The sequence below is a fragment of the Pseudomonas sp. JAI115 genome (assembly GCF_014200835.1).
Classification (GTDB): Bacteria; Pseudomonadota; Gammaproteobacteria; order Pseudomonadales; family Pseudomonadaceae; genus Aquipseudomonas; species Aquipseudomonas putida_A.
Window position 1 is genome coordinate 1 of the sequence record NZ_JACHCY010000018.1, and the last position, 57,671, is coordinate 57,671.

General features: G+C 60.7%; 51 protein-coding genes and 2 pseudogenes (1 of these 53 running past the window's edge). 35 read left to right on the top strand and 18 right to left on the bottom strand.

Annotation, left to right across the window (positions count from 1 at the left end; genetic code table 11):
* Positions 1-162: 162 nt before the first annotated feature.
* The 3 genes from HDC30_RS25770 to HDC30_RS25780 form a co-directional block, all read right to left on the bottom strand.
* Positions 163-1,479, bottom strand: a complete 1,317-nt coding sequence (locus HDC30_RS25770) for an MFS transporter (RefSeq protein WP_027610967.1) — start codon at positions 1,477-1,479, stop codon at positions 163-165.
* A gap of 310 nt (positions 1,480-1,789) precedes the next feature.
* Complete coding sequence (locus HDC30_RS25775) at positions 1,790-3,031, bottom strand: HlyC/CorC family transporter (protein ID WP_183785702.1); 1,242 nt, start codon at positions 3,029-3,031, stop codon at positions 1,790-1,792.
* Between the two features lie 12 nt (positions 3,032-3,043).
* Positions 3,044-3,856 (bottom strand): inner membrane protein YpjD, encoded by an 813-nt coding sequence (locus HDC30_RS25780; RefSeq protein ID WP_027610969.1) that lies wholly within the window; start codon positions 3,854-3,856, stop codon positions 3,044-3,046.
* 195 nt (positions 3,857-4,051) lie between these two features.
* On the opposite strand from HDC30_RS25780, the gene ffh reads away from it, so the two are divergent.
* From ffh to HDC30_RS25810, 6 genes are all read left to right on the top strand, one after another.
* Positions 4,052-5,428 (top strand): signal recognition particle protein, encoded by a 1,377-nt coding sequence (gene ffh, locus HDC30_RS25785; protein ID WP_007967791.1) that lies wholly within the window; start codon positions 4,052-4,054, stop codon positions 5,426-5,428.
* Positions 5,429-5,689: 261 nt separating this feature from the next.
* Positions 5,690-5,941 (top strand): 30S ribosomal protein S16, encoded by a 252-nt coding sequence (gene rpsP, locus HDC30_RS25790; RefSeq protein ID WP_003185073.1) that lies wholly within the window; start codon positions 5,690-5,692, stop codon positions 5,939-5,941.
* Between the two features lie 5 nt (positions 5,942-5,946).
* Entirely contained in the window at positions 5,947-6,483 is a 537-nt protein-coding gene (gene rimM, locus HDC30_RS25795; RefSeq protein ID WP_047601381.1) for a ribosome maturation factor RimM, read from the top strand.
* Positions 6,484-6,486: 3 nt separating this feature from the next.
* A complete protein-coding gene (gene trmD, locus HDC30_RS25800) occupies positions 6,487-7,239 on the top strand; it encodes a tRNA (guanosine(37)-N1)-methyltransferase TrmD (protein ID WP_003221981.1) in 753 nt (250 codons plus the stop codon).
* Between the two features lie 45 nt (positions 7,240-7,284).
* Positions 7,285-7,635 (top strand): 50S ribosomal protein L19, encoded by a 351-nt coding sequence (rplS, locus tag HDC30_RS25805; RefSeq protein ID WP_003175895.1) that lies wholly within the window; start codon positions 7,285-7,287, stop codon positions 7,633-7,635.
* Positions 7,636-7,726: 91 nt separating this feature from the next.
* Entirely contained in the window at positions 7,727-8,140 is a 414-nt protein-coding gene (locus HDC30_RS25810; protein WP_007908981.1) for an acyl-CoA thioesterase, read from the top strand.
* Between the two features lie 107 nt (positions 8,141-8,247).
* Here HDC30_RS25810 and HDC30_RS25815 read toward each other — a convergent pair whose 3' ends face one another.
* Positions 8,248-10,056: a sodium:proton antiporter gene (locus HDC30_RS25815; RefSeq protein ID WP_183785704.1), complete on the bottom strand. Its 1,809-nt coding sequence runs from the start codon at positions 10,054-10,056 to the stop codon at positions 8,248-8,250.
* A 108-nt stretch (positions 10,057-10,164) separates the two neighbouring features.
* Between HDC30_RS25815 and xerD the strand changes: the two genes are divergently transcribed.
* The 7 genes from xerD (at position 10,165) to HDC30_RS25850 (ending at position 17,470) form a co-directional block, all read left to right on the top strand.
* Positions 10,165-11,061 carry a site-specific tyrosine recombinase XerD gene (gene xerD, locus HDC30_RS25820; RefSeq protein WP_096795208.1) on the top strand — a complete coding sequence of 299 codons (897 nt, stop codon included), beginning with the start codon at positions 10,165-10,167 and terminating at the stop codon, positions 11,059-11,061.
* A gap of 313 nt (positions 11,062-11,374) precedes the next feature.
* Positions 11,375-12,106, top strand: coding sequence for a bifunctional protein-disulfide isomerase/oxidoreductase DsbC (gene dsbC / locus HDC30_RS25825; protein WP_007967782.1), 732 nt, complete (start codon positions 11,375-11,377; stop codon positions 12,104-12,106).
* Positions 12,107-12,237: 131 nt separating this feature from the next.
* Positions 12,238-13,542, top strand: a complete 1,305-nt coding sequence (locus tag HDC30_RS25830; protein WP_183785706.1) for a homoserine dehydrogenase — start codon at positions 12,238-12,240, stop codon at positions 13,540-13,542.
* A 66-nt stretch (positions 13,543-13,608) separates the two neighbouring features.
* Entirely contained in the window at positions 13,609-15,018 is a 1,410-nt protein-coding gene (gene thrC, locus HDC30_RS25835) for a threonine synthase (RefSeq protein ID WP_027610971.1), read from the top strand.
* Positions 15,019-15,137: 119 nt separating this feature from the next.
* Positions 15,138-16,502, top strand: coding sequence for a transporter substrate-binding domain-containing protein (locus HDC30_RS25840; RefSeq protein WP_183785708.1), 1,365 nt, complete (start codon positions 15,138-15,140; stop codon positions 16,500-16,502).
* A gap of 116 nt (positions 16,503-16,618) precedes the next feature.
* The gene (locus HDC30_RS25845) at positions 16,619-17,026 is read left to right on the top strand and encodes a DNA-binding protein (RefSeq protein WP_183785710.1); all 408 of its coding nucleotides are present in this window, start codon (positions 16,619-16,621) and stop codon (positions 17,024-17,026) included.
* 162 nt (positions 17,027-17,188) lie between these two features.
* On the top strand, positions 17,189-17,470 hold the full coding sequence (locus tag HDC30_RS25850; protein ID WP_027610974.1) for a DUF3509 domain-containing protein: 282 nt from the start codon (positions 17,189-17,191) through the stop codon (positions 17,468-17,470).
* Positions 17,471-17,645: 175 nt separating this feature from the next.
* On the opposite strand, the gene HDC30_RS25855 is transcribed toward HDC30_RS25850, so the two are convergent.
* Both HDC30_RS25855 and HDC30_RS25860 read right to left on the bottom strand, forming a co-directional pair.
* Positions 17,646-18,605 (bottom strand): TIGR02285 family protein, encoded by a 960-nt coding sequence (locus HDC30_RS25855; RefSeq protein ID WP_260320019.1) that lies wholly within the window; start codon positions 18,603-18,605, stop codon positions 17,646-17,648.
* On the bottom strand, positions 18,553-19,752 hold the full coding sequence (locus HDC30_RS25860) for a CaiB/BaiF CoA-transferase family protein (RefSeq protein WP_183785714.1): 1,200 nt from the start codon (positions 19,750-19,752) through the stop codon (positions 18,553-18,555). Before HDC30_RS25860 ends, HDC30_RS25855 begins: the two co-directional genes overlap by 53 nt.
* 146 nt (positions 19,753-19,898) lie before the next feature.
* Here HDC30_RS25860 and HDC30_RS25865 point away from each other — a divergent pair, with 146 nt between their 5' ends.
* The 4 genes from HDC30_RS25865 to HDC30_RS25880 all read left to right on the top strand — a co-directional run bounded on the left by HDC30_RS25865 (position 19,899) and on the right by HDC30_RS25880 (position 24,139).
* Complete coding sequence (locus tag HDC30_RS25865; protein WP_027610977.1) at positions 19,899-20,441, top strand: YaeQ family protein; 543 nt, start codon at positions 19,899-19,901, stop codon at positions 20,439-20,441.
* A gap of 55 nt (positions 20,442-20,496) precedes the next feature.
* The gene (gene recJ / locus HDC30_RS25870) at positions 20,497-22,206 is read left to right on the top strand and encodes a single-stranded-DNA-specific exonuclease RecJ (RefSeq protein ID WP_183785716.1); all 1,710 of its coding nucleotides are present in this window, start codon (positions 20,497-20,499) and stop codon (positions 22,204-22,206) included.
* Positions 22,207-22,416: 210 nt separating this feature from the next.
* Positions 22,417-23,523, top strand: coding sequence for an NADH:flavin oxidoreductase/NADH oxidase (locus HDC30_RS25875; protein ID WP_134785512.1), 1,107 nt, complete (start codon positions 22,417-22,419; stop codon positions 23,521-23,523).
* Positions 23,524-23,605: 82 nt separating this feature from the next.
* Positions 23,606-24,139, top strand: coding sequence for a GNAT family N-acetyltransferase (locus HDC30_RS25880; protein WP_097086377.1), 534 nt, complete (start codon positions 23,606-23,608; stop codon positions 24,137-24,139).
* A gap of 159 nt (positions 24,140-24,298) precedes the next feature.
* Here the strand turns inward: HDC30_RS25880 and HDC30_RS25885 are convergent, their stop codons facing one another.
* Entirely contained in the window at positions 24,299-25,927 is a 1,629-nt protein-coding gene (locus HDC30_RS25885; RefSeq protein ID WP_103485374.1) for a glucan biosynthesis protein D, read from the bottom strand.
* 392 nt (positions 25,928-26,319) lie between these two features.
* Here HDC30_RS25885 and HDC30_RS25890 point away from each other — a divergent pair, with 392 nt between their 5' ends.
* Positions 26,320-26,505, top strand: a complete 186-nt coding sequence (locus HDC30_RS25890; protein ID WP_003222012.1) for a hypothetical protein — start codon at positions 26,320-26,322, stop codon at positions 26,503-26,505.
* 49 nt (positions 26,506-26,554) lie between these two features.
* Here HDC30_RS25890 and HDC30_RS25895 read toward each other — a convergent pair whose 3' ends face one another.
* Positions 26,555-27,061, bottom strand: coding sequence for a Bro-N domain-containing protein (locus HDC30_RS25895; RefSeq protein ID WP_183785718.1), 507 nt, complete (start codon positions 27,059-27,061; stop codon positions 26,555-26,557).
* A gap of 439 nt (positions 27,062-27,500) precedes the next feature.
* On the opposite strand from HDC30_RS25895, the gene HDC30_RS25900 reads away from it, so the two are divergent.
* Together HDC30_RS25900 and HDC30_RS25905 are read left to right on the top strand one after the other, a co-directional pair.
* On the top strand, positions 27,501-28,754 hold the full coding sequence (locus tag HDC30_RS25900) for an ATP/GTP-binding protein (RefSeq protein WP_183785720.1): 1,254 nt from the start codon (positions 27,501-27,503) through the stop codon (positions 28,752-28,754).
* A 2-nt stretch (positions 28,755-28,756) separates the two neighbouring features.
* A pseudogene (locus HDC30_RS25905) lies at positions 28,757-29,388 on the top strand (RloB family protein).
* Between the two features lie 44 nt (positions 29,389-29,432).
* On the opposite strand, the gene HDC30_RS25910 reads toward HDC30_RS25905, so the two are convergent.
* The 8 genes and pseudogenes from HDC30_RS25910 to HDC30_RS25945 all read right to left on the bottom strand — a co-directional run bounded on the left by HDC30_RS25910 (position 29,433) and on the right by HDC30_RS25945 (position 39,394).
* Positions 29,433-30,917, bottom strand: a complete 1,485-nt coding sequence (locus HDC30_RS25910) for an APC family permease (RefSeq protein WP_183785722.1) — start codon at positions 30,915-30,917, stop codon at positions 29,433-29,435.
* A 219-nt stretch (positions 30,918-31,136) separates the two neighbouring features.
* Positions 31,137-32,561: a gamma-aminobutyraldehyde dehydrogenase gene (locus HDC30_RS25915; RefSeq protein ID WP_183785724.1), complete on the bottom strand. Its 1,425-nt coding sequence runs from the start codon at positions 32,559-32,561 to the stop codon at positions 31,137-31,139.
* Between the two features lie 165 nt (positions 32,562-32,726).
* Complete coding sequence (locus HDC30_RS25920) at positions 32,727-33,536, bottom strand: ABC transporter permease (protein WP_183785726.1); 810 nt, start codon at positions 33,534-33,536, stop codon at positions 32,727-32,729.
* Positions 33,526-34,461, bottom strand: a complete 936-nt coding sequence (locus HDC30_RS25925) for an ABC transporter permease (RefSeq protein WP_183785728.1) — start codon at positions 34,459-34,461, stop codon at positions 33,526-33,528. Before HDC30_RS25925 ends, HDC30_RS25920 begins: the two co-directional genes overlap by 11 nt.
* Before the next feature lies 1 nt (position 34,462).
* Positions 34,463-35,500 (bottom strand): ABC transporter ATP-binding protein, encoded by a 1,038-nt coding sequence (locus tag HDC30_RS25930; protein WP_183785730.1) that lies wholly within the window; start codon positions 35,498-35,500, stop codon positions 34,463-34,465.
* 156 nt (positions 35,501-35,656) lie between these two features.
* Entirely contained in the window at positions 35,657-36,808 is a 1,152-nt protein-coding gene (gene ydcS, locus HDC30_RS25935; RefSeq protein WP_183785732.1) for a putative ABC transporter substrate-binding protein YdcS, read from the bottom strand.
* An 83-nt stretch (positions 36,809-36,891) separates the two neighbouring features.
* Positions 36,892-38,349 (bottom strand): gamma-aminobutyraldehyde dehydrogenase, encoded by a 1,458-nt coding sequence (locus HDC30_RS25940; protein ID WP_183785776.1) that lies wholly within the window; start codon positions 38,347-38,349, stop codon positions 36,892-36,894.
* A 130-nt stretch (positions 38,350-38,479) separates the two neighbouring features.
* A pseudogene (locus HDC30_RS25945) lies at positions 38,480-39,394 on the bottom strand (LysR family transcriptional regulator).
* Between the two features lie 177 nt (positions 39,395-39,571).
* Here HDC30_RS25945 and HDC30_RS25950 point away from each other — a divergent pair.
* The 15 genes from HDC30_RS25950 to HDC30_RS26020 all read left to right on the top strand — a co-directional run bounded on the left by HDC30_RS25950 (position 39,572) and on the right by HDC30_RS26020 (position 56,277).
* On the top strand, positions 39,572-40,294 hold the full coding sequence (locus HDC30_RS25950) for a tellurite resistance TerB family protein (protein WP_183785734.1): 723 nt from the start codon (positions 39,572-39,574) through the stop codon (positions 40,292-40,294).
* Between the two features lie 352 nt (positions 40,295-40,646).
* The gene (locus HDC30_RS25955) at positions 40,647-42,269 is read left to right on the top strand and encodes a methyl-accepting chemotaxis protein (protein WP_007964198.1); all 1,623 of its coding nucleotides are present in this window, start codon (positions 40,647-40,649) and stop codon (positions 42,267-42,269) included.
* Positions 42,269-42,787 carry a chemotaxis protein CheW gene (locus tag HDC30_RS25960; protein ID WP_027610993.1) on the top strand — a complete coding sequence of 173 codons (519 nt, stop codon included), beginning with the start codon at positions 42,269-42,271 and terminating at the stop codon, positions 42,785-42,787. The genes HDC30_RS25955 and HDC30_RS25960 overlap by 1 nt, the downstream gene beginning before the upstream one ends.
* Positions 42,784-44,061 carry a protein-glutamate O-methyltransferase CheR gene (locus HDC30_RS25965; RefSeq protein WP_183785736.1) on the top strand — a complete coding sequence of 426 codons (1,278 nt, stop codon included), beginning with the start codon at positions 42,784-42,786 and terminating at the stop codon, positions 44,059-44,061. The genes HDC30_RS25960 and HDC30_RS25965 overlap by 4 nt, the downstream gene beginning before the upstream one ends.
* Positions 44,058-44,753: a chemotaxis protein CheW gene (locus HDC30_RS25970; protein ID WP_007964201.1), complete on the top strand. Its 696-nt coding sequence runs from the start codon at positions 44,058-44,060 to the stop codon at positions 44,751-44,753. Before HDC30_RS25965 ends, HDC30_RS25970 begins: the two co-directional genes overlap by 4 nt.
* Positions 44,750-47,044 carry a hybrid sensor histidine kinase/response regulator gene (locus tag HDC30_RS25975; RefSeq protein ID WP_183785738.1) on the top strand — a complete coding sequence of 765 codons (2,295 nt, stop codon included), beginning with the start codon at positions 44,750-44,752 and terminating at the stop codon, positions 47,042-47,044. The genes HDC30_RS25970 and HDC30_RS25975 overlap by 4 nt, the downstream gene beginning before the upstream one ends.
* Entirely contained in the window at positions 47,041-48,051 is a 1,011-nt protein-coding gene (locus HDC30_RS25980) for a chemotaxis response regulator protein-glutamate methylesterase (protein WP_007964205.1), read from the top strand. The genes HDC30_RS25975 and HDC30_RS25980 overlap by 4 nt, the downstream gene beginning before the upstream one ends.
* A gap of 48 nt (positions 48,052-48,099) precedes the next feature.
* Positions 48,100-49,101 (top strand): diguanylate cyclase domain-containing protein, encoded by a 1,002-nt coding sequence (locus tag HDC30_RS25985; RefSeq protein ID WP_095138319.1) that lies wholly within the window; start codon positions 48,100-48,102, stop codon positions 49,099-49,101.
* 235 nt (positions 49,102-49,336) lie between these two features.
* Positions 49,337-50,432 (top strand): peptide chain release factor 2 gene (prfB, locus tag HDC30_RS25990; protein ID WP_096795805.1). Its coding sequence is split into 2 segments (ribosomal slippage): positions 49,337-49,408 and positions 49,410-50,432, totalling 1,095 coding nucleotides; the frame shifts between segments, so codons are not numbered across the junction.
* 112 nt (positions 50,433-50,544) lie between these two features.
* A complete protein-coding gene (gene lysS, locus HDC30_RS25995) occupies positions 50,545-52,047 on the top strand; it encodes a lysine--tRNA ligase (RefSeq protein WP_003222049.1) in 1,503 nt (500 codons plus the stop codon).
* Positions 52,048-52,152: 105 nt separating this feature from the next.
* The gene (locus HDC30_RS26000; RefSeq protein ID WP_007964212.1) at positions 52,153-52,866 is read left to right on the top strand and encodes a TetR/AcrR family transcriptional regulator; all 714 of its coding nucleotides are present in this window, start codon (positions 52,153-52,155) and stop codon (positions 52,864-52,866) included.
* 149 nt (positions 52,867-53,015) lie between these two features.
* Positions 53,016-53,573 (top strand): hypothetical protein, encoded by a 558-nt coding sequence (locus tag HDC30_RS26005; protein WP_183785740.1) that lies wholly within the window; start codon positions 53,016-53,018, stop codon positions 53,571-53,573.
* 24 nt (positions 53,574-53,597) lie between these two features.
* The gene (locus HDC30_RS26010) at positions 53,598-54,875 is read left to right on the top strand and encodes a flavohemoglobin expression-modulating QEGLA motif protein (RefSeq protein ID WP_003222055.1); all 1,278 of its coding nucleotides are present in this window, start codon (positions 53,598-53,600) and stop codon (positions 54,873-54,875) included.
* A 170-nt stretch (positions 54,876-55,045) separates the two neighbouring features.
* Positions 55,046-55,951, top strand: a complete 906-nt coding sequence (locus HDC30_RS26015) for an alpha/beta hydrolase (protein ID WP_183785742.1) — start codon at positions 55,046-55,048, stop codon at positions 55,949-55,951.
* Positions 55,948-56,277, top strand: coding sequence for a hypothetical protein (locus HDC30_RS26020; protein ID WP_128615722.1), 330 nt, complete (start codon positions 55,948-55,950; stop codon positions 56,275-56,277). Before HDC30_RS26015 ends, HDC30_RS26020 begins: the two co-directional genes overlap by 4 nt.
* A 263-nt stretch (positions 56,278-56,540) precedes the next feature.
* On the opposite strand, the gene HDC30_RS26025 is transcribed toward HDC30_RS26020, so the two are convergent.
* The gene (locus HDC30_RS26025) at positions 56,541-57,329 is read right to left on the bottom strand and encodes an OmpA family protein (protein ID WP_007964218.1); all 789 of its coding nucleotides are present in this window, start codon (positions 57,327-57,329) and stop codon (positions 56,541-56,543) included.
* 56 nt (positions 57,330-57,385) lie between these two features.
* On the bottom strand, positions 57,386-57,671 hold the 3' portion of the coding sequence (locus HDC30_RS26030) for a DUF4398 domain-containing protein (protein ID WP_007964219.1). The gene runs 119 nt beyond the window's last position; the window shows 286 of its 405 coding nt (coding positions 120-405); the start codon falls outside the window, past its right edge — the gene reads right to left on this strand; the stop codon is at positions 57,386-57,388.

Consider the following 57,671-nt stretch of genomic DNA (forward strand, 5'->3'; position numbering starts at 1 on the left):
GCTCTGCCGAGTGGCATTCACCCTGATGAAGAATCAGGGCGAATACCGATCAGTTTGAGATTCTAGGGTTGCTGAGCAACATAGAATCTCCCACAATTGGTTTTGTGTACACCACAGATCCAATGTGGGAGCGAGCCTGCTCGCGAAGCTTTTGATCTTCCGTCAGGCAACCTGATTCAAATCGTTGCCACGCGTTTCCTTCAGACACAGCACAGCAATCAGGCTAAGCACTGCCGCCGCCGACACATACCCGCCGACATAACTCAAACCACCCATTGCCACCAGTTTCTGCGCGAAGAACGGAGCCGCCGAGGCGCCGACGATCCCGCCGAGGTTGTAAGCGGCCGATGCGCCGGTATAGCGCACGTGGGTCGGAAACAGTTCCGGCAGCAGCGCGCCCATCGGGGCAAACGTCACCCCCATCAGGAACAGCTCGATGCACAGGAACAGTGCCACGCCCCAGGTCGAACCTTGCGTCAGCAACGGCTCCATCAGAAACCCGGACAGAATCGCCAGCACGCCGCCAACGATCAGCACCGGTTTGCGCCCGTAACGGTCACTCGCCCAGGCGGACAACGGTGTTGCCGCGGCCATGAACAGCACGGCAAAACACAGCAGTCCAAGGAACGTCTCACGGCTGTAGCCGAGGGTGGACACGCCGTAGCTCAGGGAAAACACCGTCGAGATATAAAACAGCGCATAGCACACCACCATCGCCGCCGCGCCGAGCAGGGTTGGAGCCCAGTACTGGGTGAAAAGCTCGACCAGCGGCACCTTCACTCGCTCCTGACGGGCGATGGCGTTGGCGAATACCGGGGTTTCGTGGAGTTTCAAGCGCACATACAGGCCGACCATCACCAGTGCCGCGCTGAGCAGAAACGGAATCCGCCAGCCCCAACTGCGAAACTGCTCGTCATCGAGGGTCATGGCCAGGGTCAGAAACAGGCCGTTGGCTGCAAGAAAGCCGATCGACGGGCCAAGCTGCGGAAACATGCCGAACCACGCCCGTTTGCCCTTGGGCGCATTCTCCGTGGCCAGCAACGCCGCGCCACCCCATTCGCCACCCAATCCCAAACCCTGACCGAAACGCAGCACGCACAAGAGAATAGGGGCCCAGGCGCCAATGCTGGCGTAACCCGGCAGCACGCCGATCAGCGTGGTGCACACGCCCATCAGCAAGAGCGAGGCGACCAGTGTCGACTTGCGCCCGATGCGGTCACCGAAGTGGCCGAACAAAGCCGAACCCAGCGGGCGGGCGAGGAAGGCGATGCCGAAGGTGAGAAACGCCGAAAGCATCTGCGCGGTGCCGGACGTCTGCGGAAAGAACACCGGCCCGATAACCAGCGCGGCGGCCGTGGCGTAAACGTAGAAGTCGTAGAACTCGATGGCGGTGCCGATGAAACTCGCTGTCGCCACGCGGGTGGCGGAGTTGGTCGGCTGGGCAGGCGCGGTGGCGCTGTAAGCGGTACTGGTCGTCATGCGGTGATCCCTGACAGTCATGAGCTCCGTTGGAGCGAATTATTATGGTTGAACACCCAGGGATGTGGGATGAGACGCGAGCGCTGTTTCGAGTAGGAACAGTCGTCGGGGTGGTGCGGAAAATTACCGAAACCGTTGGCGTGCGGGGTAAGCACAGGGCTCGGCGGCGCTTGGGTAAGCGGCTCGATTATAGGAAGGGGGCTAACGAATGAACAAGAGCAAAGATCGCAGCCTTCGGCAGCTCCTACAGAGTACAGAGGAACGCATTCCCAAATGTAGGAGCTGCCGAAGGCTGCGATCTTTTGATCTTTTATCTGGCCGGCACCAAAGCAGGCACCGCGCTCGTATGCCAGATCAACACCTTGCTCACCCGGTTGTCCTCGGTCTCGAGAATCTCCAGCCGATAGCGCCCGATCTTCAGACACACCGCGCTGTCCGGAATGGTCTCCAGCGCTTCGGTCACCAGGCCGTTGAGGGTTTTCGGACCGTCGCTCGGCAAGTGCCAGCCCAGGCATTTGTTCAACTCGCGGATCGATGCGGTGCCGTCGATCACCATGCGGCCGTCGGGTTGCGGATGAATGTGCGGGTTGTCGAGGCTGTGCTCGCTTTCGAATTCGCCGACGATTTCTTCGAGAATGTCTTCCAGAGTGACGATGCCCAGCACTTCGCCGTACTCGTCCACCACCATGCCCAAGCGGCGCTGCTGCTTGTGGAAGTTCAGCAGTTGCAGTTGCAGCGGGGTGCTTTCCGGAACGAAGTACGGCTCGTAGCTGGCCGCCAGCAGCGCTTCGCGGGTCAGCTGGCCATCGTTGAGCAGATGGCGGATCTGCCGGGTGTTGAGCACCGCTTCGACCTGATTGATGTCGCTATGGAACACCGGCAGGCGCGTGCGCTTGTTGTGGCGCAGTTGTTCGACGATTGCTTCGATCGAGTCGTCGAGGTTGATGCCGTCGACATCGCTCCGTGGCACCAGAATGTCGTTGACCGTGATGTTGTCCAGCGCATGGATTCCTGAGACCGGGTGGGTGCGAGACGGGTGTTCCGGGTCGTCGTTCGGGTCGGCAGGTTCTTCGTCTTCACTTTGCTGCACCACCTGTGGTTTGCGCGCGAAGGGCCGCAGCAGCAGACCGCTGATGCGGCTCAGCAGCCAGGCCAGCGGGTAAAGGATCTTCAGCGGAACGGCCAGCAGGGTGTTGCCGAACGACAGCACTGCATCCGGATAGCGCTGGGCCACGGTGCGCGGAAAGTAGTCGGCAAACACCAGCAACACGGCACCGGCGCCGAGGCAGGCGGCCCACGGGCCGTTTTCTTCGCAAAGGAAGATTGCCAGCAGTGTGGCAATGACCACCGCGAGGGCGCGGCACAGGGTGTTGCACAGGATCAGACTGTCGAGCGGGAAGCTCAGCTTCGCCAGCGGCTTATCGCTGGCGCGCGAGGCGGTGCGTTGCGCGAGCAAGTGCTGCTGCGCGATTTCGACGGCGGTAAACAGCCCCGACCATAAAATCAGCAGGACAAATACCGCGAGCATCGGCCCTATGGGCAAACCGTCCATTTATGCCGCCCGTCAGATGTGCAGGATGTATTCACGAACCAGTTTGCTGCCGAAATACGCCAACATCAGCAGGCAGAAACCGGCGAGAGTCCAGCGAATCGCCTTGTGGCCACGCCAGCCGAGGCGATTGCGGCCCCACAGCAGCACGCTGAACACGATCCAGGCCAGGCACGCCAGCAGGGTCTTGTGCACCAGATGCTGGGCGAACAGGTTCTCGACGAACAGCCAGCCGGAGATCAGCGACAGCGACAGCAGCGTCCAGCCGGCCCAGAGGAAACCGAACAGCAGGCTTTCCATGGTTTGCAGTGGCGGGAAATTCTTGATCAGGCCCGACGGGTGCTTGTGCTTGAGCTGGTGATCCTGCACCAGCAGCAGCAAGGCCTGGAACACCGCGATGGTGAACATGCCGTAGGCGAGGATCGACAGCAGGATGTGGGCGAGGATGCCCGGTTCTTCGTCGATGATTTGTACCGTGCCGGCCGGGGCGAACTGCGCCAGCAACACCGTCGCCGCGCCGAGCGGGAACAGCAGCACCAGCAGGTTTTCAACCGGGATCCGCGAGCAGGCCAGTAGCGTCAGGGCGATGACAGCCGCGGCGATCAGGCTGGCGGCGCTGAAGAAGTCCAGGCCCAGGCCGATCGGCGTCAGCAGGTGAGTGAGCAGGCTGGCGCTGTGGGCGAGCACGGCGAGGATGCCGAGCGTAACCAGCAGGCGCTTGTTCGCCTTGGCGCCGGAGGCCAGGCGGGTGCCCTGATAAAGGGTCGCAGCGGCATAAAGAAGCGCGGCGGCGATGGTAGTCAGCAAACTGGGTGACAAGGGGAGCATAAATCCTGTTAGGCAGGCCCGAAAGGCGCTGAGTTTGGCATAGAACCGCCACACCACGAAAGTGCGAGGTGTCCGCCCGACGCAGTCTTCGCTATAATCCGCGACCTGCCCACGCCGCAGGCTCGCCGAGCACATGTTGAATCCGGTCTGGGCCGCCATTATCCCGGTCTACACAGGGCCTGAAAGGATCGCGCAATGTTTGAAAACTTAACCGACCGTCTCTCGCAGACGCTGCGCCATGTCACCGGCAAGGCGAAGCTGACTGAAGACAATATCAAAGACACCCTGCGCGAAGTGCGCATGGCGTTGCTCGAAGCCGACGTCGCCCTGCCGGTGGTCAAGGACTTCGTCAATTCGGTCAAGGAGCGCGCTGTCGGCACCGAGGTGTCGCGCAGCCTGACGCCGGGCCAGGCCTTCGTGAAGATCGTCCAGGCCGAACTCGAAAGCCTGATGGGCGCGGCCAACGAAGACTTGAACCTGAGCGCCGTGCCGCCCGCCGTCATTCTGATGGCCGGTCTGCAGGGTGCCGGTAAAACCACCACCGCCGGCAAACTCGCGCGCTTCCTTAAAGAACGCAAGAAGAAGTCGGTGATGGTGGTGTCGGCGGACATCTACCGTCCGGCTGCGATCAAACAGCTGGAAACCCTGGCCAACGACATCGGCGTGACGTTCTTCCCGTCCGATCTGAGCCAGAAGCCGGTCGACATCGCCAACGCGGCTATTAAAGAAGCAAAACTGAAATTCATCGACGTGGTCATCGTCGACACCGCCGGTCGTCTGCACATCGATGAAGAGATGATGGGCGAGATCAAGGCGCTGCACGCCGCGATCAACCCGGTGGAAACCCTGTTCGTGGTTGACGCCATGACCGGTCAGGACGCCGCCAACACGGCCAAGGCCTTCGGTGATGCGCTGCCGCTGACCGGTGTGATCCTGACCAAGGTCGACGGCGATGCCCGTGGCGGTGCCGCACTGTCGGTGCGCGCGATCACCGGCAAGCCGATCAAGTTCATCGGTATGGGCGAGAAGAGCGAAGCGCTCGATCCGTTCCACCCCGAGCGTATCGCTTCGCGGATCCTCGGCATGGGCGACGTGCTCAGCCTGATCGAACAGGCTGAAGCGACCCTCGACAAGGACAAGGCCGACAAACTGGCCAAGAAGCTGAAGAAGGGCAAGGGCTTCGACCTCGAAGACTTCCGCGATCAACTGCAACAGATGAAGAACATGGGCGGCCTCGGCGGCCTCATGGACAAGCTGCCGAGCATCGGCGGCGTCAACCTGTCGCAAATGGGCAATGCCCAGAACGCGGCAGAGAAGCAGTTCAAGCAGATGGAAGCCATCATCAACTCCATGACCCCGGCCGAGCGCCGCGACCCTGAGCTGATCAGCGGTTCGCGCAAGCGCCGGATCGCCATGGGTTCCGGCACTCAGGTGCAGGACATCGGTCGCTTGATCAAGCAGCACAAGCAGATGCAGAAGATGATGAAGAAATTCACCGCCAAAGGCGGAATGGCGAAAATGATGCGCGGCATGGGCGGTATGTTGCCCGGCGGCGGCATGCCGAAAATGTGATTCAGGACACCATGACTTCGCCGGTCGTCGCACCGGCGCAGGCCCTGCAAGGACGCAGGATCAACAGCAAACCCGCACTCGGCGGGAGCTGACCGGCCGTTTTCATCGACGGCTCTATATGCAAATCCGCACGGCATGCCATAGGCCCCGGAAAAAGTCATTTGCAAAAGTCCGGATATTCCTTAGAATATGCGGCCTTTCGGGCACCCATGCCCGCTGTGCATTTAGATTTGCAGCACCGACTACAGGAACGATGTTCACATGCTAACAATCCGTCTTGCCCTTGGCGGCTCCAAAAAGCGCCCGTTTTACCACCTGACCGTAACCGACTCGCGTAACCCGCGTGACGGCTCCCACAAAGAACAGGTTGGTTTCTTCAACCCTGTTGCCCGTGGTCAGGAAATCCGTCTGTCCGTGAACCAAGAGCGCGTAGCCTACTGGCTGAGCGTTGGTGCACAGCCTTCTGAGCGTGTTGCTCAGTTGCTGAAGGAATCTGCCAAGGCAGCAGCCTGAGCAGTATGAGCGCGACGCCAGAAAAAGCTGATGACCTGATCGTTGTTGGCAAGATTTTTTCGGTTCACGGCGTTCGCGGCGAGGTGAAGGTCTTTTCCTTTACCGATCCGATTGAAAACCTGTTGGACTACCGCAACTGGACGCTTCGGCGTGAAGGCGTGGTGAAACAGGTCGAGCTGGTCAGCGGCCGATCCACTCAAAAGGATCTGGTTGCCAAGCTCAAAGGCCTCGACGATCGCGATGAAGCCCGTCTTCTGAGCGGTTACGAGATTTGCATCTCACGAAGCCTTTTGCCCAACCTGACAGGCGACGAGTACTACTGGTACCAGTTGCAGGGTCTGAGCGTCATCAACCAGGACGAGCAATTGTTCGGCAAGGTTGATCACCTGTTGGAGACCGGCGCGAACGATGTATTGGTGGTCAAGCCCTGCGCGGGCAGCCTGGATGATCGCGAGCGGTTGTTGCCCTATACAGAGCAATGCGTGCTGGCAATCGACCTGGAAGCAGGCGTGATGCGGGTGGAATGGGACGCGGACTTCTAAGCAATGGCCAGCCTGCGCGTAGACGTCATTACGCTGTTCCCCGAGATGTTCTCGGCCATCAGTGAGTACGGCATTACCAGTCGTGCGGTCAAACAGGGGCTGTTGCAGCTGACCTGTTGGAATCCGCGGGATTACACGACGGATCGGCATCACACTGTGGACGATCGCCCGTTTGGCGGTGGTCCGGGCATGGTGATGAAGATCAAGCCCCTGGAAGATGCTCTGGTTCAGGCCAAGGCAGCAGCCGGGGAGGCGGCGAAGGTGATTTACCTGTCCCCCCAAGGCCGTCAACTGACTCAGTCGGCGGTACGCGAGTTGGCAAAATCGGATGCATTGATCCTGATTGCCGGCCGCTATGAAGGCATTGACGAGCGCTTTATTGAGGCTCATGTCGATGAAGAGTGGTCGATTGGTGACTATGTACTGTCTGGCGGCGAGCTGCCGGCCATGGTCATGATCGATGCGGTTACACGACTGCTGCCCGGAGCTTTAGGGCATGCGGATTCCGCTGAGGAAGATTCCTTTACGGATGGTCTGCTGGATTGCCCGCACTACACCCGACCTGAGGTGTATGCGGATCAGCGTGTTCCCGACGTGTTGCTAAGTGGCAATCACGCGCATATCCGGCGTTGGCGTTTACAGCAGTCCCTTGGTAGGACCTATGAACGACGCGCCGATCTTCTGGAAAGCCGCTCGCTTTCTGGAGAAGAGAAGAAGCTGCTCGAGGAATACATCCGCGAGCGGGACGATAGTTAACAACGTATCGATGGTAGATCAGTTGATTTACCTTAGGAGCACAGCATGACCAACAAAATCATCCTTGCACTCGAAGCAGAGCAGATGACCAAAGAAATCCCTACCTTTGCCCCAGGCGACACCATTGTCGTTCAGGTGAAAGTGAAGGAAGGCGATCGTTCCCGTCTGCAAGCGTTCGAAGGCGTTGTAATCGCCAAGCGTAACCGCGGCGTGAACAGTGCGTTCACCGTTCGTAAAATCTCCAACGGTGTTGGCGTAGAGCGTACTTTCCAGACCTACTCCCCGCAGATCGACAGCATGGCTGTCAAACGTCGCGGTGACGTACGTAAAGCCAAGCTGTACTACCTGCGCGACCTGTCGGGTAAAGCAGCTCGCATCAAGGAAAAACTGGCTTAAGTCCAGCTTCCGATGCAGAAAAAAGCAGCCTACGGGCTGCTTTTTTGTTGCCTGTAATTTATCCACAGCATTTTTGTTTCAGGCCAGAACCATGACCACCCGCGACCAGGAAATCCAGCGCCGTACCGAACTCTCGGTAACCCGCGTGACCAAAGCCGTCTTCCCGCCGACCACCAACCACCACAACACCCTGTTCGGCGGCACCGCGCTGGCATGGATGGACGAAGTGTCGTTCATCACCGCCACCCGCTTCTGCCGCCTGCCGCTGGTGACTGTTTCAACCGACCGCATCGACTTCAACCACGCGATCCCGGCCGGCTCCATCGTCGAACTGGTCGGTAAAGTGATCAAGGTCGGCAATACCAGCCTCAAGGTCGAGGTGGAAGTGTTTGTCGAGAGCATGAGTTGCGATGGCCGCGAGAAGGCGATTCATGGGCAGTTCAGCTTTGTCGCTATTGATGATGACAAGCGGCCGGTGCCGGTGCTGCCTGGGTTTGCAGCCTGATCTGGAACCGAGTCGCGCCATTCGCGAGCAGGCTCGCTCCCACAGGCTTTGTGTCGGACACAATTTCCGATCACTGTGGGAGCGAGCCTGCTCGCGAATGCGTCAGCTCAGGCACCGCTGCTCTCAGGCTGAATCAACGCCAACAACGTCCACCCGGATCCCGGTTTCAAAACGGTCTCCGGCGTCACCACATGCACCCAGCCACTGTCATCGCGCATGAACAGCAGCGTCGCCCGATTGCCATGCAATGCCTGGTAATCCTCCCAACCGAAACCGTCCGTCAGCGTCGTGCTGTAGACCTCGGCGCCGTTGCTGATCAGGCTGGCCAGCTTGGCGTAGGTCAGCGCCTCGCTCCCCAGCTGATTGCCGCGATGTTCCAGGCTTGCCCGATGCTTGTCACTGCGACGACTTTCCTGACCACTGGCCAGACCAAACAGGCGTTGATGACCAAAGTCGTGTCGAAAACGCATCGCCGCCAGGGTGTTCAGTTCGCCCGACGGCGATAGCGCCAGCAGATGCCCCAGCCCCACCAGATCCAGATGCGCATCCGCATGCTGAGAAGCCGGGTTACCAAAGTACGTCGGCAAACCCTCCATGCGCGCCGCACGAATATTCTCCCAGCTCGAATCGGTCAGCAGCACGCGGCTGCCCAGTAGCTGCAACGATTTACCCAGCAGGCGCGCCGGGCCGTTGGCGCCGACGATCAGGAAGCCGCTCGGCGCCGGTTCAGCGACGTTCAGCAAGCGTGCCAGTGGCCGAGCGGTTGCACTTTGCAGCACCACGGTGCCGATGATCACCGCGAAAGTCAGCGGCACCAGCAGCAGCGCACCTTCGTGCCCGGCTTGATCCAGACGAATCGCGAAAATCGCCGACACTGCCGCCGCCACGATCCCGCGCGGGGCGATCCAGCACAGCAGGGCGCGTTCACGCCAGCTCAGGCTGGAACCTGCGGTGCTCAACAACACGTTCAACGGGCGCGCGATCAGTTGAATCACCAGCAGCAGAATCAGCACCAGCGGCCCGAGGCCGATCAGGGCATGCAGGTCCAGCCGCGCCGCCAGCAGAATGAACAACCCGGAAATCAGCAGTACGCTGAGGTTTTCCTTGAAGTGCAGGATGTGCCGCACATCCACGCCCTTCATGTTCGCCAGCCACATGCCCATCAGCGTCACCGCGAGCAGGCCGGACTCGTGCATCACCTGATTGGATGCAATGAAGATCCCCAACACCGCCGCCAGCGAGGCGAGGTTATGCAGGTACTCGGGCAACCACTGGCGCCGGATGATGGTGCCCAGCACCCAGCCGCCGACCACCCCGAATACGCTACCGCAGACAATCACGCCGCCAAAGGTCAGCAGACTCTGTTCGAGGCCATTGCCCTCTGAGCGGGCAATGATGAAGCTGTAGACCACCACCGCGAGCAGGGCGCCGATCGGGTCAATGACGATGCCTTCCCAGCGCAGAATGTTGGCGATCGAGGCTTTCGGTCGCACCACCCGCAGCATCGGCACGATCACCGTCGGGCCGGTCACCAGCGTCAGGCTGCCGAACAGGATCGCCAGCAGCCAGTCGAAGCCGAGCAAAAAATGGGTGGCGACGGCAATCACCACCCAGGTCGTGAGCGCGCCGATTGTCACCAGCCGATGCACGACGCTGCCGATCTCGCGCCATTCCGACAGGTGCAGGGTCAGACTGCCCTCAAACAGGATCAACGCGACCGCCAGCGACACCAGCGGCATCAGCAATGGGCCGAACATTTCCTGCGGGTCGAGCCAGCCCAGCACCGGCCCGGCGAGAATCCCGGTCAGCAACAGAAACAGAATCGCCGGCAGCTTCAGGCGCCACGCCAGCCACTGGCAACCCAACGCAGCGACGCCGATCCCGCCAAATGCCAAGAGAATTTGCTGCTCGTTCATTGAAGCTCCCTGTTCCTTGAAATTGCGGGCTATGAAAGACTAGCGGCCATTCCTACAGTTCACTCTACATTTGCGCACGGCCCCGGAGGTTGTGTGTCTTGAGCGCCCATGCCTGCCATCGACCATCCACTGATTGACCAATTCCTCGACGCCCTGTGGCTGGAAAAAGGCCTGTCCGATAACACTCGCGGCGCCTACCGCAGCGATCTGGCGCTGTTCAACGGCTGGCTACAGGAGAAAAACCTCGAGCTGATCAATGCCGGTCGCGAGTTGATCCTCGATCACCTGTCCTGGCGTCTGGAGCAGAACTACAAACCGCGCTCCACCGCCAGATTTCTTTCCGGTGTGCGTGGCTTTTATCGCTACCTGCTGCGGGAAAAGCTGATCAGCGTCGATCCGACCTTGCGCGTCGACATGCCGCAACTGGGCCGGCCGTTGCCCAAATCGTTGTCGGAAGCCGACGTCGAAGCGCTGCTCAAGGCGCCGGACCTGAGCGAAGCCATCGGTCAGCGTGATCGCGCCATGCTTGAGGTGTTGTATGCCTGTGGTCTGCGGGTGACCGAACTGGTAAGCCTGACCTTGGAGCAGGTCAACCTGCGTCAGGGCGTGTTGCGGGTGATGGGCAAGGGCAGCAAGGAGCGGCTGGTGCCGATGGGCGAGGAGGCGATTGTCTGGGTCGAACGCTACATGCGCGATGGCCGCAGCGAGCTGCTCGGCGGGCGCCCCAGCGATGTGCTGTTTCCCAGCCAGCGCGGCGAGCAGATGACCCGCCAGACTTTCTGGCACCGGATCAAGCATTGGGCCAAGGTCGCCGGGATCGGCAAATCGCTGTCGCCGCACACCTTGCGCCATGCGTTTGCCACGCACCTGCTCAACCACGGCGCCGATCTGCGGGTGGTGCAGATGCTGCTGGGGCACAGTGACCTTTCCACTACGCAAATCTACACCCACGTCGCCCGCGCGCGGTTGCAAGATCTGCACGCCAAACACCACCCAAGAGGCTGATGCAACCTTCAATGTTGGAGTCATTACCTGTGGTGAGGGGATTCATCCCCGATGGGCTGCACAGCAGCCCCAAAAACTTTGGGTTTAATAAAAACACCAAAGTATCCATTTACGACCGCAGCGCCTGCATCGGGGATAAATCCCCTCACCACAATAATGTGTGCCAGTCAGCCTTGAGTGTCTTGTGTCAGGCGCATTCGGCCATGCGAGCCTTATGTGGTAGGCTTTGCCGGTTTGCACGATGGACGGTTATGACCCGGTGTTCCGGCACGGGCGTTCTGACCGTTTCATTTGTCCGCCTTCAGGAGTTCTCATGCGTCTGACCCAGATTTTCGCCGCCGCAGCCATTGCGTTGGTCAGCACCTTTGCCGTCGCCGATGACGCGGCCGACAAAGCCATTCGTCAAAGCCTGGAAAAACTCGAACTCGAGGTTCCGGTAGAAAGCATCAGCGCCAGCCCGTTGCCGGGCATGTATGAAGTCAAGCTCAAGGGCAGCCGCGTGCTGTACGCCAGCGCCGACGGCCAGTACATCGTTCAGGGCTACCTGTTCCAGCTCAAGGACGGCAAACCGGTCAACCTGACCGAGAAGACCGAACGCCTGGGCATCTCCAAACTGATCAATGCCATTCCAGTGGCCGAAACCGTGGTGTATCCGGCGGTGGGCGAAACCAAATCGCACATCACCGTGTTCACCGACACCACCTGCCCATACTGCCACAAGCTGCACGCCGAAGTGCCTGAGCTGAACAAGCGCGGCATCGAAGTGCGTTACGTGGCGTTCCCGCGTCAGGGCCTCGGCTCGCCGGGTGACGAGCAACTGCAAGCCGTGTGGTGCTCGACCGACAAGAAAGCCGCCATGGACAAAATGGTCGATGGCAAGGAAATCAAGGCCGCCAAGTGCGCGAACCCGGTTTCCAAACAGTTCGCTTTGGGTCAGTCGATTGGCGTGAACGGCACACCGGCCATCGTTTTGGCTGACGGACAAGTCATTCCGGGCTACCAGCCGGCGCCACAAGTCGCCAAACTGGCGCTGGGCGCCAAGTAATTCGCATCGTCACGGTCCGCCGTTGACGATCATGGTCCGGCAGCAACATCGCCGGGCCATTAATAGAGAGCCGCGAACACGCGGTTGTTTTCCGGCCGACCTTGCGTCGGCCGTTTCATGGGGAGTTCACAGTGAATCCGGTCAAAGTAGGCATCTGTGGGTTAGGGACCGTCGGTGGCGGTACCTTCAACGTACTTCAGCGCAACGCCGAGGAAATTGCTCGTCGTGCCGGGCGTGGGATCGAAGTGGCACAAATTGCCATGCGCACGCCAAAGCCTCAGTTCCAGACGACCGGTATTGCGATTACCAACGATGTCTTCGAAGTGGCCACGAACCCTGAGATCGACATCGTCATAGAGCTGATGGGCGGCTACACCGTTGCCCGCGAGCTGGTACTCAAGGCCATCGAGAATGGCAAGCATGTGGTCACCGCGAACAAGGCACTGATCGCCGTTCACGGTAATGAGATTTTCGCCAAGGCACGCGAGAAAGGCGTGATCGTGGCGTTCGAAGCGGCTGTGGCCGGTGGCATTCCGGTGATCAAGGCGATCCGTGAAGGCCTGTCCGCCAACCGCATCAACTGGGTCGCCGGGATCATCAACGGCACCGGCAACTTCATCCTCACCGAAATGCGCGAGAAGGGTCGCACCTTCGAAGACGTGCTGGCCGAAGCGCAAGCGCTGGGCTACGCCGAAGCCGATCCGACCTTCGACGTCGAAGGCATCGACGCCGCGCACAAACTGACGATTCTGGCTTCCATCGCGTTCGGCATTCCGCTGCAATTCGACAAGGCTTACACCGAAGGCATCACCAAGCTGACCACCGCTGACGTGAACTACGCCGAGGCGCTGGGCTACCGGATCAAGCACCTCGGTGTGGCGCGCAGCACCGCAGCCGGCATCGAGTTGCGCGTACACCCGACGCTGATCCCGGCCGATCGTCTGATCGCCAACGTCAACGGCGTGATGAACGCGGTGATGGTCAACGGTGACGCTGCCGGTTCAACCCTGTTCTACGGCGCCGGTGCCGGCATGGAGCCGACCGCTTCGTCGGTGATCGCCGATCTGGTGGACGTGGTTCGCGCCATGACGTCCGATCCGGAAAACCGCGTGCCGCACCTGGCCTTCCAGCCGGACTCGCTGTCGGCGCATCCGATCCTGCCGATCGAAGCCTGCGAAAGTGCCTACTACCTGCGCATCCAGGCCAAGGACCATCCGGGCGTACTGGCTCAGGTGGCGAGCATCCTCTCGGAGCGCGGCATCAACATCGAGTCGATCATGCAGAAGGAAGTCGAGGAACACGACGGTCTGGTACCGATGATCCTGCTGACCCACCGCGTGGTCGAGCAGCGTATCAACGATGCGATCGCTGCCCTCGAAGCCCTGGCCGGCGTGAATGATCCGGTTGTACGGATCCGCGTCGAGCACCTGAACTAAGTCGTTGTCCTGCAATGGCCCCGTGAAAGGGGCCACTGTTGTGCACACTCTCCATTGGAGTCAGTCATGCGTTACATCAGTACCCGCGGCCAGGCACCGGCCCTGAATTTCGAAGACGTCCTGCTGGCCGGTCTGGCCACCGACGGCGGTCTGTACGTCCCGGAAAACCTGCCACGTTTCACCCAGGAAGAAATCGCCTCCTGGGCCGGCCTGCCGTATCACGAGCTGGCTTTCCGCGTCATGCGCCCGTTCGTGACCGGCAGCATCCCGGACGCCGATTTCAAAAAGATCCTCGAAGAAACCTACGGTGTGTTCTCGCACAGCGCCGTTGCGCCGCTGCGTCAGCTCAACGGCAACGAATGGGTGCTCGAGCTGTTCCACGGCCCGACCCTGGCGTTCAAGGACTTCGCCCTGCAACTGCTCGGTCGTCTGCTCGATTACGTGCTGGAAAAGCGCGGCGAGCGCGTGGTCATCGTCGGTGCCACCTCGGGTGACACCGGTTCGGCCGCCATCGAAGGCTGCAAGCACTGCGAAAACGTCGACATCTTCATCCTGCACCCGCACAACCGTGTGTCCGAAGTGCAGCGTCGGCAGATGACCACCATTGTCGGCGAGAACATCCACAACATCGCCATCGAAGGCAACTTCGATGACTGCCAGGAAATGGTCAAGAACAGCTTCGCCGACCAGAGCTTCCTCAAGGGCACGCGTCTGGTGGCGGTGAACTCGATCAACTGGGCGCGGATCATGGCCCAGATCGTCTACTACTTCCACGCAGCCCTGCAGCTGGGCGGCCCGGCGCGTTCGGTGGCGTTCTCGGTGCCGACCGGCAACTTCGGCGACATCTTCGCCGGTTACCTGGCGCGCAACATGGGCCTGCCGATCAACCAGTTGATCGTCGCGACCAACCGCAACGACATCCTGCACCGCTTCATGAGCGGCAACCAGTACGTCAAGGAAACCCTGCACGCCACGCTGTCGCCGTCGATGGACATCATGGTTTCGTCGAACTTCGAACGCCTGCTGTTCGACCTGCACGGTCGCAACGGCGCGGCGATTGCCGGGCTGATGGATTCGTTCAAGCAGGGCGGTGGTTTCAGCGTCGAGCAAGAGCGCTGGACCGAAGCCCGCAAGCTGTTCGACTCGCTGGCCGTGGACGATGCGCAAACCTGCGAAACCATCGCTGAAGTCTACGCGCAGTGCGGCGAAGTGCTGGATCCGCACACCGCCATCGGCGTCAAGGCCGCGCGCGAATGCCGCCGCAGCCTGGACATCCCGATGGTGATCCTGGGTACCGCACATCCGGTGAAATTCCCGGATGCCGTGGAGAAAGCGGGTGTAGGAAAAGCTCTCGAACTGCCTGCACATCTTTCTGATTTGTTTGAGCGAAACGAGCGCTGCACCGTTCTGCCAAACGAGCTGAAAGCCGTACAGGCCTTTGTCAGCCAGCACGGCAACCGCGGCAAGCCGCTGTAAGCCGAAAAAGCTGTCACATTTTGAAGCCCGTCTCCTGACGGGCTTTTTTGTTTCTGCTGCCACACTGCTCGGGTTTTCGCCCATGAAGGACGGGTGAGTCGATCACGAAGGAAGTGGCAATGCTGTTTGAAAGAGGATGGAAACACGCCCTGAAGCGGGTTTTTCTGTTATGCCTGTTGGTTGGCTGGCGCGTGGGCGTTGCGGCGCATCTGGCGCATGATGAAGAGCAGTTAAACATCGGCACCGTTGTGCTGAGTGAAGCAGAGCGGCAATGGGTTCGCGATAACCCGACGGTGATCGTGGCGGCGGAGCAGTACCCGTTGTACCTGTTTCTGGATGAGCATGGTCATTGGAGCGGCTTGAACAACGACGTGCTCAAACGCATCAGTGCCATGACCGGGTTGCAATTCGTTTACCGGGAGTCGTTTTCCACCGCGCAGATGCTCGAGCGCCTGGAAACCGGTGCCGCAGACATGAGCACGACTCTGGCGATGAATGATGAGCGCCGGTTGAGTCTGGATTTCAGTCATGCCTTTGGCGGTGCCGGTTGGGTATTTGTCGGCCGCGCCGGCGAGCCTGGAGTGCAATCGCTGGAGCAGTTGGCCAAACGGGTGCTGGTATTGCCGGGTCGGCACGCGCTGGAGGGGGTGATCCGACGCGATTATCCGTCCATCGAATTACGTTCGGTGAAAACCTATGCCGAGGCACGGGCGCTGGTCGAAAGCGGTGAGGCCTATGCCACCATCGAAAACGAAATCGGTGCGCAGCTCTATCCCTCAGGCTTGCTGAAGGTTGGCGAATTGCTGGAGGGAAAATGGGAGGCGGATCTTCTGGCCGTGCGCAAGGGTCAGCCGCAATTGCTGAGCATCCTGAACAAGGCGCTTGAAGCGTTCCCGGCTTCCGAACTGCGGGCCATTCGCCTGAACTGGCTGGGCGGCATCGGGCCGAAACCAGCTGCTGCGGGCTGGCAACACTGGTCCCGTTTGGGCTACTGGGGTGTGTTTGTGGTGGGGGCTTTTTGTGGGTTGTCGCTGTTATGGCATCGGCGAATGGCGGCGCTGATCAAACAGCATCGAGACGTGCAAAGCCAACTCGGTGATCAATTGGTCTTCCAGCGCGCGCTGATAGACGCCATGCCTGACCCGGTGTTCGTTCGCGACCTGGAAGGGCGTCTGATCCTCTGTAACAAAAGCTACGAAGAGGCGTTGTCGATCCGCTTTGAGCAGGTGCAGGGGTGCCGCTTGATCGACGTCGATGCCCTGCCGCGTGCCACCGCCGGCATGCTGCATGAGGAGTTCATGATTCAGCTGAGAACCCGCCGAACCCGCTTCAGCAGACGTCGCCTGCAATTCAAGCAGGGTAATCGCGAAATCTATCAATGGACGGTGCCGTTTTACTGCGCCAGTGGGGAGTTGCGAGGCTTGCTCGGCGGGTGGACGGACATCACCCGGCGTGATGCGGCAACGACGGGACATCCGCATTGATATAGGGAAATTTCCTATATCACGCGCTTCCTTTTCCGATGGGGGACTGAAGGAGGCTGCCCTAAAGTGGGCAGCAACTGCGGACGAGTCCGCGATTGCCGTTTCAGAGGTCGTCCATGCGCTCGCTCAAAGTACTGATTCTCGAACCCGATCCTTATCGAATGATGGCGTTGCACCAGATGCTCAATGCGGTCGGTATCTACGACGTGCTGACAGCGCCGTCGCTGGCGTCAGCAAAGTGCTCGCTGGAGCGCCGCACCCGGGTCGACATAGCGATTTGCGATCCGCAACTGCGCGGGGGAGAGGGCCTGGCGCTGATCCGTCATCTGGTGGCCGGGCGGGAAGCGCGGGCGCTTATCCTGCTGGGGCGTGTGGCACCCGGCCTGCTGAGTGATCTCGAAAGCCTGCTTCACCAGCAGGAGCTGAAACTCCTGGGGCGTTTGCAAACGCCGGTCTCGGCCGTGCTGATGCGCGGGCTGCTGGACAGCTACCTGCAAGCGGCAACCCATCCGGCGGGGGCTTGAGACGACGGTTATGTTTCTGTCATCTTCACCGTGCATGCTCTGACAGACCGCTAACTGCTCCGGGAGCAGCGCGGTATTCAGAACTTTCTTCTCGGGCCGGTGGTCATTTATTGTGAACACGCCCCAGGCACAATGTTTTCGGACTATTGAGTGGAGATCGAGATGGAAAGTATCAGTCTATTGCTCGGTGAGGCTCTGAGCCCGTATCAGGTGACGTTGACTCCGTGTGGCGCCCATGGCGAATGCCTGGTGACGCTGAAGAACAGCAACGGCGCCCTCGTGGTGGAGCGCGAATTCAATCAGGCGCAGTTGAGCGACAAACGCCTGCTGACAGATGTGGTTGACGGTTTGCACCGTGACGTCCTGATCGCCGAAGGGCGGCTGGAGCCCTGTGTGATTGCGGCCTTGCGCAATGCGGCGCTGGATAAGCGTGCGGCCCTGTAAAGATGAAATATTTTTTGTGGGAACCTTCCTGCATCCCCGTCAGTCAGACCCCGTAACAGCAGGATCAAGCATTGTGCTCCGGTGCTTGTCGCTTGCTGCTACGGGTCTTTAAGCAGACCGCGTTTAACCCCGAGTTGTCTCCCCACTGCTCGGGGTTTCTTTTTGCCCGCAGGTTTTACTGCGTGGCCTGTTGCTCGAAAAAAATCCGCGCCTGTTGCAGATAATCCGTGCGCATTTCGGGGTCCAGCCAGTCGGCATACGACTGGTTCAGTTGCTCGTGGGGCAGGGTACGCAGCAGTTGGTTGATCTCACTGATCGCCTGACGGCCCTGAGGAGTATCGGAACACCCGACAAAGCCAGACAGATACTTGCCGGTGCCGCGAATCGGAAAGAACACCAGTTGGTCTTCGGCAATTTGCGCCTGCTGCGCCTGATAGCGGATCTCCGGCCAGTAACCCAGCACCACTTGCAGACGCCCCAGGCGCTGCATCGACAGCAGGCTGCTCAGGGCGTCGTTGCCATAATGCGGCGTCAACGCACCGCCGGGAGCCTGCTTGAGCAGACTGTCGAGATACTCGCCGTAACTGCGTTCCGCGACAACTCCGACCTTGATCTCGCCATTGGCCAGAAATGCCGGCAGATCGATTTCACCGTCGATCAGGTACGGCGCCAGTACGTCGCGATCCTTCTGACGCACCACCAGACCATTACTGACAGCGCGAAACGCCGGGATAGAGAAAGTGATCCATTGCGTGCGCTCCTTGCTCCAGATCAGCGACGGATCGCAGGTAAAGGACGGCTCGTGCAGCATCTGCATGCCGCGGGCGCGATTGACCCGCATCAGCGTGTGTTCGTATTGCGGCATGCCGGCGATCAGCATCGGCATCAGTTGATCGATGACGCCCTGGCCCTTTTTCGGGCCTTCGAAGATGGTCAGGGGCGGCAGGTCGCGCAGCAACCAGACCAGCGTGGGTTTCGCTTGCGCCCAGGCGGGCAGGGCGAGCAGAAACAACAGGCCGAACAGCCGCCACGTCCACCAGTGGTGGGCGCGGTTGGCGTCCGATGTCTGCCGATGTTTCAGCTTAGATAGCTCCGTCTGCGCGCAACCGGGCGATCTGCTGTTCGTCGTAGCCAAGATCGTGCAGTACCTGCGCATTGTGTTCACCGAGTTGCGGTCCGACCCATTCGGAAGTACCCGGTGTCTCGGAGAGTTTCGGCACGATGCCCGGCATCTTGAAAGGCTTGCCGTCCGGCAGCTTCGCCTGCAGGAACATTTCCCGGGCGAGGTACTGCGGATCGCTGAACATGTCCTCGGCACTGAAGATCCGGCTGGCCGGCACTTCCGCCTGATTGAGCAGGTCGAGCACGCTTTGCAGCGGCAGCGAATTGACCCAGCGGTCGATCACGCCATACAACGCGTCGCGGCGACTGTCGCGCCCGTCGTTACTCGCCAGTGTCGGGTCGTTGGCCAGATCCTCGCGGCCGATGATCAGCATGAAGCGCTTGAAGATCGCGTCGCCATTGGCGCCGATCTGCACATGCTTGCCGTCGGCGCTGGTGTGGATCGATGACGGTGTGATGCCCGGCATGATGTTGCCGGTGCGCTCGCGGATGAAGCCGAACACGTCGAACTCCGGCACCATGCTTTCCATCATGGCGAAAATCGCCTCGTACAAAGCGACATCGACTACCTGGCCGAGACCGCCGTTGACCTCGCGATGACGCAGCGCCATCAGCGCACCGATCACGCCCCACAACGCGGCAATCGAGTCACCGATGGAGATCCCGGTGCGCACCGGTGGCCGGTCTTCGAAGCCGGTGATGTAGCGCAAACCGCCCATGGACTCGCCGACCGCGCCGAAGCCCGGTTGATCCTTCATCGGCCCGGTCTGGCCGAAACCTGAGAGGCGCACCATCACCAGTTTCGGGTTCAGGGCATGCAGGGTTTCCCAGCTCAGCCCGAGTTTTTCCAGCACGCCGGGGCGAAAGTTTTCGATCAGGATGTCGGCTTCGCCCAGCAGTTTTTTCAGGATCGCCAGGCCGTCGGGGTGCTTGAGGTTCAGCGTCAGCGACTTCTTGTTGCGCGCCTGGACGAACCACCACAGCGAGGTGCCTTCATACAATTTGCGCCACTTGCGCAGCGGATCACCGCCGTCGGGCGATTCGATCTTGATCACTTCGGCGCCGAACTCGCCGCAAATGCGCGAGGCAAACGGCCCGGCAATCAACGTACCCAATTCAATGACTTTCACACCGCTGAGCGGTTTGTTGGCGAACGGCATACTGAATCCTGTAGGACAAGGCTGAGCGGATACAGCGTTTTAACATAGCCGGCTGTCAGACGCCGCAGGTTGATCGCCATCAATTCGATGATTGCCTACGGCATCGGTTAGACTTGCCGACTTTCCTCGTATCAAGAAGCCCGTTCATGGCCCAGCCGTCTACCACGTACAAATTCGAACTGAACCTCACTGACCTCGACCGCAGCATCTACGAGAGCGTCAAGCAGACCATCGCCCGTCACCCTTCGGAAACCGAAGAGCGCATGACCGTGCGGCTGCTGGCCTACGCCCTCTGGTACAACGAGCAGTTGTCGTTTGGCCGTGGTCTGTCGGACGTGGATGAACCTGCGCTGTGGGAAAAAAGCCTGGATGATCGCGTTCTGCACTGGATCGAAGTTGGCCAGCCGGACGCCGATCGTCTGACCTGGTGCTCGCGTCGCACCGAACGCACCAGCCTGCTGGCCTATGGCAGTCTGCGCGTGTGGGAAGGCAAAGTGATCCCGGCGATCAAGAACCTGAAAAACGTCAACATCGCCGCTGTGCCGCAGGAAGTGCTGGAAACCCTGGCCAAGGACATGCCGCGCGTCATCAAGTGGGACGTGATGATCAGCGAAGGCACGATCTTCGTCACCGACGACCGCGGTCAGCATGAAGTCCAGTTGCAATGGCTGCAAGGTGAACGCGGCTGATCCTGCGTCGTTCACTGATTAATCCCACGTATTCAAGAGAAGTTTCCGTTAGCCCATGCGTATTGATCCTCGACCGTTGCCTGCCACGCTGCCGTTTCTCGGTGACCTGCCACCTTTGCTGACCCGTTTGTACGCGGCGCGGGGCGTGCAATCCGAGGCGGAGCTGGATAAAAGTCTGGCGCGGCTGATTCCGTTCCAGCAGCTCAAGGGCATCGAGGCAGCGGTGGATCTGCTGGTGACGGCGCTGGAGCAGCGTCAACGGATTCTGATCGTCGGTGACTTCGACGCCGATGGCGCGACGGCCAGTACGGTCGGCGTGCTTGGCTTGCGTCTGCTGGGCGCGGCGCATGTCGATTATCTGGTGCCGAATCGCTTCGAATACGGCTATGGCCTGACCCCGGAAATCGTCGAGGTTGCCCTGGCGCGCGAGCCGCAGTTGCTGATCACCGTCGACAACGGCATCTCCAGCGTCGAAGGCGTCGCCGCCGCCAAGCGCGCGGGGCTGAAAGTCTTGATCACCGACCACCACTTGCCCGGCGATGAACTGCCGCTGGCCGATGCGCTGGTCAACCCGAACCAGCCGGGCTGCGAGTTTCCGAGCAAGGCGCTGGCCGGGGTCGGGGTGATTTTCTACGTGTTGATGGCCTTGCGCGCGCGCCTGCGCAGCCTTGGCTGGTACGAGAGCAAGCCGCAGCCGAACATCGGTGAACTGCTGGATCTGGTGGCGCTGGGCAGCGTTGCCGACGTGGTGCCGCTGGACGCCAACAACCGGATTCTGGTGCATCAGGGCCTCGAGCGGATTCGCGCCGGGCGTGCACGACCGGGGATCAAGGCAATTCTTGAAGTGGCCAAGCGTGACGCGGCGCGAATCACTTCCACCGACCTTGGATTTATCGTCGGCCCGCGCCTGAACGCGGCGGGGCGCCTGGACGACATGAGCCTCGGGATCGAATGCCTGCTCACTGCCGACGCCAATCTGGCGCGGGAAATGGCCGCGCAACTGGACGGCATGAACCAGGATCGCAAATCCATCGAGCAGGGCATGCAGCGCGAGGCGCTGGCCCAGCTCAAGGACTTGCCGGTGGAATCGATGCCGTTCGGCCTGTGTCTGTTCGATCCCGAGTGGCACCAGGGGGTGATCGGCATTCTCGCTTCGCGGATGAAAGAACGTTATTTCCGTCCGACGATTGCCTTCGCCGATGCCGGTGACGGTTTACTCAAGGGCTCGGGGCGTTCGGTGCAGGGTTTCCACATTCGCGACGCCCTCAGCGTGGTGGCGGCGCAGCATCCGAACCTGATTGCCAAGTACGGTGGCCACGCGATGGCGGCCGGTCTGACTTTGCCGCAAGAGAATTTTCCGCTGTTCGCCGAAGCTTTCGATGCCGAAGTGCGTCGGCAACTTCGTGAGGAAGACCTGACCGGGCGCATGCTTTCGGATGGCACGCTGGCGGTCGAGGAATTCCATCTGGAACTGGCCCGCGCCCTGCGCCATGCCGGGCCTTGGGGCCAGCACTTCCCGGAGCCGCTGTTCCATGGCGTGTTCCAGTTGGTCGAGCAACGGGTGGTCGGCGAGCGGCACCTGAAAGTGGTGCTGAAAAGCGAGTGCGGGTCGGTGAAGCTGGATGGCATCGCTTTCGGCATCGACCGTGATGTCTGGCCGAACCCGACCATTCAGTGGGTCGAGCTGGCCTACAAGCTCGACGTCAACGAGTTCCGGGGCAACGAGACGGTGCAACTGATGATTGCCCACATCGAACCGCGCTGACGCCATTCGCGAGCAGGCTTTCACACACTGAATCACTCTGAACCCTCCCTCATCCCCGGTTGTCGACTAGGCTCTAAGCACTGCTTGATTGGCCTTGTGACGTCTGTCGAATGTTTAGCCCGCGGGGGCGGGTGCTGCACCTTTTTCCTGTCACTCGTCGACTTTTCAAACAGAACCCTGGAGCCTGCCCACTGATTTGAGAGGTGCCCCATGAGTCTGCTGCTCGAACCCTTTACCCTTCGCCAACTGACCCTGCCCAACCGCATCGCCGTGTCGCCGATGTGCCAGTATTCCAGCGTCGACGGTCTGGCCAACGACTGGCATCTGGTGCATCTGGGCAGCCGCGCGGTGGGCGGTGCCGGCCTGATTTTTACCGAGGCCACGGCGGTCACCGCCGACGGGCGAATCACCGCTGAAGACCTCGGTTTGTGGAACGACGAACAGATCGAACCGCTGCAACGCATCACCCGTTTCATCACGGCTCAGGGTGCGGTTGCTGGCATTCAACTGGCCCATGCCGGGCGCAAGGCCAGCACCCATCGGCCATGGATCGGCAAACACGGTAGCGTCAAGCCGGAGGATGGCGGCTGGACCCCGGTCGGGCCGTCGCCGATTGCCTTCGACCCGCAACACACGCAACCCAAGCAGTTGGATGAAGGGCAAATCGCCGAAGTCATCCAGGCCTTCGTTGCTGCGGCCAAACGCGCGTTGACCGCAGGTTTCAGCGTGGTCGAGGTGCATGCCGCCCATGGTTATCTGCTGCATCAGTTTCTGTCGCCATTGAGCAATCAGCGCCGCGATCAATACGGTGGTTCGTTCGAAAACCGTATTCGGCTGGTGTTGCAAGTCACCGAGGCCGTGCGCGAGGTCTGGCCACAAGAGTTGCCGGTGTTTGTCCGGGTTTCGGCCACCGACTGGGTGGAAGACGGCTGGAACCCGGATGAAACCGTGGAACTGGCGCGCCGCCTCAAGGCATTGGGAGCGGATCTGATCGACGTCTCTTCCGGTGGTACCGCCGCCAACGCCGAGATTCCGGTGGGGCCGGGTTATCAGACGCGCTTCGCCGAACGGGTGCGCAAGGAGTCCGGCATCGCCACCGGCACCGTCGGCATGATTACCGAGCCGGCGCAGGCTGAGCACATTCTGCGCACCTGTCAGGCCGACATCATCTTCCTCGCCCGCGAGCTGCTGCGAGACCCGTACTGGCCGCTGCATGCCGACGATGATCTGGGTGGGCGCAAAGCGGTATGGCCGGCGCAGTATCAGCGCGCGACCCATCGTGATCAGCCGATTCACGAATCCGATCTGCGCGATTGATTTCAAACCGGCGCAACGTCTATAAACCCGCCATTGAACCGGCGGGTTTTTTCTTGCCTGCCATTTGCCAAGGAAGTCGAGCATGTTGATCGAGCGAGAACTGACCGAACACGACTTGCCGCTGCTGGCGCAGATCGACCGCAGTGAGCTGGTTGAAGAATGTTATCGGCTGGAAAACGGTGAATTGATTCTGTATCCGGTGCATTTCGACATGCGTGGCTGGCCGGAGGGAGAAGCTGAGGAAAACGCGCTGGCGCTGGAGAAGTGCTTGCGGCGCGGTGGCTGGTTGTACGGGGTTTTCGATGGGCAGGCGCTGGTCGCGGCGGTGGTTGTGGATAACCGGGTTATTCACAATCAGGGGTTGAGCATGCGCCAGTTGAAGTTTCTGCACATCAGCCGTGATTACCGCGGGCAAGGGCTGGGGGCGAAGTTGTTTGCGCTGGCCTGCGAGCAGGGCCGGCGATTCGGTGCCGAGGCGTTGTATGTTTCAGCGACTGAATCGCGCAACACTGTGGAGTTTTATCAGAGACAGGGTTGCCGGTTGGTTGATCAGGCGGATCCAGAGTTGTTTGATCAAGAACCCAGAGACATTCATCTGTATTGCCCACTGACCTGACGCAGTTTCTTCAATAACCGATGTTGAATGTTCTGACGCATTCGCGAGCAAGCCCGCTCCCACCCTGGTTCTGTGTCGGTCGCAAACTGTGTGATCGACCGGGATCCAGGGTGGGAGCGGGCTTGCTCGCGAAGAGGCCCTTACAGGCGCCTCAAATCATCAAGGATATTTGCGCTTGTCCGGCGCCGGCGGGAAGTACTGGTACAACCAGGTCTCGCTCAATGTGCGGTCATTGGTGCGGATGAACAGGCGCAGTTCCACAGGGTCGACACTGTCGCTGGTCGGGTACCAGTCGAACAGGATCCGGTAACCCTTGATGTCATCAAGCACCAGCACGCTGAAGTCCTGCACCTTGCCATTGGAGCAAGTGACCACCGGTTCGATCCCGGTGCCCTGCGGCAGGCGATCCAGGCCGCCACCGGTAAAGTCCACGGCAAAACGTCGCGCCCAGACCGGCGGGTAATGCTCGCCCGGTGCCCAGCCTTCGACGAAACCACCCATGCCCGACCGGGTCGCATGCACCCGCGCCAGCGGCGTGCCGACCGGTGGCAGGGCGCTCCAGTAGAGCTTGTAGCCATAGTTCAGCGAGTCGCCGGCAGCCACTGGCTTCTTCGGGGTCCAGAACGCGACGATGTTGTCGAGGGTTTCGCCGGTGGTAGGAATTTCCAGCAGATCGATGGAGCCTTCGCCCCACGCGGTGGTCGGTTCGACCCACAGGCTCGGGCGTTTGCTGTACCAGTCAACGGTGTCCTGATAGTTGGCGAACTCGTGGTCGGTCTGCACCAGGCCGAAGCCTTTCGGATCGGTATCGGCGAACGCGTTGAATTGCAGGGTCGCCGGGTTGTTCAGCGGACGGCAGATCCACTCGCCGTTGCCGCGCCACATCGCCAGGCGATCGGAGTCGTGAATCTGCGGGTGGATGGTGTCGCACATGCGGCGTTCGTGGGTGCCGCAGCTGAACATGCTGGTCATTGGCGCGATGCCCAGTTGTTCGATGGCGGTACGCGCGTTGATGTGGGCGTCGATCTCCATCACCACGCGCTCGGCCTGGCAATCGATGTCGAAGCGGTAGGCACCGGTGGCGCTCGGCGAGTCGAGCAGCGCATAGACCACAAAACGCGTGGCGTTCTGATCCGGGGTCTCGAACCAGAATTTGGTGAAGTCAGGGAATTCTTCGCGCTTTTTCGCGTAGGTGTCGACGGCCAGACCACGGGCCGAGAGGCCATATTGGCCAGTCGCATCCACCGCGCGGAAATAACTGGCGCCGAGGAACGACACCACGTCATGGCGATCCAGCTCCGGCGCCTTGAACAGCTTGAAGCCGGCAAACCCCAGGTCGCCCTTGAGCTGCTGGGTGTCGACCGAGGTGTTCTCGTAGTTGAACAGTGTCGGACGGAAATGCACTTCACGGGCCGTGCGGGTCTTCGGATCGACGCTGTACATGCGCACCGGCTGGCGGAACCCCATGCCGACGTGGAAGAACTGCACGTCCAGCTGACCCTTGTTTTCCTTCCACAGCGAATGATCACCGTCGTAGCGGATCGCGTTGAAGTTCTGCGGGGTCATGGTCGCCAGAGTCGGCGGCAGCACCTGTTTGCTGTCCTGATAGGCCGTTCCGGCCAATTGCTTGGCTTGGCGCTTCAGCGCTTCGAAGTCGAAAGCCTGGGCCTCGCCATCGGCGGCGCCACCATTGGCTGCCCAGGCACGGGCGGCCAGCAGGCCGGAAGCCGAGAGACCGGTGTAAGCCGCAATGGCCATCGACGCTTTGAGCAAATTCCTGCGGTGCATAAATACAACCTGTCGTGAGCAATCCCGCGCCGTTCCTGGCACGTGCTGGATCAGAAATTACGGTTCGGACAAGCCTTCGGCCAAACGCAACGGACTATAAACAGATGCCGGCTAGCTTAAACGGTTCGCTCGCCGAGCAAAATTCGTTGATTCACAGTGACAGAGTGTCAATGAAACAAGACATGTCGGTTAAAAATCTGACAGGGCGTTCTGATTTATGCGGCATATCTGCTTTTTTCGACTAATTACTCTAAAAACCGCTTTTCAGCGCCGATTTAATTTCTATTCTATGGGCATGACCGGTGTTGACCGGTAGGGCACACGGCGCTGCTGTAAGGGGCAGGGCGATGTGGTGGTTTAGCAATTCTTTGAAGTATTGAAGGACATCGTCCATGGCAAAAATACAAGGTATCGCCGAAATGCTCGGCATCTTTCCCTGCCTCGGCAGCGGCCGCAGAAGGCGTCGATTGAGTTCTGAAGAGCTGAAGCTGGTGGAGCGTTATCGCGAGTTGTCGGAGAGCGACCGGATTGCGATGCGGTATCTGGTGGATGCGATGCGCAGTGTTTCGCGGTTTTGAGTGGAAATAAAAAGGGGCGGACTGAAAGGTCCGCCCCTTTTTATCTGGATCAGCTAAGCGTTCCCAGAACTGGATACGGCCGCTGGCCGCGCATCAACTCCGGCACATCCCGCCATTTGACCCACGCCTGCTGTTGCCAGTGCAGCAGCGGTACGGTAACGCCTGCCCAATGCATTGAGCTCAAGCTCGGGTGGTTTTCCACAGGGCTTGATTGAGTTTCGCGCAGCATCGGGATGACTTCATGGCTCAGCCATTGGCGCAGGTGTCGGTTTTCCGGGACGAAGTGATGGACGAGCAGGGCGAACAGGCCGGACTCGCTGACCATCGCGCAATCGATGATTTCGCCGTTCCGACGCAGGAGGACATGGCGACGCTGGTCGGGATCGAGTTTCAGGGTGAGGCGTTCGTTCAGGGGGTAACCCATCAAGCGACCGAGATCTTGCACGCAGAACCAGGCTTCGTGGTCTTGCATGAAGGCGTGGAGGAAGCGGTTGTGGCGGGTGAAGGCGGTGGGGGTGAAGTGGGTCGACGATGAGTTTTGGATTTGTGCAGACATGTAGTGACTTCCGATTTGAGCAGGAAAGTCGCCATCAACTCCTCGACAAGTTGGGTGGCGAACCGTATGGCGTTCGAAGTCGGGATACTTCCAGTCAAACACGGAAAAGCCAGAAGGCCCGCGCCACACGGCCCGCCATAAAGCAAAACTGAAGCTACGACAGCCACAGTTCAATTGAGGGCATGCAAGCACCGCGTTGACAGTTTCCGGCTTCGACCCCGGGTCGCTGATTTGGCAGCGACGGGATAAAGCCTATCGGTCAGGCGCTTGCGGCGACAAGTCTACTCTGTGGACGCGCAGCGTAGGAAATTGGGCTTTTTGGGGGAGGCTGTGTCTGTAGGAAATGCCTGTTTTTGCATTGCTTGCAGCCAGGCTGCGTCTGAGGCGCGTTTTTTCATTTATTTATGGAGATTCATGCAACGAACTGCAGGTTTTATCCATGCTGATCGAATTTTCCGTTTCCAATTACCGCTCGTTCCGGGACAGGCAAACGCTGTCCATGGTCGCGAGCCCTCGGCTGAGCAAGGCGCGAAACGTCTTCAGCGCCGGCACGAGCACTGAAAAGCTCCCGGACCTGCTCAAGGTCGCCGCCATTTACGGACCCAACGCTTCTGGCAAATCGTCGCTCATTCGCGCAATGGGCATCGTCGGCAGATTGCTGGCGACACCCGCAGGCATCCATGGCGACGTACTACCGGTTGCATCCTTTCGCTTTGACGAGACGCTAAGAGAAGCGCCCAGCGTTTTTGAATACGACTTTGTTCAAAGCGGGTTGCGTTATCGATTTGTGCTCGCGTTGACAGCGCAGCGCATTGTCCATGAACAATTGCTCTGTTATCCAAAAGGAAAGGAAACCTTGCTTTATAACCATCAAGTTGATTCCCTCGGTGAGCATTACACCTTTGGGAAAGCCCTTGAAGGCGGTAAGAACGTGCATTGTGCGTGGCGGCGTTTGACCAGTCCCAGGATGCTGTTTATTGCACAAGCCGTTACCCACAGCAGCGAAGAGCTGACGCAGTTGCGCGCACCATTTTGCTGGTTTCAAAGAGGTTTGCTGGTAGTCGAGCAGAGCAATATGCAGGGCCTCTCTACGGCGTCGATTCGTTTTCTGCAGATGGTTGAAAGTCATACCAGTGATCTGCGTGATTTTCTCTGCGCTCTGGATATTCCGGTATCTGCGATCCAGCTCAGTTCGGAGCATTCCACTGCGCCTCCAGACAATCGAAAGATGACGTTGAAGGAGTTTATTGCCGCTGCGCAGGGAGACAAGTTGACCCTGACGCATGCCAGTATCTCAGGCGAGGCTGAATTCGATTTTGCCGAGGAATCGTGCGGCACCAAGAACCTGATCGGCTTCTGGTTGCCGTGGTTCATGATGAATCAGGCTGGCGGCAGCGGCGTTCTCTGTGTCGACGAATTGAACAGCAGTCTGCATCCTGAAATCGTCGGGGTCCTGATTGGCAAACATCTGGACAGCGGGCTGAATACTCAGTTGATTTTCACCACTCACGACACGCACTTGATGAATGAAAAAATTCTGCGACGTGATCAGTTCTGGATTTCGGAGCGTGATGCATATGGCGCGACAAGTCTGTTTTCCGTGCACGACTTTGAAGGCCGGGAAAGCGAGGACGTCGAGAAGCGCTATTTCGAGGGACGCTATCGCGGGCTGCCACTGATCAGGCAGGGCTGACCATGGTGAGTTCGAGCAAGTCGTTTGATCGAAAAGCGTCACGCTTCAAACCACAGCCCAAAGTGCTGGTGCTCTGCGAGGACAGTAAGTCGGGAAAGCGTTATCTGGAGGAGGCCGCGTTTCACTTTCGGGCCCGGGCTCAGGTTGAGATCGTCCATTGCGGCGTGACACACCCGAGCGGTATCGTGGAGCGGGCGGTGATGCGGCAGAAACGCTTTGACAAGGTATTTTGTGTGGTGGATCGCGATACACATCTGTGTTTCGAGCGCGCGTTGAATACAGCCAGATCGCATCCAAAAATCTACGTTATCGCATCGCATCGTATCCGTGTTTCGAGTTCTGGCTTCTTTTGCACTTTGGTTTCAGTCGCAAGCCATTCCGGGCCGTGGGGAAAAGCTCCCCAGGTGACCTGGTGAGCAAGTGCTTGAGGACGAAACCCGACATGGCGGGCTATGAGAAGGGTAGGGACATCAGTTATTTCACTCAGTTGCTGGGTGAGCCGTTCCAGCGGGCGAGAACGCTTGCGCCGAAAGTGCTTGAGGACGTCGCCGTCAGTGGTGAGCCCAATCCCAGTACGGAAATCCATTTGCTGATGGATGAGTTCGAGACCTTATCCAGGCCGCAACTGATCTAGCACCCTGCACCCTGTCCGCCTCCCTGCGGGCAGGTTGCTGATATTTAGCGACTCACCTTCCACGCATCCCCAGCCGGCGCCTTCCCATGGTCATACGGCTTGCCGATCCACATATAAACCAACCCCAATCCAATCACGATGGCCGTGCTCAGCACCATCGCATAGTTCACATACCACGCCGCATCCGGCGTGCGTGGCCAGGCCATGTTGATGATTGCGCCGACGCCATACACCAGCGCGCCGATGTTCACTGGCCAGCCCCACGCGCCGAGGGTGAATTTGCCGCTGGGTTTCCAGCCTTTGCTGCGGGCGTAGAGGGCAGCCAGCACGATCATCTGGAACGCGAGGTAGATGCCGATGGCGGCGAAGCTGACGATGGTGGCCACGGCGTCTTGCAGGAAGAAGCCGAGGGCGATGATCAGGGCGGGCAGGACACCGGACACGAACAGCGCGGCAACGGGCACCTGAGTGGTAGGAGAAATCTTTTTCAGCAGTCGGCTGCCGATGACCATTTCGTCGCGGGCGTAGGAGTACAGCAGACGACTCGCCGCAGCCTGCAGGCTGATGACGCAGGAGATGAAGGAAATCATTACCACGCCCATCACCACTTTCGAGCCGATCGGGCCGAAGGCGTTGTTGAGGATGGTGGTGACCGGGTCCTTGTCGGTGCCGTTGATTACCGCTTGCATGTCCGGCACGGCGAGGATCAGCGCCAGGCAGGCGAACATCGCCGCGACGCCGCCGATGTAGATGGTCATGCGCATGGCCACCGGGATTTTTGCGCTGGGGTTCGGGGTTTCTTCGGCAACGTCGCCGCATGCCTCGAAACCGTAGTAGAGGAACATTCCCGCCAGCGACGCGGTGAGGAACGCCGGCAGGTATGAGCCATCAACGCTGATGTCGAAGGTGTTGAACAGCACGCTCAGCGGTTGGTGACGTTCGAAGATCAGCAGGTACACGCCGACGATCACCGCGCCGACCAGTTCGCAGAGGAAGCCGAACATGGCGATACGCGCCAGCACTTTGGTGCCGCTCAGATTGACCAGCGTGGCGAACAAGGTCAGCACCAACGCGATGACGATGTTGGTGTTGTTGCTCGGTTCAAACCCGAGCATGGCCGCCAGATACGGGCCGGCACCGACGGCAACCGCCGCGATGGTCACGCACAGGGCGATGGAGTAGATCCAGCCGACCATCCACGCCCATTTTTTGCCGACCAGACGCCGCGCCCATGGATAAACGCCGCCGGAAATCGGGAACTGCGAGACCACTTCGCCGAAGATCAGGCACACCAGCAACTGGCCGCAACCGACCAGCAAGTAAGCCCAGAACATCGGTGGCCCGCCGGCGGCGAGGCACAGGCCGAACAGGGTATAAACCCCCACGACCGGTGACAGATAAGTGAAGCCCAGGGCGAAGTTTTCCCACAGGCTCATGCTGCGGTTGAAGTTCGAGGTGTAGCCGAGTTTACGCAGTTGTTCGGCATCGCTGTCGGCAACGGCGGCCGAGAGTTCGGGTGAGGCACTCATGTGTTTTGCTCCGGGAAATCGGCAGATTTCGGATGGCCGAAGCCGTGGCGGGGCTTTGTGGGCGCCGCCCGGGTCGGTAGTTATTGTTTTGGAATCCTGGTGGTGCGTAATGCCGGTTTTCTTCCTGAAACCGAGGTGACGCCTTCGCGAGCAAGCCCGCTCCCACCTTGGAATGCGTCCCCCTGTGGGAGCGGGCTTGCTCGCGAAGCTTTTAAAGGCTTAGTGCTTGAACATCACATGCCGAACCGTGGTGTAGTCCTCCAGCCCGTACATGGACATGTCCTTGCCATAGCCCGACAATTTCTGACCGCCATGGGGCATTTCGCTTACCAGCATGAAGTGCGTGTTGACCCAGGTGCAGCCGTACTGCAACCGCGCCGACAAGCGATGCGCGCGTCCGACATCCGCCGTCCACACCGAGGAGGCGAGGCCGTAGTCGGAGTCGTTGGCCCACTCCAGCGCCTGCGCTTCATCGGTGAACTTGGTTACTGACACCACCGGCCCGAACACTTCGCGGCGCACGATCTCGTCATCCTGTTGCGCGTCGGCCAGCACCGTCGGCTCGAAGAAGAAACCGTCGCCTTCCACAGCCTTGCCACCGGTGATCAAGCGAATGTGCGACTGTGCCACGGCGCGTTCGACGAAAGCGGCCACGCGGTCGCGATGTTGCGCGGTGATCAGCGGCCCCAGCTCGGTCGACGGATCATCCTGCAAGCCGTATTTGATGCTGCTCACCGCCGCGCCGAGCTTCTCGACAAACTTGTCGTAGATGCCCTGCTGCGCGTAGATCCGGCACGCGGCGGTGCAGTCCTGCCCGGCGTTATAGAAACCGAAGGTGCGGATGCCTTCAACCGCCGCATCGATGTCGGCGTCGTCGAAGATGATCACCGGCGCCTTGCCGCCCAGTTCCATGTGCATGCGTTTGACGCTGTCGGCGGTGCTGGAAATGATGTTCAAACCAGTGGCGATGGAGCCAGTCAGCGAGACCATGCGTACTTTCGGGTGAGTCACCAGCGGGCTGCCGACGCTAGGACCGCGACCAAACACCAGATTGAGTACACCGGCCGGGAAGATTTCCGACGCCAGTTCGGCCAGACGCAACGCGGTCAGCGGGGTCTGTTCCGACGGCTTGAGCACCACGGTGTTACCGGCGGCGAGGGCTGGGGCGATTTTCCAGGCGACCATCATCAACGGGTAGTTCCATGGCGCGATGGAGGCGATCACACCCACCGGGTCGCGGCGGATCATCGAGGTGTGGCCGGGCAGGTATTCGCCACCGGCCGAACCGCTCATGCAACGACTGGCGCCGGCGAAGAAACGGAACACATCGGCAATCGCCGGGATCTCGTCGTTCAGTGCGGCGCTGTAGGGTTTGCCGCAGTTGTCGGATTCGAGTTTGGCCAGTTCCTCGCCATGAGCTTCGATGGCGTCGGCGAGTTTGAGCAGCAGCAGCGAACGGTCTTTCGGCGTGGTTTGCGACCACTCGGCGAAGGCGTTGTCGGCGGCGCGCACGGCGGCGTCGACCTGGGCCTCGGAGGCTTCGTTGATCTCCACCAGTATGCTGCCGAGCGCCGGGTTGAGCACCGGTTGGGCCGGGCCTTCGCCGTTAACCAGGTGGCCGTTGATCAAGAGTCTGGTTTGCATGTTGTTGTCCTCACTAACACTTTTATTGTTCTGGCCGAATCGATAACCCTGTGGGAGCGAGCCTGCTCGCGAAAGCGGTGTGTCAGCCGACATCAATGCTGGATGTGTCGGCTTCTTCGCGAGCAGGCTCGCTCCCACAGGGGGATTTTGGTGTTTGTCAGATATTCATTTCCCACCACTGCCCGCGACACTCTCGCCACCCTGGGTCAGGTAATACGCGCCGAGAATCGGCAGCATGGTCACCATCATCACCAGCATGGCGACGACGTTGGTCACCGGCACATCCCGTGGGCGGCTGAGCTGGTTGAGCAGCCACAACGGCAACGTGCGCTCATGCCCGGCGGTGAACGTGGTGACGATGATTTCGTCGAACGACAGCGCAAAGGCGAGCATGCCGCCGGCCAACAGCGCCGAGCCGAGGTTGGGCAGGATGATGTAGCGAAAGGTCTGCCAGCCATCGGCACCGAGGTCCATCGAGGCCTCGATCAGACTGTGCGAAGTACGCCGCAGACGGGCGATGACGTTGTTGTAGACGATCACCACGCAGAACGTCGCGTGACCGACGATGATGGTGAACATCCCCGGCTCGATCCCCAGTGTCTTGAACGTCGCCAGCAGCGCGATCCCGGTGATGATCCCCGGCAGCGCGATCGGCAAAATCAGCATCAGCGAAATGCCCTGCTTGCCGAAGAAATCGCGGCGGTACAACGCTGCCGAAGCCAGCGTACCGAGCACCATCGCGATCAAGGTGGCGATGGCGGCAATCTGCAGCGAAAGCTTGATCGCCTCCAGCACATCCGGCCGCGAAAACGCCACGCTGAACCAGTGCAGGGTGAAGCCCTTCGGCGGAAAGCTGAACGCGGCTTCCTCGGTGTTGAAGGTGTAAAGAAAGATGATCAGGATCGGAAAGTGCAGAAACACCAACCCGCCCCAGGCTGCGATGCGCAGACCGAGAGATGCTTTTTCAGAGTGCATCGAAGGCCCCCAGTCGTTTGACGATGGACAGGTAAATGGCGATCAACACAATCGGCACCAACGTGAACGCTGCGGCCATCGGCATGTTGCCGATCGCACCTTGCTGCGCGTACACCATACTGCCGACGAAGTAACCCGGCGGCCCGACCAATTGCGGCACGATGAAGTCGCCCAGGGTCAGGGAAAAAGTGAAGATCGAACCGGCAGCAATTCCCGGAATCGACAGCGGCAGAATCACCTGCATGAAGGTCTGGCGCGGCCTGGCGCCGAGGTCGGCGGAAGCCTGCAACAGCGATGGCGGCAGACGCTCCAGCGACGCCTGAATCGGCAGGATCATGAACGGCAGCCAGATGTAGACGAACACCATGAACCGCCCCAGATGCGAGGTCGATAAGGTGCTGCCACCCACACCAGGAATCCCCAGAATGAACTGCAACACCGGTTCCAGCCCCAGGTGCTGGACGAACCACTGCGCGACACCACCCTTGGCCAGCAGCAACGTCCAGGCGTAGGCCTTGACGATGTAACTGGCCCACATCGGCATCATCACCGCGATGTAGAAAAACGCCTTGGTCTTGCCCGTGGTGTAGCGCGCCATGTAGTAGGCAATCGGGAACGCGACGATGGCGCTGGCGATCGACACGACGATGGCCATGCTCAGCGTGCGCAGGATGATGTCGAAGTTCGACGGCTGAAACAGCGCGGCAAAATTCGCCAGGGTCAGGTCAGGGGTGACCGCCATGGTGAAGTCGTCGAAGGTGTAGAAACCCTGCCACAACAGCACCAGCAGCGAGCCGAGGTAGATCGCGCCGAACCACAGCAGCGGCGGCACCAGCAGCAGCGACAAATACAGGTTCGGTTTGCGATAGAGCAGGTTGGAGAACCGCCGCAACGGCGGTGCTTGAGTCATCGCGAGCGTGCTCATTTCACACCCCGCTCGCCACGGTGTCGTGCAGCGGGATCATCGCTTCCCGCGCCCAGCGTGCGCTCAGGCGCTGGCCGGTCTGGTGTTGTGCGCTGCTGTCAATCCACTGATTGTTGGCGTGGCTGATGCTCAGGGTCTGGCCGTTTTCCAGCGTCAGTTCATAGCGCGTGGCGCTGCCCTGATACTGGATGTCGTGGAGCAGACCGCTGACTTCGATTTCATGGCTGGCGAGCGGCCCTTCGGCGAAACGCACGTGCTCGGGGCGAATCGAAAACGGCTGCGGATGACCGCTGATTTGCCGTGCGAGATCGCCACGAATCACATTCGAAGTACCAACGAATTCGGCGACGAACGTGGTGGTCGGTTTCATGTACAGATTGCGCGGGGTGTCGACTTGTTCGATGCGGCCCTTGTTGAACACCGCCACGCGGTCGGACATCGACAGTGCTTCGGTCTGATCGTGAGTGACGAAGATGAAAGTGATGCCGAGCTGGCGTTGCAGCTTCTTCAGTTCACTCTGCATCTGCTCGCGCAATTTCAGGTCGAGGGCGCCCAATGGCTCATCAAGCAACAGCACGCGCGGGCGATTGACCAAGGCGCGGGCGAGGGCGACACGCTGGCGCTGACCGCCGGACAACTGCACCGGTTTGCGTGCGCCATAACCGCCGAGGGCGACCATGGCCAACGCCTCTTCGGCGCGCTTGTGGCGCTCGGTTTTGCTCACGCCTTTGACCTTCAAACCGTAGGCGACGTTGTCCAGCACGTTCATGTGCGGGAACAGTGCGTAGTCCTGGAAGACCGTGTTCACATCACGTTGATACGGCGGCAGACCGGCGGCTTCCGCGCCGTGAATGCGGATCGAGCCGGCACTCGGTTGTTCGAAACCGGCGATCAGGCGCAGGCAGGTGGTCTTGCCCGAGCCGGAAGGGCCGAGCATGGAAAAGAACTCGCCGTCCTGGATGTCGATGGAAACCCGGTCAACGGCTTTCACTTCGCCGAACTGCCGGGAAACGTTGGTGAACTGGACTGCAAGCGTCATGGTGCGGTGCTCCAAAAAGGCGTGGGCCGTCGCAGCGGCCCTCGCCTGGACTTCTGAAAAAACTGAAACATCTAACGGTGAATGCGATCCGCTTTTAGCTCCCTCTCCCTCAGGGGGGAGAGGGGGAAAGGGAGTTAGACCAAGTTGCTCTCGGGCTTACCTGCCGCCCATGATCGCAATGTAGTCCTGAGTCCAGCGGCTATAAGGCACGAACTTGCCGCCCTCGGCCTGCGGGGTTTTCCAGAAGGCGATCTTGTCGAACTGGTCGAAGCCATTGGTCTTGCAACCCTCGGCGCCGAGCAGTTCGCTCTCCTTGCACGCCGCCGGCACGGCTGGCAGCGAACCAAACCACGCCGCCACGTCACCCTGGACTTTCGGCTGCAACGACCAGTCCATCCACTTGTACGCGCAGTTCGGATGCTTGGCTTCGGTGTGCAGCATGGTGGTGTCGGCCCAACCGGTAGCGCCTTCTTTCGGGATGGTCGAAGCGATCGGCTGTTTCTCGTTGATCAGGCCGTTGACCTGATACGGCCAGGCGCTCGACGCCACCACGCCTTCGTTCTTGAAGTCGCTCATCTGTACCGTGGTGTCGTGCCAGTAACGGTGAATCAATGGCTGCTGCGCGCGCAACAGATCAAGCACAGCCTTGTACTGCGCTTCGGTGAGTTGATACGGATCCTTGATCCCCAGCTCAGGTTTGGCGGTCTTCAGGTACAGCGCCGCATCGGCGATGTAGATCGGGCCGTCATAGGCCTGCACGCGACCCTTGTTCGGTTTGCCGTCGGGGAAATTCTGCGCGTCGAACAGTACGTTCCAGCTGGTCGGCGGCGTCTTGAACACGTTGGTGTTGTACATCAGCACGTTCGGACCCCACTGATACGGGGTGCCGTAGGTCTGGTTGTTGACCACGTACCACGGCGCATCTTTCAGCCGTGGATCAAGGGTTTTCCAGTTCGGGATCAACGCGGTGTTGATCGGTTGCACACGCTTGCCGACGATCAGGCGCAACGAGGCATCGCCCGAGGCGGTGACCAGATCGTAACCACCCTTGGCCATCAGGCTGACCATCTCGTCGGAGGTCGCGGCGGTCTTGACGTTGACCTTGCAGCCGGTTTCCTTCTCGAAACCGCTCACCCAGTCGTAAGCCTTGTCGCTCTCGCCACGTTCGATGTAGCCCGGCCAGGCCACGATATCCAGCTGACCCTCGCCGGCGCCGACCGCCTTCAGCGGCTCGGCAGCTTGCAGGCTGGCGCTGGCCAGTAAAGCTGTGGTGATTGCACTGAGCAGTGCGGTCTTGTGCACGAACATGGTTGAACCCTCTTCTTTAAATTATGGTCGGGGCAGTTGTGAACGCGGTGCAGCATGCCGTTGGCGGCTTGTTATTAGCGTAGTCAGAGATGCTGGCCGTGGCGGGCCATGATGTGCCGCACCACGCTGTAGTCCTGCAGCGAATCACTGGATAAGTCTTTGCCGTATCCGGAGCGTTTCAGCCCGCCGTGGGGCATTTCGCTGACCAGCATGAAGTGGCTGTTGATCCACGTGCAGCCGTACTGCAAACGGGCGGCGACCTGCATTGCCTTGTCCAGATTCTGCGTCCACACCGACGAGGCGAGGCCGTATTCGGAGTCGTTGGCCCAGTCCACGGCTTGCGCGAGTTCGTCGAAGCGGGTCACGGTGACCACCGGGCCGAACACTTCGCGCTGGACGATTTCATCAGTCTGTTTGCAACCGGCCAGCAACGTCGGCTGGTAGAAGAACCCGGCGCCGGAATGCACCGCCGCGCCAGTCACGCGCTCGATGTGCGGCTGGCCGAGGGCGCGTTCGACAAAACTGGCGACGCGGTCGCGCTGGCGGGTGCTGATCAGCGGGCCGATCTCGTTGTCGGCATCGCGCTTGCCGGCGAAGCGCAGGCTGCTGACCGCTGCGCCGAGCTCGGCGACCAGTTTGTCGTGAATGCCTGTTTGCGCGTAGATCCGGCACGCGGCGGTGCAGTCCTGCCCGGCGTTGTAGTAACCGTAGGTGCGCACGCCGTCGACCACCGCTTGAATATCCGCGTCGTTGCAGACGATCACCGGGGCTTTGCCGCCGAGTTCCAGATGCGTGCGCTTGAGGGTTTTTGCTGCCGCCTGAAGGATCTTCTGCCCGGTGACGATATCGCCGGTCAGCGAGACCATGCGCACCTTGGCGTGCCCGACCAGATGGCTGCCGACGCCTTCACCGCCGCCGCAGATGATGTTGATCACCCCGCGCGGCAGGATCTCGGCGAGTGCTGGCGCCAGTGCGAGGATCGACAGCGGTGTGTGTTCCGACGGCTTGAACACCAGCGTATTGCCGGCGGCGAGGGCCGGGGCGATTTTCCACGCGGCCATCATGATCGGGTAGTTCCACGGCGCAATCGACGCCACCACGCCAATCGGGTCGCGACGCACCATGCTGGTGTAGCCCGGCAGGTACTCGCCACTGAGCTGACCGGTCTGGCAGCGCACGGCACCAGCGAAGAAGCGGAACACGTCGACGGTGGCGGTCAGATCGTCCTGCCGCGCCAGGTGCAGCGGCTTGCCGCAGTTCAGCGCTTCGAGGCGGGCGAGGTAATCGGCGTGTTTTTCGACGGCGTTGGCGATGTCCAGCAGCAGACTGGAACGTTGTTGCGGCGTGGTGCGCGACCATTCGGCAAAGGCGCGGTGGGCGGCGAGAATCGCGGTTTCGACCTGCTCGGTGCTGGCCTCGGCGATGTGGGTGAGGATTTCACCGGTGGCCGGGTTGAGGATCGGCTCGACAAAGCCTTGCCCGGCGACCAGTTCGCCGTCGATCAACAACGCGGTACACATCGGGGTCTGCACGCCAGCCATTTTCCGCGATCTCTTTTCTTGTGTGGTCATTGGGGCTCCCGTGCCCGGGAGCCGACCGTCTTATAGATGCAGCAAGACTAGTGCGCGGCTCCGAGGTCGACAAATTCTAAATACTGAAGGTGGCATTCGATTAAATAGATGGCTTGCGTCCGCCGTGCGGCTGCTCGCGTGCCACGGTGAGGAATGGATCGACCAAGGCAGGGCGCGCTGTCCCGCGGCGCCAGGCCAGACCGACATCGAGGGTCTAGTTGAGGTCGGCAATCGGCCGCGCTTCGATGATGTCGCCTTCGAGTGACCATGGGCGGTAAGTCATGTCCGGCTGGATTGATACACCCAGACCTGCAGCGACGAGGCTTCGCACGGCTTCGGTGGATGCCGTGCGCAGGGTGATCTTCGGTTGCAGCCCGGCGCCGCGCCAAAGTCTTTGGGCGTTGCGATCCATTTCATCAACATTCAGTTGAATCAACGGCTCGCGAGCGACGTCGGCGAGGTTGATGCTGTCGTGTTCCAGCAGTGGATGCTGGGCCGGCAGCCACAGACGATGCGGCGAGTGGGTCAGCACTTCGGTCTGCAGGGCGTGGCGGTCTTCGAGATTGGAGAGGATCAGCACGCCGACATCGATTTCGCCGCTGACCAGCAAATGCTCGATGTATGGCCGCTCGTCCTCCATCACCCGGATCTCGACGTTGGGATAGGCGCGCTGGAACCGGGTCAGCAAATCGGCGAGGTAATAACCGGCGACCAGGCTGGTTACGCCGACGATCAACTGGCCGGCGACCTGATCGGTACTCTGTTGCAGGCTGCGCTTGGCATTGTCCACGGTGGCCAGAATCAGGTGCGCCTGCCGCAGGAACTGGTGGCCCTGATGGGTCAGGGTCATGCCCTTGGCGTGGCGGCTGAACAGGCTGACGCCGATTTCCTCTTCCAGTTGCTGGATCGCCAGGGTCAGGGTCGATTGGGAAATAAACGCGGTTTGCGCAGCGGCGGAAATCGAGCCGGTCTCGGCCACCGCGATGAAGTGACGGATCTGACGCAGGGTCATCATGAGGGGGGTACCCGGTGGGCGGTTTTTATAGATTGGCCTGAGTGTATATCTATTTTCACGAAGGGCTGCTGCAGGCGGAGCAACATCTGGAAGCACACTCGCAAGCAGGGGCGGGGCACTTTCGAACTAGGCTGAGGGCCTGATAGATCCGGATAACCCCTGTTTTGGAGGCGGAACATGAACACCCGTGGATTGCTCGATCAACTACTCAAGTCTGGCCAGGATCTGTTGCAGAACAAGGCCGGTGGCGCGCAGAACAAACCCGCGGCTGGCGGGCTGGGCGGTTTGCTGGGTGGGTCGTCAGGCTCCGGTGCGCTGGGCGGCCTGCTCTCGGGGGCAGGCGGTGGTGCTCTGGCGGCCGGGGCCATGGGCCTGCTGCTCGGCAGCAAAAAGGCGCGCAAGGTCGGCGGCAAAGTTGCGGTCTACGGTGGCCTCGCAGCCCTTGGTGTGCTGGCCTATAAGGCTTACGGCAACTGGAACGCCCAGAAAGGCACCGCCCCACAAACCGAACCGCAAACCCTGGATCGCCTGCCCCCCGCGCAAGCCGAACAACACAGCCAGGCCATTCTCAAGGCGCTGGTCGCCGCCGCGAAGGCTGACGGCCATATCGATGACCGCGAACGTCAACTGATTGAAGGCGAATTCACCAAACTCGACAACGATCAGGAATTGCAACACTGGCTGCACGCCGAACTCAACAAACCCCTCGATCCCGCAGATGTCGCCCGCGCCGCCAGCACCCCCGAAATGGCGGCGGAAATGTACATCGCCAGCGTGATGCTGGTGGATGAGGAGAGCTTTATGGAAAAGGCGTATCTGGAGGAGTTGGCCAAGCAACTGAAGCTGGAGCCGGGGTTGAAGGTGGAGCTGGAGAAGCAGGTGCGCCTGGCATCGCAATAGAACTGCCTGAGCAAGGTATTCATGTAGGAGCTGCGGTACGCTGCGATCTTTTGATTTTTTAAGCCAACAGCAAAAGATCGCAGCGTGCCGCAGCTCCTACAAGGTTTTGGGCCAGACGCCGAAGCCTGCTCGCGATTGCGTTTTCAGCCTCCCTTCCATAGCAATGGCCGATCCAGCGCCCCTTTTTGCCGTTCCATCACTGGCACGCCAGCCCCGGATTGTCGGACAGTCCCACCCCAGAGCCTTCCCGCGAACCAAGTCGGGCCGGCCCGAGGGTTAAAAAGCGTCTTATAAATGAAACACCGCCCTCGGCTATACTCCCCGCATTTCGACTTAGGCACGAGGAATCACTGTGAAGAACTGGACGTTGCGCCAACGCATTTTGGCGAGCTTTGCGGTGATTATCGCCATCATGTTGCTGATGGTCGTTGTTTCGTATTCACGGTTGCTGAAGATCGAGGCCAGTGAAAGCAGCGTGCGTGATGACGCCGTTCCCGGCGTCTATTACAGCTCGATGATTCGCGGTGCCTGGGTCGACAGCTATCTGCAGACCCAGGAACTGCTGGGCCTCAAGGAAGGGCAGGGCATCAGCAGCGAAGACGCGGCGGACTACAAGGCGTTCGAGACGCGCCTGCAGGAGCAGATGGCCAACTACCGCAACACCGTCACCACCGACGAGGACCGGGTCGAGTTCGCCGCGTTCGAGAAGGATCACGACACCTACATGCAGATTCAGGATCAGGTGCTCGACTTGCACAAGCGCAACCTGGAAGCCGAAGCGGTCAAGCTGTTCACCGAGAAGCTGACCCCGGCCTGGTACACCGGTCGCATGAAACTCAACGACATCATCGGCGAAAACAAGCGGGTCGCTGATCAGGCCATGGCCAACATCGACGAGGCGGTAGCGGCGGCCAAGGTCAGCATGTTCGTCTCGCTGCTGGTGGCCGTGCTCGCGGCCGGTGCCTGCGGTCTGCTGCTGATGCGCGCGATCATGGCGCCGATGAACCGCATCGTGAAAATCCTCGAAATCATGCGTACCGGCGACTTGAGCAGCCGGCTGAATCTGGATCGCAAGGACGAGTTCGGCGCGGTGGAAACCGGCTTCAACGACATGATGACCGAGCTGACTTCGCTGGTGTCCCAGGCCCAACGCTCCTCGGTGCAGGTGACCACTTCGGTGACCGAAATTGCCGCCACCTCCAAGCAGCAACAGGCCACCGCCACCGAAACCGCGGCCACCACCACCGAAATCGGCGCGACCTCACGTGAAATCGCCGCCACCTCGCGGGATCTGGTGCGCACCATGACCGAAGTGTCCACCGCCGCCGATCAGGCCTCGGTACTCGCCGGTTCCGGCCAGCAAGGCCTGGCGCGCATGGAAGACACCATGCACTCGGTGATGGGCGCAGCCGATCTGGTCAATGCCAAACTGGCGATCCTCAACGAGAAGGCCGGCAACATCAATCAGGTGGTGGTGACCATCGTCAAGGTCGCCGATCAGACCAACCTGCTGTCGCTCAACGCTGCCATCGAGGCCGAGAAGGCCGGCGAGTACGGGCGTGGTTTTGCCGTGGTCGCCACCGAAGTACGGCGTCTGGCGGATCAGACCGCCGTCGCCACTTACGACATTGAGCAGATGGTTCGCGAGATCCAGTCGGCGGTGTCTGCTGGCGTGATGGGCATGGACAAGTTCTCCGAAGAAGTGCGCCGGGGCATGGCCGAAGTGCAGCAGGTCGGCGAGCAACTGTCGCAGATCATCCATCAGGTGCAGGCGCTGGCGCCGCGGGTGTTGATGGTCAACGAAGGCATGCAGGCCCAGGCCACCGGTGCCGAACAGATCAACCATGCGCTGGTGCAGTTGGGCGACGCCAGCAGCCAGACCGTCGAGTCGCTGCGTCAGGCCAGTTTCGCCATCGACGAACTGAGCCAGGTGGCCGTCGGGCTGCGCAGCGGCGTTTCGCGATTCAAAGTCTGATGAGCGAAGTCACCGCCAAACGCAGCGCTGCGCCGGTGGCGAAGCAGGCGTTGTTCCTGCTGTTTCGCATCGGCAGCGAGCGTTACGCCTTGCGCGCCACCGAGGTGGCGGAAGTGTTGCCGCGCCTGCCGTTGAAGCCGATTGCCCAAGCGCCGAACTGGGTCGCCGGGGTGTTCGCCTATCGCGGTGCGGTGGTACCGGCCATCGACCTCAGTGCGCTGACTTTCGGCCATCCCGCCGAGGCGCGCACCAGTACGCGGCTGGTGCTGGTGCATTACCGTCCGGATGAACAGCAGCCGTCGCGCTGGCTCGGGCTGATCCTTGAACAGGCGACCGATACCCTGCGCTGCAACCCCGAGGATTTTCAGCCGTATGGCCTGGACAATCGTCAGGCGCCGTACCTCGGCCCGGTGCGCGAAGATGCCCAGGGGCTGGTGCAGTGGGTGCGGGTCAACGACTTGCTGGATGACGCGGTGCGCAGCCTGCTGTTTCCGGCGCCGCTTGGGGCGCAGTCATGAGCAGCGACCAGCGTTTTTTCGATTTCCTCAAGGAACGCATCGGCCTGGATGTCACGTCGGTGGGGCCGGCGATCATCGAGCGCGCGGTGCGCCAACGCACCACGCTCTCGCAAGCGGCGCACAGCGATGAATACTGGCAACTGCTGCAAGGCTCGCGGGACGAACAGCAGGCGTTGATCGAAGCGGTGATCGTCCCCGAAACCTGGTTTTTCCGTTATCCGGAATCCTTCGCCACCCTCGGCAAGCTGGCGCGCAAGCGTCTGGATGAATTGAACAACATGCGCGCGCTGCGCATCCTCAGCTTGCCGTGCTCGACCGGCGAAGAACCCTATTCGATTGCCATGGCCTTGCTCGATGCGGGGCTCAAGCCGCATCAGTTCAAGGTCGACGGCATGGACGTCAGCCCGCTGTCGGTGGACAAGGCGCGACGGGCGTTGTACGGCAAGAACTCGTTTCGGGGGCAGGATCTGGATTTTCGCGAGCGTCATTTCACCGCCGAGCAGGACGGCCATCGGGTCAGCGAAGCGGTGCGTGAGCAGGTGCGCCTGCAGGCCGGCAATGTGCTGGATCCGACGCTGCTGGCGGGTGAGCCGCCGTTCGATTTTGTGTTCTGCCGCAACCTGCTGATCTATTTCGACCAGCCGACGCAGAAGCAAGTCTTCGAAGTGCTCAAGCGTCTGACGCACATTGATGGCGTGTTGTTCATCGGGCCGGCCGAGGGCAGTCTGCTCGGGCGCCTGGGCATGCGTTCGATCGGTATTCCGCAGTCGTTCGCCTTCAGTCGGCACAATGATCCGCTGCCGGAGCCGGTGTCATTGCCTACCCCCACGCCATTGCCCGTGCGCCAACCGCTGCGCAGTCCGCCGCCAGTATCGCCGCCGGTGCGTCCGCGGCCGTTTGCCAGCGTTGCACCGTTGCCCGTCAACAGCAAAAGCGCCAACCCGGACGCGGCGACCTTGCTCGCCAACATCGCCGCGCTGGCCAACGAAGGCAAAAGCGCCGAGGCCCGCGCGGCATGCGAGCAGTATTTGCGCAGTCACGAACCGGTGGCGCAGGTGTTTTACTGGCTCGGTCTGCTCAGCGATGTTGCCGGTGCCGCGCTCGAAGCCCAGAGTCATTACCGCAAGGCCTTGTACCTTGAACCGCAACACCCCGAAGCGTTGATGCACCTGGCCGCCTTGCTGCAGGCCCAGGGCGACAGCGCCGGTGCCAGACGATTGCAGGAACGCGCCGCCCGCAGCGGCCGCACCGCCGACAGTGAGCGTAAACGATGATCCCGTCCGACACCTTGAACGTCACCCACGAAGACGCCCGGGCCATCGATGATTGCTGGAACCGTATCGGTATTCATGGCGATAAGTCGTGCCCGTTGCTGGCCGAGCATATTCATTGCCGCAACTGCGCGGTGTATTCCGCCGCCGCCACGCGCCTGCTGGACCGTTATGCATTGCAGCAGGACGAACGCGATCCGGTCGCCGTGGCGGTCGAAACCGATGTGAAAACCCGTTCGCTGCTGATGTTCCGCCTCGGCGAGGAATGGCTGGGGCTGGCCACCCGCAGCCTGGTAGAGGTGGCGCCGTTGCAGGCGATCCACTCGCTGCCCCACCAGCGTTCGCGGGCCTTGCTTGGCGTGGCGAACGTGCGCGGGGCGTTGGTCGCGTGCCTGTCGCTGGTCGAGTTGCTCGACCTTGATGGCAACGCCGCACCGGCCACTGGCGCGCGGATCATGCCGCGCATGCTGATCATCGCCGCCCACGGCGGACCGGTGGTGGTGCCGGTGGACGAGGTCGACGGCATCCACGCCATCGATGAAAAAATTCTCGACGCCGCGTCGCGTGCCGGCGGTGAGCACAACAGCACGGCCAGCGCCAAATACACCCGTGGTGTCCTGCAATTTCGGGGGCGCAGCCTGCGTTGGCTGGATGAAGAACAGCTGCTGTCCGCCGTGACCCGGAGCCTCACATGACCCCCGAGCAAATGCGCGACGCCTCGCTGCTGGAGCTGTTCAGTCTTGAAGCCGAAGCCCAGACCCAGGTGCTCAGCAGCGGGCTGCTGGCGCTGGAGCGCAACCCGACTCAGGCCGACTATCTGGAGTCGTGCATGCGTGCGGCGCACTCGCTCAAGGGCGCGGCGCGGATCGTCGGCATCGACAGCGGTGTCAGCGTCGCCCATGTGATGGAAGATTGCCTGGTCAGCGCGCAGGAGGGGCGGCTGTTGCTGCGTCCCGAGCACATCGATGCGTTGTTGCAGGGCACCGATCTGTTGATGCGCATCGCCACGCCGGCCAATGCTCCGCAAGCGCCGGACATCGAAGCGTATGTGGCGTTGATGGGACTCCTGCTCGACCCTTCGGCAGCGCCCACAGTGGCGCCACCGCCGATGGCCGAGTTGCAGATGCAGGCGCCGCCGCCTGCGCCTGCACCGATTGAAACCCCGGCGCCATTGATCGAGACACCGCTGGAAACCTCCGACCCGGCACCGCGCAAGAACAAGCGCACCACCGAGGGCGGCGAGCGCGTGCTGCGGGTCACCGCCGAACGCCTGAACAGCCTGCTCGACCTGTCGAGTAAATCGCTGGTCGAAACCCAGCGCCTCAAACCGCATCTGGCGACCATGCAGCGTCTTAAGCGCATGCAGAACAACGGCCTGCGGGCGCTGGAAAGCCTCAATGTGCACCTCAAGGAACATGCGCTGAGCCTTGAGGCCCAGGAAGCCCTCGAAGATGCGCGGCGCCTGCTGGCCGAATCCCAGCAATTGCTCGCGGAAAAGAACGCCGAGCTCGACGAGTTCGCCTGGCAAGCCAGCCAGCGCGCCCAAGTGCTCTACGACACCGCGCTGGCCTGTCGTATGCGCCCGTTCGCCGACGTGCTCACCGGTCAGGTGCGCATGGTTCGGGATCTGGGGCGCAGCCTCGGCAAACAGGTGCGGCTGGAGATCGAAGGCGAGAAGACGCAGGTCGATCGCGACGTGCTGGAAAAGCTCGAAGCGCCGCTGACTCATTTGCTGCGCAACGCGGTCGATCACGGCATCGAAACCCCGGAACAACGCCTGCTCAAAGGCAAGTCTGAAGAGGGCCTGATCCGCCTGCGTGCCTCGCATCAGGCCGGTTTGCTGGTGCTGGAATTGAGCGATGATGGCAATGGCGTCGATCTGGAAAAGGTCCGCCGCAGCATCGTTGAACGCCAATTGTCACCGGCAGAAACTGCCGCGCAGTTGAGCGAAGAAGAACTGCTGACCTTCCTGTTCTTGCCGGGTTTCAGCCTGCGCGACACGGTGACCGAAGTGTCCGGGCGTGGCGTCGGCCTCGACGCGGTGCAGCACATGGTGCGGCAACTGCGCGGCGCGGTGGTGCTGGAGCAGACGGCGGGCGAGGGCAGCCGCTTTCATCTGGAAGTGCCGCTGACCCTGTCGGTGGTGCGCAGTCTGGTGGTGGAAGTCGGCGAGGAGGCTTATGCGTTTCCGCTGGCGCATATCGAACGCATGTGCGATCTGGAGCCACAAGACATCGTGCAGATCGAGGGCCGTCAGCATTTCTGGCACGAAGGTCGGCATGTCGGGCTGGTCGCGGCCAGTCAGTTGCTGAATCGTCCGGCCAGTCAGAGCAGCGGCGAAACCCTCAAGGTCGTGGTGATCCGCGAGCGTGACGCGGTCTACGGGGTGGCGGTCGAGCGGTTTGTCGGCGAGCGCACGCTGGTGGTGCTGCCGCTGGATGAGCGACTGGGCAAGGTTCAGGATATTTCCGCCGGGGCGCTGCTCGACGACGGTTCGGTGGTGCTGATCGTCGATGTCGAAGACATGCTGCGCTCGGTGGACAAACTGCTCAACACCGGGCGTCTGGAGCGTATTGCTCGCCATGGCAATCAGGCCGCCGAAGTGGCGCGCAAACGGATTCTGGTGGTCGATGACTCGCTGACCGTGCGCGAGTTGCAACGCAAGTTGCTGCTCAATCGCGGCTATGACGTGGCGGTCGCGGTGGACGGCATGGACGGCTGGAACGCGCTGCGTTCGGAGGACTTCGATTTGCTGATCACCGACATCGACATGCCGCGCATGGATGGCATCGAACTGGTCACCCTGTTGCGCCGCGACAACCGCCTGCAATCGCTGCCGGTGATGGTGGTCTCGTACAAGGATCGTGAAGAGGACCGGCGTCGTGGACTGGACGCTGGCGCCGACTATTATTTAGCCAAGGCCAGTTTTCATGACGACGCCCTGCTTGATGCAGTGGTTGAGCTCATTGGAGGAGCGCGGGCATGAAAATCGCAATCGTCAACGACATGCCCCTGGCGGTGGAGGCTTTGCGCCGCGCGCTGGCCTTCGAGCCAGCGCATCAGGTGGTCTGGGTCGCCAACAACGGCGCCGAGGCGGTGCGTCTGTGCGCCGAAAACACCCCGGATCTGATCCTGATGGACCTGATCATGCCGGTCATGGATGGCGTCGAGGCCACGCGACGGATCATGGCCGAAACCCCGTGCGCGATCGTTATCGTCACGGTCGACCGTCAGCAAAACGTGCACCGGGTCTTCGAGGCCATGGGCCACGGCGCGCTGGACGTGGTCGACACCCCGGCCATTGGTGCGGGGAACGCGCAGGAAGCGGCGGCGCCTTTGCTGCGCAAGATCCTCAACATCGGCTGGCTGATCGGCGAGAAAACCCCGCGCTCGCGTCCGGTGCCGACGCCCCACCGCAGTTCGGCGTCGTGCAAGCGGCTGGTGGCGATCGGCTCGTCTGCCGGCGGACCGGCCGCGCTGGAAGTGCTGCTCAAGGGCCTGCCACGCCATTTCTCGGCCGCCATCGTGCTGGTGCAGCACGTGGATCAGGTGTTTGCCGCGGGCATGGCCGAATGGCTGGCCAGCGCCAGTGGCCTCGATGTACGCCTGGCCCGCGAAGGCGAGCCTCCGCAGGCCGGCGCGGTGCTGTTGGCCGGCACCAACCACCATATTCGTTTATTGAAAAACGGCACGCTGGCCTACACCGCCGAGCCGGTCAACGAGATCTACCGGCCTTCGATCGACGTGTTTTTCGAAAGCGTCGCCAGTTATTGGAACGGCGATGCCATCGGGGTTTTATTGACCGGGATGGGACGCGACGGGGCGCAAGGGCTTAAGCTCATGCGCCAGCAGGGTTATCTGACCATCGCGCAGGATCAGCAAAGCAGTGCGGTGTACGGCATGCCCAAGGCAGCAGCGGCGATCGATGCGGCCGTCGAAATCCGTCCACTGGAAAAGATAGCGCCACGATTGCTGGAGGTATTCCCCAAATGAACAGGCTATTCCGCAATCCTGGCCCCCGCAGTACTCAGGTGACCGCCCATGAATGATTTACAGATCGACGACATTAAAACCGACGAAAACGCCGCCATGGTGTTGTTGGTGGACGATCAGGCGATGATCGGCGAAGCCGTGCGCCGTGGGCTGTCGAATGAAGAGAACATCGACTTCCACTTCTGCTCCGATCCGCACCAGGCCATCGCCCAGGCGGTACGGATCAAGCCGACGGTGATTCTGCAGGACCTGGTGATGCCCGGCCTCGACGGCCTGAGCCTGGTGCGCGAATACCGCAATCATCCGGCGACCAAGGACATCCCGATCATCGTGCTGTCGACCAAGGAAGACCCGCTGATCAAGAGCGCGGCGTTTTCCGCCGGGGCCAACGACTATCTGGTGAAACTGCCGGACACCATCGAGCTGGTGGCGCGCATCCGCTATCACTCGCGCTCCTACATGACCCTGCTGCAGCGGGATGCGGCGTACCGTGCGTTGCGCGTCAGCCAGCAGCAGTTGCTCGACACCAACCTGGTGCTGCAACGGCTGATGAACTCTGACGGCCTGACCGGGCTGTCCAACCGCCGGCACTTCGACGAGTACCTGGAGCTGGAATGGCGCCGCTCGCTGCGCGACCAAAGCCAGTTGTCGTTGCTGATGATCGACGTCGATTACTTCAAGTCCTACAACGACAGCTTCGGCCACGTCGAAGGCGACGAGGCGCTACGCAAGGTCGCCACGGCGATCCGCGACGCCAGCGCCCGACCGTCGGACCTGCCGGCCCGCTACGGCGGTGAAGAGTTCGCCCTGGTGCTGCCGAACACCTCGCCGGGCGGCGCACGACTGGTGGCGGAGAAACTGCGCCAGACCGTGGCGGCGCTGAAAATTCCGCACAACACCCCGAGCGACGGGGCGAGCCTGACCATCAGCATCGGTCTGGCGACCATGGTGCCGCAGGCGGGCAGCGATTGCCGGCTGCTGATTTCGGCGGCGGATCGCGGGTTGTATCTGGCGAAGAACAACGGGCGTAATCAGGTGGGTATCGAATAGGTCTCTCGAACCTGCAAATCCCCTGTGGGAGCGGGCTTGCTCGCGAAGGCGGAGTATCACTCGATATCAATGCTTAATGACACACCGCCTTCGCGAGCAAGCCCGCTCCCACAGAGGATGCGCACCAGGCGATGTCAAGTGAATCGCCTTAACAGCCGCCAGACGGGCTGCCGTGACAGCGTGATTACGTTATACTCGCCGGCTTTCAAAAGTTCGCCAACGAGTGCTGCCCGTCATGGAAATCAACCCGATCCTGAACACCATCAAGGACCTGTCCGAGCGCTCCGAAACTATTCGGGGGTATCTTTGACTACGATCAAAAGCATGAGCGTCTGATCGAAGTCAATCGCGAGCTTGAAGATCCTGCAGTCTGGAACAAACCTGAATACGCCCAGGAACTGGGCCGCGAGCGAGCATCGCTGGCGCAGATCGTCGACACCCTGGATGAGCTGTCCAGCGGTCTGGCCGATTCCCGCGAGCTGCTCGACATGGCCGTTGAAGAAAACGACGAAGGCGCGGTAAACGACGTCGTTGAACTGCTTCAAGGGCTTGAAGAGTCACTGGCCAAGCTTGAATTCCGCCGCATGTTCAGCCACGAGATGGACCCGAACAACGCCTACCTGGACATCCAGGCCGGCTCCGGCGGCACCGAGGCCCAGGACTGGGCCAACATCCTGCTGCGCATGTACCTGCGCTGGGCGGACAAACGCGGTTTCGACGCGACCATCATGGAACTGTCGGCCGGTGAAGTCGCCGGTATCAAAGGCGCGACCGTGCACATCAAGGGCGAATACGCCTTTGGCTGGCTGCGTACCGAGATCGGCGTGCACCGTCTGGTGCGCAAGAGCCCGTTCGATTCCGGCAACCGTCGCCACACCTCGTTCTCTGCGGTTTTCGTCTCGCCAGAGATCGACGACAAGGTCGAAATCGAAATCAACCCGGCAGACCTGCGGATCGACACCTATCGTTCCTCCGGTGCTGGTGGTCAGCACGTAAACACCACCGACTCGGCCGTACGTATTACTCACGTACCGACCAACACCGTGGTCAGCTGCCAGAACGAGCGTTCCCAGCACGCCAACAAGGACACCGCCATGAAAATGCTGCGGGCCAAGTTGTACGAGCAGGAAATGCAGAAGCGCAACGCCGCTTCCCAGGCCCTGGAAGACACCAAGTCGGACATCGGCTGGGGTCATCAGATCCGTTCGTACGTGCTCGACGCGTCGCGGATCAAGGACTTGCGCACCAACATTGAACGCAGCGACTGCGACAAGGTGCTCGACGGCGACATCGACGAATACCTGGAAGCCAGCCTGAAATCGGGGCTGTAAAAGACGCACACAGGGTCGCTGATGCAACGCGATCCCTGTAGGAGCCAGCCCTGCTGGCGATTCCCGGGCCGCCAGGCCCGGGGGCAACGAACCTGATGGAATATCTGAAGACATGAGCGACCAACAACTCGACCCGCAAGCCCTGCAACAGGAAGAAAACTCCCTGATCGCCCTGCGCAAGGAAAAGCTGGCTGCCGAGCGCGCCAAGGGCAACGCCTTCCCGAACGACTTCCGCCGCGAAAACTACTGCGAAGATCTGCAGAAGAAATACGCGGACAAGACCAAGGAAGAGCTGGCCGAGGCTGCAATCCCGGTCAAGGTTGCCGGTCGCATCATGCTCAACCGTGGCTCGTTCATGGTGATCCAGGACATGACCGGTCGCATCCAGGTCTACGTCAACCGTAAAACCCTGTCCGAAGACACCCTGGCCGCCGTCAAGACCTGGGACATGGGCGACATCATTGCCGCCGAAGGCACCCTGGCGCGTTCCGGCAAGGGCGACCTGTACGTCGAAATGACCAACGTGCGCCTACTGACCAAGTCGCTGCGTCCGCTGCCGGACAAGCACCACGGCCTGACCGACACCGAACAGCGCTACCGTCAGCGTTACGTTGACCTGATCGTCAACGAAGACGTGCGCCAGACCTTCCGCGTGCGTTCGCAAGTGATCGCGCACATCCGCAGCTTCCTGATGAAGCGCGACTTCCTCGAAGTCGAAACGCCGATGCTGCAGACCATTCCTGGCGGCGCCGCAGCCAAGCCGTTCGAAACCCACCACAACGCGCTGGACATGGAAATGTTCCTGCGTATCGCGCCTGAGCTGTATCTGAAGCGTCTGGTGGTTGGCGGTTTCGAGAAAGTGTTCGAGATCAACCGCAACTTCCGTAACGAAGGCGTTTCGACGCGTCACAACCCTGAATTCACCATGCTGGAGTTCTACCAGGCTTACGCCGACTACGAAGACAACATGGACCTGACCGAAGAACTGTTCCGTGAACTGGCGCAGCTTGTGCTGGGCAGCACCGACGTGCCGTACGGCGACAAGGTGTTCCACTTCGGTGAGCCGTTTGCCCGTCTGTCGGTGTTCGACTCGATCCTCAAGTACAACCCTGAGCTGACCGCCGATGACCTGAACGACATCGACAAGGCGCGCGCCATCGCCAAGAAGGCCGGCGCCAAGGTGCTGGGCTTCGAAGGTCTGGGCAAGCTGCAGGTGATGATTTTCGAAGAGCTGGTCGAGCACAAGCTGGAGCAGCCGCACTTCATCACTCAGTACCCGTTCGAAGTGTCGCCGCTGGCCCGTCGTAACGACGAGAACCCGAACGTCACCGACCGTTTCGAGCTGTTCATCGGCGGCCGTGAAATCGCCAACGCCTACTCCGAGTTGAACGACGCGGAAGACCAGGCCGAGCGCTTCATGGCGCAGGTGGCCGACAAGGACGCCGGCGACGATGAAGCCATGCACTACGACGCCGACTTCGTGCGTGCGCTGGAGTACGGCATGCCGCCAACGGCCGGTGAAGGTATCGGCATCGACCGCCTGGTGATGTTGCTGACCAACTCGCCGTCGATCCGCGATGTGATCCTGTTCCCGCACATGCGACCGCAAGCGTAAACGTTTCAGTTAAAAAGCCGCCTAAAACAGGCGGCTTTTTATTGCCTGTCTGGTACAAATGTATCAATTGGTTAATTTTGCAATAGCAGAGGAAGTCCAGTCGTGATGGTTGCAATCGCTCAAGAAGGTGCAGCGGGTATCGCCACTGCGGTCGCTGAAAGTGTTCAGTACCAAGGCCGCAAGGCCAGCCGACAGGGCAGTGAGCAGCGTCGACAGGACATTCTCGACGCGGCGATGCGCATTGTCGTGCGTGACGGCGTGCGCGCCGTGCGCCACCGGGCCGTGGCGGCCGAGGCCGGGGTGCCACTGTCGGCCACTACTTATTACTTCAAGGACATCGATGATCTGCTCACCGATACCTTCGCCCAATACGTCGAACGCAGCGCGGCCTACATGGCCAAGCTGTGGATCAACAACGAAGGCCTGCTGCGCGAAATGGTCGTCAGTGGTGACGGCAGCCCCGAGTCGCGCTCGCAACTGGCGGACGACATCGCGCGGCTGATGGCCGACTATGTGCACCGGCAACTGGTCAATCGTCGCGAGCACCTGATGGCCGAGCAGGCGTTCCGCCAGGAAGCGCTGCTCAACCCGCGGCTGGCGGATCTGGTGCGCTCGCATCAGCAGATTCTGCTGCAAGGCACCTGCCAGTTGTTCCAGGTGCTGGGCTCGCGTGAACCGCAGCAGGATGCCAAGGTGTTGACGGCGATTATCGGACGGATGGAATATCAGGGCCTGCTCAACGACGCCGAGCCTTTGGCCGAACAGGACATGCTCGGGATTCTGACGCGGTACATGCATCTGGTCCTGGCCTCGGTGTAATGCCAATCCCTGTGGGAGCGAGCCTGCTCGCGAATGCGGTCTGACATTCAACATCTTTGTTGCCTGACACACCGCTTTCGCGAGCAGGCTCGCTCCCACAGGTGAAAGTGGTGATCGTCAGGGCGGGATATGTTCATAGGGAGTATTGAATGAAAGCCTGGCGTGGCGTGCTGATCGCCTTGTCGTTCCTGCTGCTCAGTGGCTGTCTGGTGACCTTCAAGGATCCGCTGCCTGCCAGTGACCCGGCGCCCAAGGGCCTGCTGGGCACGTGGTCGAGCACCAATGCCTGGGGCGAACCAATGAACCTTGAGCTGACCCGCGTCGGCAACGATCGCTATCAGGCCGTCACCTGGTTCAAGGCCCGGCCTCACGAGCGCGAGGCGTACCCGTTCACCGTGTCGCGCCATGGCAGTCGTTGGTACCTGTCAGCGAAAGTGCCGGCGCGTTACGGTGGGCAATACACCATCGCCGGTTTCGAACTCACCGACAAACACGAGCTGGTGGTGTACAACCTCGACCTTGAACAGATCAATCAGGCGATCAAACAGCAAGCCCTCGACGGCAAGGCTTTCCAGACTGAAGACGACGGCGACGGCGTGCAGGTCGACAGTAGCCTCGACAAGGTCTTTGCTTACCTCGACGATCCGGCCAATTCCGATGTCTTCGTCGAGGCCGCGCGCTATCAGCGCCAGGCCCGCGCCAAATAATTCAGTTTTCTACAGGAGTTTCGGGTGGACGATTACCAGCAGACGATACGCACGCTGTCCGATCGCATTGTGCTGGCGCAGACGCCGATCCGCGTGCTCGATGCGGTGAAGTGGGACGAGAACATCCGCAAGGGCTTTCTCAAGGCCAAAGGCAAGGAAATGCCGGCGGTGGATCGCGACTACTACCTCAACCGGCCGCTGTCCTTCGATTCGAGCAAGGTCAAACTGGAATTCCAGAACATCGAGCGCGACATCACCCGCCAGCTCGGCCAGTTCAACCCGGTCGGGCAGATCATGCGGCGCATGTGCAAGGAATACCGCATGGTGGTGCGCATGCTCGAAGCGCGCGGCACCGAGGATTTCGGCCTGATCTCGCAAGAGCTGTACGGCGCCGCCTCCGATGCGTTCCACGCTGGCGACCCGACCCTGGCCGACCTCGGCCTGATGATGTCCGACTACCTGAACAACATTGATGGCCGTGGCGACCTGAAGGACGAGCCGAAGATCCTCACCGCCAAGGATGCCGTTCACCTGCTGCAAACCCGGTTGAACAAGGTGTTCGGCGAGGCCGAGGAAACCATCCGCGTGTTCGAGTCCGACGGCATCGTCGCCGACGCGGCGGCAGGCGCCGACTACATCAAGATCCGCACTGACGCGCTGTTCAACGACCGCGACGTGCGTGCACTGGAAGTCCACGAAGGTCTGGTGCACGTCGGCACCACGCTCAATGGCTTGAACCAGCCGATCTGCACCTTCCTGTCCAAAGGCCCACCGTCGTCGACGGTGACCCAGGAAGGCCTGGCGATCTTGATGGAAATCATCACCTTCGCCTCCTACCCAAGCCGTCTGCGCAAACTGACCAACCGCACCCGCGCCATTCACATGGTCGAGGAGGGCGCGGACTTTTTGCAGGTGTTCGAGTTCTTCCGCGAGCAGGGCTTTGAAATGGCCGAAAGCTACGGCAACGCCAGCCGGGTGTTCCGTGGTTCGACCCCGACCGGTCTGCCATTCACCAAAGACTTGTCCTATCTCAAGGGCTTTATCATGGTTTACAACTACATTCAGTTGGCCGTGCGTAAAGGCAAGCTTGAGCAAGTGCCGCTGCTGTTCTGCGGCAAGACCACCCTGGAAGACATGCGTACCCTGCGTCAGTTGGTCGATGAAGGTCTGGTGGTGCCGCCGAAATATTTGCCTGAACAGTTCCGCGACATGAACGCGCTGTCGGCGTGGATGTGCTTCTCCAACTTCCTCAATCACCTGAGCCTGGACCGGATCGAGGCGGATTACTCCAATATCCTCTGAACGACGAAGAAAAATTCCCCTGTGGGAGCGGGCTTGCTCCGGGCGGCGTTCCGACGAATGCGATTTCACATTCAACATTAATGTTGGCTGATGCACCGCTTTCGCGAGCAAGCCCGCTCCCACAATTTTTGATTTGTGTTTAGCTCTCAATTTTTGCGAGGTTTCACCGGATGAGAATCCTCGGCATCCTTTGCCTGCTCCTGACCCTCAGTGGTTGCAGTTCGTTGTTGTTCTACCCCGAGCCGGGCCAGATCTTCACCCCGGAAAAAGCCAAGCTCGAATACCGCACCGTCACATTGCTCACGGCGGATGGCTTGAAGCTGAACGCCTGGTGGCTACCGGCCAAACCTGGCGTCGAAGTCAAAGGCACAGTCCTGCACCTGCACGGCAACGGCGGCAACCTGCCGATGCACCTCGGCGGCAGTTGGTGGTTGCCGAAAAACGGTTATCAGGTGCTGCTGGTGGACTATCGCGGGTATGGCTTGTCCGAGGGCAAGCCGAGCCTGCCGGCGATCTATCAGGACATCGACGCCGCGTTCGCCTGGCTCGACAAGGCGCCAGAGGTCAAAGGCAAACCGCTGATCCTCCTCGGCCAGAGCCTCGGCGGCTCGATGGCCGTGCATTGGCTGGTGCAGCACCCGGAGCGGCAGAAGCAACTCAAGGCCTTCGTGCTCGACGGTGTGCCCGCCAGTTATCGCAGCGTCGGCCAGTACGCCCTCAGCACTTCATGGCTGACCTGGCCGTTTCAGGTGCCGCTGTCGTGGCTGGTGCCGGATAGCGACAGCGCGATCAACTCGATGCCGCAGCTCAACGGGGTGCCGAAACTGATCTTTCACAGCATCGATGACCCGCTGGTGCCAATGGCCAACGCCATCCGCCTGTATCAGGCTGCACCGCCACCGCGCGTGCTACAGCTGACCCGCGGCGGCCACGTGCAGACCTTCGGCGACCCTGTCTGGCGCCAGGTAATGCTGCGCTATCTGGAAGATCCCGAACATTTCAACGGCCTGCGCCGCCTCGGCGAGATCCCGAATTATCCGCAAGCCCCGAATTCTGAAGATGAGAGTCCGCAATGACTGAAGAACGTAACGCCATCCCGCTGATCATCACCGGTATCTGCAGCATCCTCGGCACCGTCGGGGCGCTGTGGTACTACGGTTACCTGCACTTCGCCAAACCCGAGGATGCGCTGCTGCTCAACGAATTCACCATGCTCAAGACCGTGCCGGGCGAAGACTACAAAGTCTCGCTGGACCCGGCGCCGCAAGTGGCGCAGTGCATCGATGGCGTGCTGGTGCTGTTCGACACCGAGCAGAAAGGCCTGACCGGGGTGCTGATCAATGCGCAGAAAAAAGCCGTGCGCTGCATGGGTGAAGAGACTCCGCAGAAGCTGGAGGAGTGATTCTGCAGGTTCAGCCCTCACCCTAACCCTCTCCCAATGGGAGAGGGGACTGACCGAGGGGGCCTTCGAGTTACGCCGACCTGAAAGATTGTGTCGATTATTGATTCGGCCAAGCACTTTCAGGTCGATGTATTTCTTGAGAATCCCCCATTCGGCTCCCTCTCCCTCGGGAGAGGGCTGGGGTGAGGGGCCGCAATTTCAGCTCCCACCAAAAAAGCCCCGCCTGATCACTCAGGCGGGGCTTTTGCGTTAGCGCGTGTTGCTTAGTTCGAGCTGACCGCCGAACGTGGCATCACTGGCTGGTTGTCATTGGAAATGGTCACTTCCACACGACGGTTCATCGCACGACCCGAGACGCTGCTGTTATCGGCAACCGGGTATTCCTTGCCATAACCCTGAACCACGATGCGCGAAGGATCTACGCCCATCTTGATCAGAGCGACTTGTACCGAGGTGGCACGACGCTCGGACAGCGACTGGTTGTACGAAGCCGCGCCGGTGCTGTCGGTGTAACCCTCGACGATCACTTTGCGATCAGGGTTTTCCTGAAGGAATTGTGCCAGTTTGTTGATGTTCACCAGACCGCTGGATTTCAGGTCAGCCTTGTTGGTGGCGAACAGCACGTCACCGAAGGTCACCAGGGTACCGCGATCGGTCTGCTTGGCGTTCAGGCTCTGCTGCAGTTGTTTGATCTGCTGATCACGAGCGTCCAGACGCGCCTGGGCACGTTGCGCGGCAGCGTTTTTCAGGTTGTTTTCAGCGGTGCGCAGGGCGATGGTCTGCTTGGCCACTTCCACGCGCTGGTTGGTCAGGTAGGCCAGTTGGTCAACCTTGGCTGCGTCTTGCTTGTCCAGATAAGCCTTGTCGGCCTTGTCCAGGTAATCGCTGGCGTCCTTGGTTTCCAGGGCAGCGACTTTGCTCGCCTGTGGGTTGGCCTGCAGGCCGGCGTAGTTGGTGCGCGCCTGTTCCAGGTTCGGGTTAGGCGGAGTAGAGCAGGCAGCCAGGGCAACGCTTGCGGCCAGAAGAGCGGGGATCATCAGTTGCTTACGCATAATTTGTCGTCCTTTCTATCGATAAAAGTTTCAGCTTTGCGATTCGGGATGCGCGCTTACTGCACGGTGCGCTGACTTTCCTGACGCAGTTCCTGAACACCTTTCTGGGAATCCTTCACAGCCTGTTCGGCCTTGGCAGCCTGAGCCTTGCGTTCTGCTACGCGAGCGTCCCATTCAGCTTGTTCGGCGAGGGTGCGAGCCTGTTCATACTTCTTGTCGTGCATGGCAATTTCGGCTTGCTTGAGCTTGTCCTGAGCCTGCTTCATTTCCACTGCAGCGAACTCGGTACCACCGGCGCTGACGGCGCTGTTGACGGCCGATTGAGTCACGGCGTACTGCTCG

Bases quoted from the DNA above. Each gene is read 5' to 3' on its own strand.
- HDC30_RS25860 (WP_183785714.1), bottom strand. From the start codon at position 19,752: ATGCCGTTCGCCAACAAACCGCTCAGCGGTGTGAAAGTCATTGAATTG.
- HDC30_RS25890 (WP_003222012.1), top strand. From the start codon at position 26,320: ATGGCAAAAATACAAGGTATCGCCGAAATGCTCGGCATCTTTCCCTGC.
- HDC30_RS25985 (WP_095138319.1), top strand. From the start codon at position 48,100: ATGAATGATTTACAGATCGACGACATTAAAACCGACGAAAACGCCGCC.
- HDC30_RS25960 (WP_027610993.1), top strand. From the start codon at position 42,269: ATGAGCGAAGTCACCGCCAAACGCAGCGCTGCGCCGGTGGCGAAGCAG.
- HDC30_RS25850 (WP_027610974.1), top strand. From the start codon at position 17,189: ATGGAAAGTATCAGTCTATTGCTCGGTGAGGCTCTGAGCCCGTATCAG.
- dsbC (WP_007967782.1), top strand. From the start codon at position 11,375: ATGCGTCTGACCCAGATTTTCGCCGCCGCAGCCATTGCGTTGGTCAGC.
- HDC30_RS26000 (WP_007964212.1), top strand. From the start codon at position 52,153: ATGGTTGCAATCGCTCAAGAAGGTGCAGCGGGTATCGCCACTGCGGTC.
- HDC30_RS25900 (WP_183785720.1), top strand. From the start codon at position 27,501: ATGCTGATCGAATTTTCCGTTTCCAATTACCGCTCGTTCCGGGACAGG.
- HDC30_RS25915 (WP_183785724.1), bottom strand. From the start codon at position 32,561: ATGCAAACCAGACTCTTGATCAACGGCCACCTGGTTAACGGCGAAGGC.
- HDC30_RS25770 (WP_027610967.1), bottom strand. From the start codon at position 1,479: ATGACGACCAGTACCGCTTACAGCGCCACCGCGCCTGCCCAGCCGACC.
- recJ (WP_183785716.1), top strand. From the start codon at position 20,497: ATGCGTATTGATCCTCGACCGTTGCCTGCCACGCTGCCGTTTCTCGGT.
- HDC30_RS26005 (WP_183785740.1), top strand. From the start codon at position 53,016: ATGAAAGCCTGGCGTGGCGTGCTGATCGCCTTGTCGTTCCTGCTGCTC.
- xerD (WP_096795208.1), top strand. From the start codon at position 10,165: ATGCCTGCCATCGACCATCCACTGATTGACCAATTCCTCGACGCCCTG.
- HDC30_RS25840 (WP_183785708.1), top strand. From the start codon at position 15,138: ATGCTGTTTGAAAGAGGATGGAAACACGCCCTGAAGCGGGTTTTTCTG.
- rplS (WP_003175895.1), top strand. From the start codon at position 7,285: ATGACCAACAAAATCATCCTTGCACTCGAAGCAGAGCAGATGACCAAA.
- HDC30_RS25875 (WP_134785512.1), top strand. From the start codon at position 22,417: ATGAGTCTGCTGCTCGAACCCTTTACCCTTCGCCAACTGACCCTGCCC.
- rimM (WP_047601381.1), top strand. From the start codon at position 5,947: ATGAGCGCGACGCCAGAAAAAGCTGATGACCTGATCGTTGTTGGCAAG.
- HDC30_RS25810 (WP_007908981.1), top strand. From the start codon at position 7,727: ATGACCACCCGCGACCAGGAAATCCAGCGCCGTACCGAACTCTCGGTA.
- HDC30_RS25775 (WP_183785702.1), bottom strand. From the start codon at position 3,031: ATGGACGGTTTGCCCATAGGGCCGATGCTCGCGGTATTTGTCCTGCTG.
- HDC30_RS25965 (WP_183785736.1), top strand. From the start codon at position 42,784: ATGAGCAGCGACCAGCGTTTTTTCGATTTCCTCAAGGAACGCATCGGC.
- HDC30_RS25975 (WP_183785738.1), top strand. From the start codon at position 44,750: ATGACCCCCGAGCAAATGCGCGACGCCTCGCTGCTGGAGCTGTTCAGT.
- HDC30_RS26015 (WP_183785742.1), top strand. From the start codon at position 55,046: ATGAGAATCCTCGGCATCCTTTGCCTGCTCCTGACCCTCAGTGGTTGC.
- HDC30_RS25950 (WP_183785734.1), top strand. From the start codon at position 39,572: ATGAACACCCGTGGATTGCTCGATCAACTACTCAAGTCTGGCCAGGAT.
- HDC30_RS25980 (WP_007964205.1), top strand. From the start codon at position 47,041: ATGAAAATCGCAATCGTCAACGACATGCCCCTGGCGGTGGAGGCTTTG.
- thrC (WP_027610971.1), top strand. From the start codon at position 13,609: ATGCGTTACATCAGTACCCGCGGCCAGGCACCGGCCCTGAATTTCGAA.
- HDC30_RS25895 (WP_183785718.1), bottom strand. From the start codon at position 27,061: ATGTCTGCACAAATCCAAAACTCATCGTCGACCCACTTCACCCCCACC.
- trmD (WP_003221981.1), top strand. From the start codon at position 6,487: ATGGCCAGCCTGCGCGTAGACGTCATTACGCTGTTCCCCGAGATGTTC.
- HDC30_RS25970 (WP_007964201.1), top strand. From the start codon at position 44,058: ATGATCCCGTCCGACACCTTGAACGTCACCCACGAAGACGCCCGGGCC.
- HDC30_RS25780 (WP_027610969.1), bottom strand. From the start codon at position 3,856: ATGCTCCCCTTGTCACCCAGTTTGCTGACTACCATCGCCGCCGCGCTT.
- lysS (WP_003222049.1), top strand. From the start codon at position 50,545: ATGAGCGACCAACAACTCGACCCGCAAGCCCTGCAACAGGAAGAAAAC.
- HDC30_RS25865 (WP_027610977.1), top strand. From the start codon at position 19,899: ATGGCCCAGCCGTCTACCACGTACAAATTCGAACTGAACCTCACTGAC.
- HDC30_RS25880 (WP_097086377.1), top strand. From the start codon at position 23,606: ATGTTGATCGAGCGAGAACTGACCGAACACGACTTGCCGCTGCTGGCG.
- HDC30_RS25910 (WP_183785722.1), bottom strand. From the start codon at position 30,917: ATGAGTGCCTCACCCGAACTCTCGGCCGCCGTTGCCGACAGCGATGCC.
- HDC30_RS25885 (WP_103485374.1), bottom strand. From the start codon at position 25,927: ATGCACCGCAGGAATTTGCTCAAAGCGTCGATGGCCATTGCGGCTTAC.
- ydcS (WP_183785732.1), bottom strand. From the start codon at position 36,808: ATGTTCGTGCACAAGACCGCACTGCTCAGTGCAATCACCACAGCTTTA.
- HDC30_RS25920 (WP_183785726.1), bottom strand. From the start codon at position 33,536: ATGCACTCTGAAAAAGCATCTCTCGGTCTGCGCATCGCAGCCTGGGGC.
- HDC30_RS25925 (WP_183785728.1), bottom strand. From the start codon at position 34,461: ATGAGCACGCTCGCGATGACTCAAGCACCGCCGTTGCGGCGGTTCTCC.
- HDC30_RS25930 (WP_183785730.1), bottom strand. From the start codon at position 35,500: ATGACGCTTGCAGTCCAGTTCACCAACGTTTCCCGGCAGTTCGGCGAA.
- HDC30_RS25940 (WP_183785776.1), bottom strand. From the start codon at position 38,349: ATGGCTGGCGTGCAGACCCCGATGTGTACCGCGTTGTTGATCGACGGC.
- HDC30_RS25845 (WP_183785710.1), top strand. From the start codon at position 16,619: ATGCGCTCGCTCAAAGTACTGATTCTCGAACCCGATCCTTATCGAATG.
- rpsP (WP_003185073.1), top strand. From the start codon at position 5,690: ATGCTAACAATCCGTCTTGCCCTTGGCGGCTCCAAAAAGCGCCCGTTT.
- HDC30_RS25815 (WP_183785704.1), bottom strand. From the start codon at position 10,056: ATGAACGAGCAGCAAATTCTCTTGGCATTTGGCGGGATCGGCGTCGCT.
- ffh (WP_007967791.1), top strand. From the start codon at position 4,052: ATGTTTGAAAACTTAACCGACCGTCTCTCGCAGACGCTGCGCCATGTC.
- HDC30_RS26025 (WP_007964218.1), bottom strand. From the start codon at position 57,329: ATGCGTAAGCAACTGATGATCCCCGCTCTTCTGGCCGCAAGCGTTGCC.
- HDC30_RS26020 (WP_128615722.1), top strand. From the start codon at position 55,948: ATGACTGAAGAACGTAACGCCATCCCGCTGATCATCACCGGTATCTGC.